The organism is Mycobacterium sp. SMC-4, assembly GCF_050205565.1.
Lineage (GTDB): Bacteria > Actinomycetota > Actinomycetes > Mycobacteriales > Mycobacteriaceae > Mycobacterium.
This window is the reverse complement of the sequence record NZ_JBNMQU010000010.1, coordinates 173015-230055: the sequence shown is the minus strand read 5'-3', so window position 1 is coordinate 230055 and position 57041 is coordinate 173015. Positions and strand designations below refer to the sequence as shown.

The window sequence follows — 57041 nt, the reverse complement described above, 5'->3', positions numbered from 1 at the left end:
CGCCGCGACGGCGCGCTCGACGAAACCGTGTACCCGCGTTCGATGTTCGGCGCTGATGAGGGGACCGATGTCGGTCGACGGGTCGCGCGGATCGCCGACCCGGATGCCGCCGAACGCGGCGGCGAGGCGATCGCAGACGTCGTCGACGATCGACTCGTGCGCATACACGCGGGTGGCCGCGGTGCAGTCCTGTCCCGAGTTGTAGGTGGCGCCCATGGCGATGCCGTGCGCGGCATCGTCGAGATGAGCGTCCTCGAACACCAGACACGGTGCCTTGCCGCCGAGTTCGAGATGAACCCGCGTGCCGCGCAGCGACGCCGTCGACATCACCTGGCGTCCGGCGCGGGTCGACCCGGTGATCGAGACCAGTTGCACCCGTTCGTCGGCAACCAGGGCCTGACCCACCGACTCGTCGCCGGTCACCACTTCCAGAACACCGGGCGGGACGCCCGCCTCGACGGCGAGTTCTGCGATGTAGAGGGTGGTCGACGGTGTCGACGGCGCGGGCTTGACGACCATCGTGTTGCCGGCGGCCAACGCCGGCCCGATCTTCCACAGCCCCATGATCATCGGGAAGTTCCACGGCGCGATGCCGACGACCGGACCGACGGGCCGCCGGACGATCATGGAGGTGTACCCCTCGCTGAGCACGCCGGCACCGGTCTCCTCCAACGAACGACCGGCCCCGGCGAAGAAGCGCAGATTGTCCGTGCCGAACGGAAGCTCGCCATCCCGAAAGACCGCCTCCGGCTTACCCGTTTCGGCCACTTCGAGCGCTGTCAGCTGCGCTGAGTGCGCGTCGATGAGGTCGGCCCAACGCAACAGGATCCGGGCGCGCTCGCCGGCGGTCCGGTGCGACCAGTCCGGAAAGGCCTCGGCCGCGGCCGTGACCGCGTCCTCCGCTTCTGCCGAGGTGGCTTCGACGACGGTCGCGGTGGGCGTCCCGGTGGCAGGATCGACCAGGATCCGCTCCGCGCCGGAGCCCTCGACCCGCTGCCCCCGATGGAATCGTCCTGCGGTCATGCGCATACTCCTGTCAACTGTTGAAGCCCACACCGAAACGGTCGAGCGTCCGCAAAAGCACTCCCCGGCGGCCGGTTTCGTCCTCGCGGGCCAGCGCGGCACGGGTCATCTCGACCACCGGCCAGCGCAGCGGCTCCGGCGGGAAAGGCACGGCCGTGCCGGTGACGGCTTTCAGGCGTGTCCGTTCGGTTTCCCGGCCCGCCAGAAGATCCAGCGCCACTCGCGCACCGAACCGGGTCGACGCCACCCCGAGACCGGTGAACCCGACGGCGTAGGCCAGGCGTCCCCCGAAGGCGGTACCGAAGATCGGCGTGAACCTGCTGGTGGTGTCGATGACACCACCCCAGCGGTGGGTGAACGGGACATCGTGGAGTTGCGGGAACGTGGCGCGGAAGTGTTGCGCCAGTAGTCGATGCGATCGGTCCCGGAGTTCGAGCTCGGGGGCGACCCCGTTGCCGAAGTGGTAGATGGCGTCGTACCCGCCCCAGACGATGCGGTTGTCGCGGGTCCGGCGGAAGTAGTGGAACTGGTTCCCGGCGTCGGTGAGGCCCTGGTTCTGCGACCAGCCGATCGAATCCAGTTGTTCGGCGTTCAGGGGTGCGGTGGCGAGCACGTAGTCGTAGACCGGAAGGACCCATGCGCGCAGACGCCGCAGCAGCGGCCGGTAGGCGTTGGTGGCCAGGACGACGTGCGACGCGACCACCTGGCCGAGGGTGCTGCGGACCGTCAGCCTGCCACCCGTGCGGGTGATCCCCTCCGCCGGTGAACCCTCGAAGATGCGGGCGCCCATGTCTTCTGCGACGCGGCGCAGCCCGAGCGTCAGTGCCATCGGATCGACCAGTCCCCCGCTGTGCATGCGCAGACCGGCGAGGAATGCCGTCGAGTGGATGTCGGCGCGCACCTGCTCGCGATCGAGGAAATCGACGTCCTCGCCGTGGCGCGAGTAGGTGGCAACGGAGTTCCGCAGCGCCTCTGCCTCGTGTGGCCTTCGGGCCAGCGCGGTCTTGCCGACCATGCGCAGATCGGCATCAATGTTGTTGCGGTGCAGGAATTCTGCGATCTGCGCGACATTCTCCCGGCCCAGACGCTGGAGCTCGGCGAGGTCGTCCGGCCACATCGCTTCGCCGTGGGCGATGCCGTGGGTGAGTGACTCGGAGACGAAGCCGCCGTTGCGGCCCGAGGCTGCCGCGCCCACCCACTCCTGCTCGAGGATCACGACCACGCGGCCGGGGTCTTCGGTGAGCGCTTCGATCGCCGTCCACAGACCGGCATAGCCGCCGCCGATGACGACCAGATCGGCGTCGACCCGTCCCCGCAGGGGTTCGGTCCGTGAGCCGGTCTGGACGCCGTCCCACCAGACCGGACGGGGCTCGGCGTCGCGCAGCTCGTCTCGCGCGGGAGGCGTGGGGTTCATAACCGGCTCCGTTGTCGGTGGGTCACTTCGACGATAGTTGCACTGCGATTCAGAGAACTCAACATCAGGCCCTGCACGTCAGAAGCTGTGCCTGCAGGGAAACTGAAGAAATATTCAAGAAACGCTGGCCGGAGGGGCGGTTGTCTGGCACAGTGACACACGGCATATTTCAGGAGGGTGCGCATGGCGGTGAGCCGCACGGAGCGACGCGCGAACCTGATCCACGCTGCCCAGCGTGCGGTGATGAAACACGGGGCCGACGTTCGGCTCAACCAGGTGGCGGCCGAAGCCGGGCTGACCTCGGGTGCGGTGCTCTATCACTTCCCCGACGTGCAGACCCTGCTGGTCGAGGCCAACCGTGCCGGTATGGAGCGGTTCTACGACGAGCGGCTGCGCAGGATCGAAGGGATCGCCGACCCCGACCGTCGCCTGGTCCTGACCATCGAGTCCGGCCTGCCCGTCGACTCCGACGATCCGGCCGTCAAATTGCTGTGCGAGCTCGGCGGAGCGGCGGGACGCTATCCGACCTACGCCGTTCTGCTCACCGCGCTCTTCGACCGGCAGGTGGCGATGTACCAGGTGATCCTGGAATCCGGTGCTGCGCAAGGGGTTTTCACGTTGAGTTCGCCGTCGCTGAGCATTGCCCGCAACATCGTGGCCCTGGAAGACGCCTACGGCTACCGGATGGTCGCCCGTCACCCCAGCCTGGACGCCGACGCATCCATCGAACTGATCCTCGACTACGCCCGGGTGGCAACCGGCCACCCCCTGCCCCGCCGTGCACCCGGTGAAAGGACTCAATGATGACCCGACCGCTGACCATCATGTTCTGGCCGGAGTCCGCGTACGGGCCCACCAATCAGTGCATCGGTGTCGCGGCGAAGCTCCGCGAACGCGGGCACACCATCGTGTTCGCGGCGGAGTCGTCGTGGGCCGGCAAGATCGCGCCCTACGGGTTCATCGAGGAACTGGTGGATCTGGCCCCGCCCGCTGCAGGGGACGAAGACGCCGACGCCGGCCAGTTCTGGACCGACTTCATCGCCGAGACGGCCCCCGAGTTCGCCAAACCGACCATCGAGCAGCTCGAGACGTTCATCGCGCCGACTTACCAGGCGCTGATCGACGGGGCGAAATACTGCGAACCCCGACTGCGGGAGATCATCGACACCTATCAGCCGGACGTCGTCGTCGAAGACAACGTGGTGCTCTTCCCGGCGCTGACCACCTCCGGCAAGCCGTTCGTCCGGATCGTTTCGTGCAGCCCCCTGGAGGTGCCCGGCGACGATGTGCCGCCGCCGTTCTCGGGTCTGCCCAGCGATGACAGGTCCGACTGGCCGACCTATCGCGCCGAGTTCGACCGGGTGCTGCGTCCGATGTGGGAAGACTTCGACGCCTGGGTCCGTGAACAAGGTGCGGGCCCGCTGCCGGACCTCGAGTTCATGCCCCGCGACAACGCCGCCAACCTCTACGTCTACCCCGCCGAGGCCGACTACACCGACCGGCGCGCACTGGACGGATCGTGGACGCGGGTGGACTCCAGCATCCGCGAGACCGATGAGGCCTACGAGCTGCCCGCCGAGCTGGCCGATCGGCCGTCCGACAGTGCCCTGGTGTACCTGTCGCTGGGATCCCTTGGTGGAGCCGATGTCTCGTTGATGCAGCGGCTGATCGACATCCTCGGCAAGACGCGGCACCGCTTCATCGTCAGCATGGGGCCGCAGGCCGACAAGCTCACGCTCGCCGACAACATGGCCGGGGCACAGATGTTGCCGCAGACCAGGATCATCCCGCTCGTCGATGCCGTGATATCCCACGGCGGCAACAACACCACCACCGAGACACTGCACTTCGGCAAACCGCTGATCGTGCTCCCGCTGTTCTGGGACCAGTACGAGAACGCCCAGCGCGTCCACGAACTCGAGCTCGGCGTCCGCTTGGACACCTACCACTTCGCCGACGAGGACCTCACCGGTGCACTGGACCGGATCCTCACCGATGACGAGCTGCGGGAACGCGTGTCGCGCATCGGCGCCGCGGTCCGGGAACGCGACGGGCTCCGACGCGCTGCCGACATCATCGAACACGTCGGTCGGTCACAACAGAGTGCCGCAGACTGACGACGTGCAGATCGACGTTTCACCAACGCCGTCGGATCTCCTGGAACTCGGAGACCGCCACGCGCTGGCCATCGTCGACCGGCACGGAAGGCTCTCCGCCGTGCCGCTCGTCGACGCAGGAGACGGTTGGCGGCGCGCGACCTCCGGTAGCGGCGCATCCGCGGCTCTGGTCCGGCTGCTCGCCGAGACACCCGGGCACATCCGGCGCGGACGGTTCGACGTGCTTTCCTGGACCGACACACCCCTGCCGGGCGCGGAACGCCCGATCACCGTCGACCAGACCAACGAATCGGTCATCGTCGACGAGCAGGCGGTGGTGAAGTGGTCGACTCATCTGGAGCCGGGCCCGCATCCCGCACCGGGCAGACTGTCGGTCCTCACCGCGGCGGGGTTCACCGAGATGCCGACGCCGTGGGGTGTCGTCACCTGGACTCCGGACAGTGGCGCCGAGACCCTGGTGGCGACGGTGACGGGTTTCCTGCCCGGTGCCGTCGACGGCTGGACCTGGGCCGTCGACTTGTTCGTCGCGGCGGCCGCCGGCGGCGATCTCGCCGATGCGACCGGCGTCTGCGCGACCCTGGGGAAAGTGGTCGCCGATCTTCACATCGCCATGACCGCCACCGTCACCCGATCCACCCCGGCGGATGCCCAGCGCTGGCGCGACACCGCCTTCGACACCCTGGCCGAGGCGCGCGCCCTCGCCGGCCCGGCCAACGCGGCGTTGCTGTCCGGGCATGCGGATCAGGTCGCGGCCACCTTCGACGGCCTCGCGGACCTGGTCGACATCCCGATCCTCGAGGCCCACGGCGATCTGCACGTCGGTCAGGTGCTGCGGGCCGGTGACCGGCTGGTCATCACCGACTTCGACGGCAACCCGGTCCTGCCGCCCGCCGAACGCGTATGTCCTGTGCCGCCGGCAGTCGACCTCGCGGGCATCCTGCAATCGCTGTGCCACGTCGCCGTCGTCGCCACCAAGCGGCGTGCGGCAGACCCGGCGAGCGTACGCACTGTCGAGGCCGCGTCCCGGTCAGCGCTGCTGGACGGGTACATCGGCCGACTCGGGCAGGCGGGACACGCCGACCTGCATACGGCTGCGGCGGTGCCCGCACTGCGGCTGCAGCAGGTACTGCGCGAAATCGTGTACGCCGCCCGCCACCTCCCGCGCTGGATGTATGTGCCCGACGCGGCGCTTCCAGCTCTGATCGACGAATTGAGCTCATGAACCCCGACAAGTTCGCCGCCGATCTGCGCCGCAAGCCGGATGTGCTGTCGAAGCTGGCCGACGCACTGGCACAACGCAATCCGTGGACACAACTCGTTTCGAACGATGTCGCGCAGGTGGTGTTCCTCGGCATGGGCTCGTCGGCCTACGCCGGCGGGGTCGCCGCAGCACGGCTGCGGGCACGCGGGGTCCGCGCCGTCTCGGAGATCGCCTCCTCCGAACTGCTCCCCCGATGGGGACGGGGCACGCTCGTGGTGGCCACCTCGGCGTCCGGCGGATCGGTCGAGACTCTCGACGCACTCGAGCGCCTGGGCGGCTCGGCGCGCACCGTGGCGCTGACGAATACGTCCGATTCGGCCATCACCACGGCGTGTGACGCCACGATCGAACTCCTCGCCGAACCTGAGATCGGCGGGGTCGCGTGCCGCAGCTACCAGCACACCCTCGCGCTGCTGATGGCCCTCGAATGTCACCTGACCGGTACCCCCACCGACGACCTGGTGAGAACGGTCGCGTCGACCGCCCAGGCCAGCGACTGGCTGTTGACCACCGAAAACGACTGGCGGCCCGAGGTTTCGGCGATGCTGCTCGGGCCGGACGAGACGCATCTGGTCGCCCCGGCGCATCGCCTGTCCTCGGCGCAGCAGGGCGCGTTGATGTTCCGGGAGGGGCCGCGCCGGTCGGCGATCGGTTGCGAGACCGGCGACTGGAGCCACGTCGACGTGTACCGCACCAAGAACAGCGACCTGCGGATGCTGGTCTTCGCCGGATCCCGCTGGGAGCACCAGATGGCCGAATGGACCGGGCCGCGCGGCACCACTGTCGTCGCGGTCGGCGGTGAGGTGCCGACCGCGACGACGGCGGTGCGCTATCCCGGAGACAACGGCGACGACGTGCGCCTGCTCACCGAGACGCTGATCCCGGAGCTGGTGGCGGCCCGGGACTGGCAGGCCGCCACCGGCCCGGTCAGGCCGGGCTGAACAGACGCGGCTCGAGCCAGGTCTGGCCCTTGAGCCGGTCCAGCGCCTTCGCCCCGGCGAGCACCGCGAGATCGGCCACCGGCTCTACCACGATCACCAGCAGATAAGCGGCGCCGAAGGTGGCGACGGCAGCGACGGTCTGACCGCTGAAGCCCTCACCGTAGAGCGCCCAGAACCCGACCCACGACACCGCACCGGCCTGGTAGGTCAGCGACAACGTCAACGCCTGCCGGTATTTCAACGAGGTGTAGGGGGTCTGCGGAGCAATCGTGCGCGCCGCGACATACTGCAGGGCGAACAGCGGCACCAACAGCGTGGTCAGGTTCATGCCGTACTGGGGAAGGTCGAAGGGCGCCAGGAACATTCCCTGGAGCAACAGACCCAATGCCAGGCCGAACGCCGTCGGCGCGACCCCGAACAACAGGAACAGCGTCGAGCCGAGGATGAGGTGCACCTCTGACACGCCCACCGGGAAATGCGGGAGAATCTCGAAGAACACCAACACAAGTGCGGTGGTCACCGAGGTGCCGAGGAGCATCGACGCGGCGCCGCGTTCCTTGAGGTGCTTCCACGCCATGGTCAATGCGTACGCGCCGGCGCCACCGGCGGTGGCATAACTCAGGACGATCTTCGCGCCGTCCACGATTCCTGGTTCGATGTGCATCGGGAGTTCCTTTCGAGGTCAGTGGTGGTCGTCGTGGACGGCGTGCGCCCCGTCGTCCGTGTTCAGTGGGGCGGTGAGGATCTCGCGGTGGTCGACGACGTGCTCGAGTGCAGCGACCCAGTGGTCGTAGTACTCCCAGTCGCCGCGGGCAGGGGCCGGTGCCGCCTCCCACGCGCCGATCGTGTCGATCAGGCTCTGCTGGAACTCGCTCCACGGGTAGTGGCCGAACTCCGACAGTGCCAGCGCGAGGCCGAAGGCGCGGCGCTGCCAGTCGTGGTCGAACGACGGTGCGGCCTGATCCGTCGTACAGGTCTGGTGCAGTCTCATGACGGCTGACCCGCCAGCGCGACACCCATCATGGATTCGGTGGTCACCAGCGCCATGAGCTGCTCATCGGTGAAACCCTCTGTCCCCGAAGGACGTTCGGGAATGACGAACCACCGGGAGTGTCCGCTGGAATCCCACACCTTGATCTCCGTGTCATCCGACAGCTGCACGCCGACCTCGGTCAGCACGGTCCGGGGTTCCCGTGCCGCACGCGCCCGGAACACCGGGTCCTTGTACCAGTACGGCGGGAGTCCGAGCACGGGCCAGGGAAAGCAGGAGCACAGCGTGCAGATCACCAGGTTGTGCACGCCGGGGGTGTTGGCGACGGCCTGCAGGTGCTCGCCTTCGGCGCCCGCCATGCCCTCGGGAAGGTCCAACTCGGCGAGCGCCGCGGGGGTGTCCACGACCACCCGCGCCGCGAAATCCGGATCGGTCCAGGCCTTCACGACGATCTTCTGACCGTTCAACGGTGTCATCTCGGATTCGAAATACGCCAGTACCTTGTCGACCGTCTCGCCGGTGATGACGCCTTTCTCGATCAGCAGACGTTCCAGCGCGGCCACCCGCTCGGCGCTGGACTTCTCACGGTCGGACGGATATGAAAACTGGTCGCTCACTTGTCCTCCTCGACGGGTTGCAGGTACGCCTCGAACAGTTCGGCGTACAAGGTGTTGGCGCCCGGCTCGGCCCGGACGCCCCAGATCTCTTCCGGGGTGAACTCGACGATGTAGATCGGCATCGGGTCACCGATGCCATCCCCGGTGTGCACGAAGTAGGCGTAGTCCCCCTCGAAGACCCGGGTGACCGTCCCGACCCGGGACCGCAGGTAGCCCGGCAACCGCGTGTGCGCGCCGGCGGGGGTGTCTGCGATGCGCACCTGCTGACCGACGGTGAACTTCGGGTGCGCGACGTCGCGGCGCGGACTGTCGCCGCGGCGCAGGTAATCCATCACCTGGTCGTCGATCGCCGGGTCGCCGCCACTCGGGGCGGCCGCGGGTGCGGTGATCGCGGCGGTGATCTCCTCCTCCGACACGTATCCCTGCTCGACGAAGAACTGGCTGATTCCGCCCAGCCACTTCTCGTAGTAGCGGAACTTGAAGTAGTCGAACGGGTTCATCGCCTCGGCGCCGGTTCGCAGCGAAGCCCAGGTCCATTCGTCCCGGAACTCGGTGGGAACCTCGTCGATCGGGTACGCCGGCAACGCGGAGCCCAGGTGGTTGCTCAGCCCCATCATCGCGACGTGGATGCCGAAGATGCGTTTCTCCCACTCTTCGACGAACACCCGCTTCTCCAGGGTCAGCGACTCGGGCAGGCCCTCGAGGCCGCCGAGATGATGCTGCAGTTTCATGCCCGTGCACCTTCCGTTCCGGTACGGCCGGCCGGGACCGTACGTGTCATGACATTGGCCAGATACTCCGAGGCGATCCCGAATGTCGCGCCGAGGACGCAGGCACATGCGGCGACCAGCCCCGGATGCGAAATGCTCGTCGTGGTGATCGACGCAGCAGTGCCGGCAACCGTCGACACGGTCGAGGCGAAGCCGACCACCACTGCCGGTGTCACCGACAGCAGCCCGATCCACGACGCCTGCACCATCACCGCACTGCCCACCCCCACGGCGATCGCGGTGGCGGTCAGGCTGCCGCCGAGCAGATGGGCGGCGTACAGACTCGCGCTGGCGATGACGACGCCGACGAGGTTCGACGACACCGAGCGCACCCACCCGGATGGTCCGCCGCCGACGAAGAAGAACGACGCCCAGGCCAGAAAGACCACCCAGATGGGAACGGTGATGACCGTCGCGGTGAACGCCACCGCCACCCCACCGAGCACGCCGATGCTCAATGTCAGAGCCGATCGTGAATCCATACCGTCCGCCTTCCTTGCGCTGTCCGAAAAGCCGTTCGCCGCACCAACGTTGGGCTGCTCACGTTTCCGGTCTGTAAAGCGCTGTTATCGGTTGGTCACCGAGGTGGACATCTTTGCCGCAAAACAGGACCGGCGTGTTTGGGGCCGACCGACACGGACACGAGGGGCGAAAATCCGGACATCCGGCGGCATGCGTGCCGCGGCGCCCGCACGCTTACCGCATGTATCACCACGCGCAACGCCGGAGTCGTCGCATCGCGATGCTGGCATTCGACGGCGTGCGCACCCTGGACGTCACCGGACCGCTGGAAGTCTTCGACGTCGCCCGTGCTCTCGGCTGCGACTACTCGGTGTCACTCTATTCCTGCGGAGAAGCCTCGACCATCCGGTGCTCCTCAGGCCTGTCCGTGACTGCGATGCCCGCTTCGCTGCTGGCCGCGTCGGACACCCTGATCGTTGCCGGTGGTGAAAGCCCTGCCGGCGAGGGCATTCCGCAACCCGCCCGTCGTCTTCTCCAGACTCGCGCACGGCGGATCGCAGCGATCGGTACCGGCACCTTCGCGTTGGCGGCGGTCGGGCTCCTCGAGGGCCGCCGGGCCACCACTCACTGGCGACATCTGGATGCCTTCGAGGCCCGTCACGGATCCACGGTGCTCGAACGGGAGTCCGTGTACGTCCGCGACGGTGATGTGTGGACGTGCGCCGGTGCGACTGCCGGCATCGACCTCGCGCTGGCACTCGTCGCCGATGACCACGGAACCGACATGGCCCACGAAATCTCGAAGGACCTGGTGGTGCTCAGCCGGCGACTGGAGGGGCATCCGCAGATATCTGCAGCCGCGCGAACGCCGCGGCCCCGACATGCCGGTCTGGAACGGTTGATGGCGACGATCAGCGCCGATCCGGCCGGGCACTATGCGCTGAACACTGTCGCCGCCCGAATCGGGCTGAGCCCGAGGCATCTGGCTCGGCTGTTCAAAGCGCAGGTCGGAATCACGCTGCGTCAGTACGTGTACGAGATCCGGCTGGAGAACGCGGTGGGGCTGGTGATGGCAGGTGAATCGTTCCATGCCGCAGCGCGGCGCAGCGGACTGCGGTACGGCGCGCGGGTCCGCGACCATCTGGAAACGCATCGCGTGCGGCCGGAGCCGCGCGCGACAACGCCGTCAACGGTCGATTCCGGTGGTACGGAAGCGGTTCCGGTATACGCCGGGTGAGACCCCCAAGTTGCGCCGGAATGTTCGGCGCATCGTATCGGTGGTTCCGAAACCTGCGCGCCGCGCCACCGTGTCCTGACTCTGATCTCCGGTGGCGAGAAGGACTTTGGCGGCTTCGAGCCGCGCTTGCTCAACGAAGCGCGCCGGCGTCATCCCGATCTGTTCGTGGAACATCCGGGCCAGGTGCCGCTCGCTGACCGCCGCCCGTGCGGCCATCGCGGCGATCGAATGATCACCACCGGGGTCGGCGATCACCGAGTCCACGATGCCGCGCAGACCACCCGAGACCGGGAGGTCGGACTCCGCCCACACGCTGAATTGCGCCTGACCGCCCGGCCGCTGGAGGAAGACGACCATCCACCGGGCCACCCGCCGGGCCACCGTGGGACCGTAGTCGCTCTCCACCAGGGCGAGCGCCAGGTCGATGCCGGCGGTGATCCCGGCACCGGTGATGAACGGTCCATCCTGCACGAACAGCGAGTCCGGGTCGACACGCACCTGCGGGTACCGTCGCGTCAACGTCTGGCAATGCGCCCAGTGCGTCGTCGCACGGCGACCTTCGAGCAGCCCGAGCGCGGCGAGGACGAACGCCCCGGTGCACACCGAGGCCACGCGGCGGGCGCGGGGCGCCAAGTGCCGCACCATGTCCAGCGCCTCGGGCACGGTGTCGGGGGTCGGCTCTTCGGGGATGTCGTGCAGCCCCGGGGTGAAGTCGAACTCCCGAGGGACGCCCCCGGGGACCAGGAGGGTGTCGATCGTGGTCGGTGCGTCGGCCAGGGCGATGTCCACGTCCAGCCGTGCGTATGCTGTCGTCCCCACCGCCTCCCCGGTGGTCGACGCCAGGAGGACGTGATAGTTGGCGCCGAAGTCGTTGGCGCGCGCGAAGATCTCCAGCGGTGCCGCCACATCCTGCAGCGTCACCTTGTCGTACAGGGCGAAGACGACCGTCCGCGCCGGCGGCGCGGCGGTGCGCTGGCGTGGTTCGTCGGCCACTGACGTTGTGCCCCTTCGCTGCCCCGGTGGTTCTGGCGAAGCTGACAACTTAACTGCTCTCTGTTACCGTCACGTTTCCGATTGCGTCATCCGCGGCTGAATACTCCTATCGCGCAACGCTTTTCTCAGACATCCGCCAACAACTCCTCACCGAACGCTGTCCATTCCCGGGCACGCTGGCATTTCCAGTCGAGGAGGTGCATGTCATGCGGCAAGAAGGCTTTTGGTATCTGGTCGGTCTGACGGCGACGGTGGTGTTCGCCGTGGTCTGGCGGATCGCGGCGGAGCCGCGCCGACCTGCGGTGACCTCTCCCCTCGCTGTCACCGAACTCGCATTCCTGAGATCGAATGTGGCCCCGGTGGTGACGGCTCTGGCAGGTCTGCGGGCCAGTGGCCGGATCGGCCCCGACGGCCGAGCCGATTCCACGGTGCACGCTGCGACAACCGACCGGTTCAGCGATCGGGTGCTCGCGCACGTTGCCGTCGATCCCGCGCACACCGTGGTGTCCCTCGTGAAGGCATGCCGACACGATCTCGCAGCGATGGAGAGACGGCTCCAGAGCAGTGGTCTGGTGCGCACGGACTCCGAACGGATGCGTCTGCGCCTGGGTGCCATTCCGTCGATCGCGGTGATGGCGGGCGGTATCGCTCTCTTCAGCTACCGTCTGCTTCAACAGCCGGTTCACACTTCCGAGGACACTGCCGTGATTATCACGGTAGGGGTCCCCACGCTGCTGTGCGGACTGCTGGTCCTTCCGTCTCTACTGACGGTGAACAGGCTGACCCGTGCGGGTCGCGAACTACTGGCCGCCGAACAGAAGAAGCGCAGCTACCTCGAGCCCGCCAAGCGCCCCGCCTTCGGCACGTACGGACCCGCGTCGGTGGCGATGTCGGCCGCGTTGTTCGGTACGGGTGCGCTGTGGTTGTGCGACCCCGCCTATGCGACTGAGGTTGAGGTCGCCGGGAAATCGTCGGCCGGCGGCGGCGCCTCCTGCGGAAGCGCCTCGTGTGGCGGCGACGGTGGAGGCGGCGGGTGCGGCGGATGTGGCGGCGCCGGCGGTGGTGGTGGCGGATGCGGGTGCGGCGGATGAGTACCGCCACTCGTGCCGTTCCATCGCTGGGCGACCTCGGCATCGGCTGGCGCAGCGAGATCGCCGGGATCATCGCGGACTTGCGACCGGGCTTCTGCGAGGTGATCGCCGAGTCGATTCCGTTGCGACGCAGACACGCCCGCGCGGACCCCGCGCTGACGGACCTGGCTGCACGCGGCGTGCCGGTGATCCCGCACGGAGTCGCCCTGTCTCTCGGCGGAGTCGAGCCGGTGCAGCGCCGACGGGTACGGCGACTGGCATCCTGCGCCGACGCGCTGGGTTCGCCACTGGTCAGCGAACACATCGCGTTCGTCCGTGCGGGCGGCATCGAAGCCGGGCATCTGCTGCCGGTGCCTCGTACCCGAGAGGCACTCGATGTGCTGGCGGACAACATCGCCCGCACCCGCAGTGAGCTCGCCGTGCCCTTGGCGGTCGAGAACATCGCGTCGTTCCTGGAATGGCCGGAGTCCGATCTGACCGAGTCGGAGTTCCTCACCGAACTGGTGGAACGCACCGGCGTGCTGCTGGTCCTCGACGTCGCGAATGTGTATGCCAACGCACGTAACCGCGGTCGCGACCCGGTGTCCGAGCTGCTGCGACTGCCGGTGGAGCAGGTCGCCTACAGCCACGTGGCGGGCGGGCTCCAGAGCGGCCGCTTCTATCACGACACCCACACCGAGCGGATCCCTCAGGAGGTGCTGGACATGGTGACCGTGCTGCGGGAGCGGGTCGATACCCCGGTGATGTTGGAGCGGGACGGGCGCTATCCGCCCGCGGCTGAGCTTTTCGACGAGCTCGACGCCATCGCGGCTGCTGCCGGAGCGCAGCCGATCACCACCGTGGCGCGCGAGGTGTGGGGATGACCGCCCGGGACTCGCTCGCGCGGCGTCAGGAGGAGCTCGTGCGGGCCTTGGTGGCCGGGGGTCCGGTGCCGGTGGGTTTCGATCCCGACGCGGTCGCAGCCGCCGGTGAAGTGTGCCGACACAAGCGCCGCCACCTCGTCACCGTCCGGCGGTCCTGGTTTCGGGGAACAAAACGGACCCGGTCAAGGTTGAGCGCATCAGGTTCAACTTTGGAGGTTTGATGCCCGAAGCTCTGCAGGTCCCCGTGCTCTTCGTTCGAGAGCCCATCGTGCTGCCCGGCATGGTGGTGCCGATCGAACTCGACGATGCGGCGCTGGCCGCGGTCGAAGCCGCACGCACGAGCGAGGCGGCCACGCTTCTGATCGCCCCGCGTCTGGACGACCGCTACCCCGCCTACGGTGTGCTCGCGTCGATCGTGCAGGTCGGCCGCATCCCAGGCGGCGGTATGGCTGCCGTGGTGCGCGGTGAACGGCGCGCGCACATCGGCTCGGGTGCCGCCGGACCCGGCGCAGCGCTGTGGGTCTCGGTCACCGAGGTGCCCGACAGCGAGGTCACCGACGAGATCGCCGGCCTGGCAGCCGAATACAAGAAGCTGCTGCTGGCGATGCTGCAGCGGCGCGAGGCTTGGCAGATCGTCGACGTGGTCAACCAGATCACCGACCCCTCGGCGCTGGCCGACACCGCGGGCTATGCGTCGCATCTGAGCGACGTGCAGAAGCGCGAGCTGCTCGAGACCGAGGATGTCGGCGCCCGGTTGCGGTCGCTGATCGCGTGGACCGGTGAACACCTGGCCGAAGTCGAGGTCAACGACAAGATCGCCGAGGACGTCCGCGCCGGAATGGACAAGCAGCAGAAGGAATTCCTGCTGCGCCGGCAACTGGACGCGATCCGCAAGGAACTCGGCGAATTGGATCCCGGTGCCGAACCCGACGGAACGGATTACCGTGCCCGGGTCGAGGCCGCCGACCTGCCCGATGCCGTGCGCGAAGCCGCGCTGCGTGAGGTCGGCAAGCTGGAGCGGTCCAGCGAGCAGAGCCCGGAGGGCGGCTGGATCCGCACCTGGCTCGGCACCGTGCTCGACCTGCCGTGGAACGTCACCACCGACGACTCGACCGATCTGGCCCGGGCCCGGGAGATTCTCGACGCCGACCACCACGGCCTCGACGACGTCAAGGACCGCATCGTCGAATACCTGGCGGTGCGCGCTCGTCGCGCACACCGCGGAATGGCGGTCGTCGGCGGGCGTGGGTCCGGTGCGGTGATGGTGCTGGCCGGCCCTCCCGGGGTCGGCAAGACCTCGCTGGGCGAGTCCGTCGCCCGCGCGCTGGGCCGCAAGTTCGTGCGCGTCGCGCTCGGCGGCGTCCGCGACGAGGCGGAAATCCGGGGTCACCGCCGCACCTACGTGGGTGCGCTCCCCGGCCGTATCGTGCGGGCGATCGGAGAGGCCGGCTCGATGAACCCGGTCGTCCTGCTCGACGAGATCGACAAGGTCGGCTCCGACTACCGCGGTGACCCGGCGGCAGCGCTGCTCGAGGTGCTCGACCCGGCGCAGAACCACACGTTCCGCGACCACTACCTCGACCTCGATCTCGACCTGTCCGACGTGGTGTTCCTGGCCACGGCCAACGTCATCGAGAACATCCCGCAGGCCCTGCTGGACCGCATGGAACTGGTCGAGATCGACGGGTACACCGCCGACGACAAGCTCGCCATCGCGCGCGACTTCCTGCTCCCCCGCCAGCGCGAGCGCGCGGCCCTGAGCGAGGACGAGGTCACGATCACCGACGCGGCCCTGCGCAAGATCGCCGCCGACTACACGCGCGAACCCGGTGTGCGCCAGTTCGAACGCCTGCTGGCCAAGCTGATGCGCAAAGTCACCACCAGGCTGGGTGCGGACGCCGGACACGTCGTCGTCGACGAACCCGACCTGGTCGCCTATCTGGGGCGTCCGCGCTTCGTCGCGGAGTCGGCCGAACGCACCGCGGTGCCCGGCGTGGCCACCGGCCTGGCGGTCACCGGCCTCGGTGGCGACGTGCTCTACATCGAGGCCGGCGCCGTGGAATCGGACCGGGCCGGGGAGTCGGCTCTGATCCTGACCGGCCAGCTCGGCGACGTGATGAAGGAATCCGCACAGATCGCGCTGTCCTACGTGCGCTCGCACGCCGAGCAGCTGGGCGTGGACCCGGCCCGCCTGGCCCGCAGCATCCATGTGCACGTGCCGGCCGGTGCGGTCCCCAAGGACGGGCCGTCGGCAGGCGTGACCATGGTGACCGCGCTGGTGTCGATGGCCACCGGACGACAGGTGCGCTCCGATGTCGGGATGACCGGCGAGGTCACGCTCAACGGGCGGGTGTTGCCGATCGGCGGGGTCAAGCAGAAGTTGCTGGCCGCCCAGCGTGCCGGGCTGACCACGGTGTTCATCCCGTCGCGCAACGAGGCCGACCTCGACGACGTACCCGCCGACGTGCTGGCGGCGCTCGATGTCCGACCGATGACCGACGTGGCCGACATCGTCGCCCAGGCGCTCGAACCCGCACAGCGAGTGGCGCCCGTCGCCGCGTGACCCGGGTCACCGTCCCTCCGCGAGCAGACGCAAACTCCCCCGATTTCACCGAATTTCGGGGGAGTTTGCGTCTGCTCGGCGTTTCTGCCGGGGACGTTCGGGCAAGCCCGCTGACATGGCCACATCGACGCAACGCCACGTCGTCGAGCGCTTGCTCGATCAGGCGGGCGCCACCTACGCCGAGGAAGCCGGAATCCGGATGCGGGACAAACCCATGCCGCTGTTCCAGCTGTTGATGCTGTGCATGCTCGCCAGCAAGCCGATCGACGCGGGCACCGCGACCCGGGCGGCGCGCGAGATGTTCCGCGCCGGGCTGCGCACACCGCGCAACGTGTGCGACGGCGAACGGTCGGTGTTCATCGACGCGTTCGGCCGTGCCGGTTACGCCCGTTACGACGAGAGTTCCGCGACGCGTGCGGTCGAGATCGCCGCCGCGGTGCTCGACGACTACAACGGGGATCTGCGCCGGCTGGCCATCGCCGGGGGACGTGACATCGAGAAGACCCGGCAGCTCCTGCAGGAGTTCAAAGGCATCGGCGGCACCGGTTCCGACATCTTCCTGCGCGAGGTGCAGGACACGTGGACGTGGGTGCGGCCGTATCTCGACGAACGCGCCACCGGGGCCGCGGCCGAGCTGGGCCTGCCCACCGACGCCGCTGCGCTCGCCGACCTGGCGCCGCGGCGCGCGGCCAATCTCGCCGCCGCCCTGGTGCGGGTGTCACTGGACGACGAGCTCCGCGACCGGGTGCGCGCGGACACCTAGCCCTCCATGGCAGGCTGATCTCTCGACATGCGTGCCCTCACCTACGCCGGCCTGCCGGCGCTCGTCCTCGGCGCCGTCGTGGCGTGCTCCGGTCCCGCCGTGATCACCACCGACGACGCGAGCGCTCCCCCGGCACCCTCGCCCGCGCCCGCGCCGCCCACCACGGTGCGCAGCAACGCGCACCTGGCCAACGCCTTCGATTTCGCCGCCGACGTCGACGGGCAGACCGGCTACTACTTCACCTCGCCGAGCGGGAACTGGGAATGCGCCATCGTGCCGCGGGTGCACGCGGGTTGCCAGAACGCCCGCAACAGCGCGCGTATCGGCATCACCGGTGCGCCCGCGCAGGTGCCCGGCGAGGACGGCACACCGAGCCCGCCCAACGCGGTCGTCGTGCAGCGCGACGGTGCGCCGCGATTCGTCGCGTTGGACAGCCCGGCGTTCGGTCTCGAGGACGCGGCAGCTCCCGAACTGCCGTTCAACCGGATCCTCGCCGCCGCCGGATTTCGCTGCAATGTGCAAGAGGCCGTGGGCATCTCGTGTCAGTCCGAGCGCAGCGGCAACGGGTTCACATTCTCCGCCGACGGTTTCCGTCCCGGTTACACGGATGTGCCCCCCGGCGCGCCCTGACCGGTCACTCCAACGACGCGGTGCCGTCGGCGTGCACCCGCACCACGGCCCCGGCGATGTCCTCGGTGACCGTGACCGCCGCCGACTGCGGGTCGCTGATGACGGCCAGCGCTCGCGCGCCGTCGGCGGTCCGCACGGCCAGGAACGCCTTCTCGGGTGTGCCGTCCCGACTCACCGGCGTGGTCCACGACTCGACGGTTCCGACGCCGCTCCACTCCACCAGCGCCGTCCTCGTCGGCTCCCGATCCACCTCCGACTGCACGTCCTCCCAACGGAATTCGTGGGTCGGCGGCTCGGTGCCGTACACGCCGAAGCTGTGCTTGGTCAGGTATCCGCCATTGGCGGTGATCAGTCCGCGTCGGCCCGGCTGGGCGACCAGCGCCTCGGCCATCGTGGCGATCGAGTGGGTGACGTAGTTGTTCCACGGGCCACCGGCGAACGTCAGCCCGCCGGTCACCGTCAGCGGCCGGGCCGGATCGCCGACCGGCAGACCCAATTCCTTGGCCGCGACCTGAACCGCGGACGGGAAACACGAGTACACGTCGATCAAGTCGATGTCGTCGACACCGGTGCGGGCCAGCTCCAACGCGCGCCGACCCGCGATGCGGATCGCCGGCGAGGTGTGGAACTCCGCGCGTTCACCGATGGCGTAGGTGTCGTGCGCGTCAGCGCCGGCGTACGGGAAAACCCAACGCTCCGAAGGGATCTGGAGCTCCTTGGCCTTCTCGGCCGACGCCAGGATCAGCACCGCGCCCTGGTCGACCATGTTGTTGGAGTTCATCAGCTTGGTATAGGGCCAGCTGATCATCCGGTTCGTCGACGAGGGCTGGGTGATCTGCTCGGCGGTGAGCGCCTCCCGGTTCCAGGCGTGCGGATTGGTCGCCGCCACCGCCGAGAACTGCGCCCACAGTTCGCCGATGCGACGCCGGTGCTCCTCGACGGACTCGCCGGCGGCGATGCGCACCGCGGTCTCGAACATCGGGTACACGTACGCCGGCCGGTCGAGCTGGATCCGCTCGTCCGACGGGGCGGCCATGGGCACACTCTCGTCAGAGCCCGGCGCCGGCGGAATCGACTCGTCCTGCCGGGTCCACTCGGGTTTCTGTCCGGTTGCGCGCATCTTGGTTCGGGTGCGCCACGTCTCCGCACCGGCGATCAGGACGACGTCGGCGCGGCCCTGCGCGATGTCGCGGCATGCCAGGTTCACCAGGGTCTGCGGCACATTCCCGCCGATGCCGGTGTAGCGCGTGGCCGCCTTGTCCGCGCGAATGCGTTGCGCCAGAAGCAATCCCGGGTCTCGGTAGTGCCAGGACAGCAGATTGACCACCCGAATCGCGTCCACGGCCTCGAGCACCCGGGCATCGGCGGCCTCCCGTGCGGCGGCCGCCATCAGGTCGACCGGTTCGGTGGCCGGATTCTCGGTGCGCTGGTTGACCTGGCCGTAGCCGACGAGAACCGGTGTCCTGGGAGCAAGGGGCATGACTGCACACCATAACGGCAGTGCAGAGATTAACCAGATCGCCACCGGGTATGGGTTCTCAAGCAGCCTGCCGCCGACTTGGATGGAGAGATGACCACAACCGCCCCCACCGAGCAGCCCCGCGCCTGGACGACCGTGAACCGTGATGCGGTCCCGGACACCGAGATCGAGCGACTGGACCGGTGGTGGCGCGCAGCGAACTATCTCTCGGTGGGGCAGATCTACCTGCTGGACAACCCGCTGATGCGTCGTCCCCTGACCCGTGACGACGTCAAGCCCCGCCTGCTCGGCCACTGGGGCACCACGCCCGGACTGAGCTTCCTCTACGCCCACCTCAACCGGGTGATCAAGGAACGCCGACAGTCCACGATGTATGTGACCGGGCCCGGGCACGGCGGGCCGGGGCTGGTGGCAAGCAGCTACCTCGACGGCACCTACACCGAGATCTACCCCGACATCACCTGCGACGACGAAGGGCTGCGGCGACTGTTCCGGCAGTTCTCGTTCCCCGGCGGCATCCCTTCGCACGTCGCGCCCGAGACGCCGGGTTCGATCCACGAGGGCGGCGAACTGGGCTACGCGCTGTCCCACGCCTACGGCGCGGCGTTCGACAACCCCGACCTGCTGGTCGCGGCCGTGGTCGGCGACGGCGAGGCCGAGACCGGTCCCCTGGCGACCAGCTGGCACTCCAACAAGCTGCTCAACCCGGCCGCAGACGGCGTCGTGCTGCCCATCCTGCATCTCAACGGCTACAAGATCGCCAACCCGACGCTGCTGGCCCGCATCCCCGAAGACGAACTGCGCGCCCTGATGGTCGGCTACGGACACAAGCCGTACTTCTTCGAGGTGGCCGACGACGACCAGGACCATCTTGATGCCCACCGACGCTTCGCGGCCCTGCTCGACGACGTGCTCGACGACATCGCGGCGATCAAGGCCGCGGCGGCGGCCGGTGACGACACTCGGCCGGCATGGCCGATGATCGTGTTCCGCACGCCGAAAGGATGGACCGGACCCGACCACATCGACGGCAAGAAGACCACCGGGTCCTGGCGCGCACACCAGGTGCCGCTCTCCAGTGCCCGCGACAGCGACGAACACCTCGCGGTGCTCGCCGACTGGCTGTCCTCCTACCGGCCCCAGGAACTGTTCGACGACACCGGCAAACTGCACGCCGACATCGCGGAGCTCGCGCCCGCGGGTGCGTTGCGGATGAGCGACAACCCGCACACCAACGGTGGTCTGCTGCTCAAAGATCTGCGGCTGCCGGATTTCCGTGACTTCGCCGTCGACGTGCCCGCGCCGGGGGCCACGGTGGCCGAGGCCACCCGCGTGCTCGGTCAGTGGCTGACCGAGGTGATCCGGCTCAACCCGGACAACTTCCGGATCTTCGGCCCCGACGAGACCGCGTCGAACCGCCTGCAGGCGGTCTACGACGCCACCGACAAACAGTGGAACGCCGAGCTGCTCGGCGCCGAGGTCGACGATCATCTCGCCCGCGTCGGCCGCGTCGTCGAGATGCTGTCGGAACATCAGTGCCAGGGCTGGCTCGAGGGATACCTGCTGACCGGCCGGCACGGCCTGTTCAACTGCTATGAGGCGTTCATCCACATCGTCGACTCGATGCTCAACCAGCACGCGAAATGGCTGAAGGTCACCAACCACATCCCGTGGCGGCGGCCCATCGCCAGCCTGAACTACCTGCTGTCCAGCCACGTGTGGCGTCAGGACCACAACGGGTTCTCCCATCAGGACCCGGGGTTCATCGACCACGTGGTCAACAAGAGCGCCAACGTGGTGCGCGTCTATCTGCCGCCGGACGCCAACACGCTGCTGTCCACCTACGACCACTGCCTGCGGTCGCGCCAGTACGTCAACGTCGTCGTCTCCGGCAAGCAGCCCTCACCGAACTTCCTGACCATGGAGCAGGCCATCGCGCACTGCACCCGCGGGCTGGGCATCTGGGAATGGGCGGGCAGCGAAGTCGTCGGCACCGACCCGGACGTGGTGCTCGCCTCGGCCGGGGACATCCCGACGCTCGAGGCGCTCGCCGCCGCCGACATCCTCCGTCAACACCTGCCGGACCTGAAGGTGCGATTCGTCAACGTCGTGGACCTGATGCGTCTGCAGGACTCCACCGAGCACCCGCACGGACTGCCGGCACGCGAATTCGACATGATCTTCACCACCGACAAGCCGATCATCTTCGCCTACCACGGCTATCCGTGGCTGATCCACCGCCTGACCTACCGCCGCACCGGCCATCCCAACCTGCACGTGCGCGGCTACAAGGAGGAGGGCACCACCACGACACCGTTCGACATGGTGATGCTCAACGACCTGGACCGCTACCACCTGGTCATGGACGTCATCGATCGGGTGCCGTCACTGGGGTCGACGTGCGCGACGCTGCGCCAGCAGATGGCCGACAAGCGCATCGCCGCGCGCGACTACACCCGCGCCCACGGCGAGGACATCCCCGAGGTCAAGGACTGGGTGTGGCCGGCGGCACGCGAATCGGGCTTCGGCACCGCGGGCGCCGACGCGACCGCCGACACCGGCGGAGACAACGAATAGACCGGTAATCTGGCACGGTTATGTCTGACGTCTCCGTCGCCGCCCAGGTCGAGCCGCATCCCCTGTTCGCCCAACTCTCGGCGCTGCACCACTTCCGGATCTACGTCGACATCGCCGTCGTGGTGGTGGTGCTCGCGCTGACCAACCTGATCGCGCACTTCACCACACCGTGGGCCAACGTCGCGGTGGTGCCCGCGGCCGCCGTCGCGCTGGTGCTGCTGGTGCGCTCGCACGGGCTGGGCTGGTCGGAACTCGGGTTGGGGCGCGAACACTGGAAATCCGGCGCCGGGTACGCCGCGGCCGCGGTGATCCTCGTCGGCACCGTCATCGCCGTCGGCGTGCTGTTGCCGTGGACGCGTCCGATGTTCCTCAACAACAACTACGCCACGCTGTCCGGCGCGCTGATCGCGTCGATGATCATCATCCCGTTGCAGACCGTGATCCCCGAGGAGCTCGCCTTCCGGGGTGTGCTGCACGGCACCATGGACCGGGCTTGGGGCTGGCGGGGCGTCGCCGCCGCCGGTTCCCTGCTGTTCGGGTTGTGGCACATCGCGACCTCGCTCGGGTTGACGGCGAGCAACGTCGGCTTCAGCAAGATCCTCGGCGGTGGCGTGTTCGGCATGGTCGTCGGCGTCGTCGGAGCGGTGCTGGCGACCGCGGCGGCGGGTTTCGTGTTCACGTGGCTCCGGAGGCGCAGCGGCAGCCTGATCGCGCCGATCGCGCTGCACTGGTCGCTCAACGGCATGGGCGCCCTGGCTGCCGCGATGGTGTGGCATCTGGGCTGACGCCGTTCAGGGCGTCAGTACAGCCGCTCCGGCCACGCGTCCCGCGCTGAGGTCGGCCAGCGCCTGGTCGGCGCGCTCCAGCGGATACTTCGGACCGCTGACCTCCAACCGGTGCTCGGCCGCGAACGCGAGGAACGCGTGCGCGTCGGCCCGGGTGTTCGAGGTGACCGAGCGGACCTGCCGCTCCTGGAACAGGTGACGCTGATAGTTGAGCACCGGGATGTCGCTGAGATGGATGCCGGCGATCGCGAGCGTGCCGCCCCGGTCCAGCGCTGCGAGCGCGGGCAGCGCCAACTCGCCGACGGGGGCGAACAGGATGGCCGCGTCCAACGCCACCGGCGGCGCATCGTCGGCGCCCTGCGCCGACGCCGCACCGAGCCCGAGGGCGAGTTCGCGGGCCTGTTCGCCGCGCGTCATGACATGCACCTCGGCGCCCTGGGCGAGCGCGACCTGCGCCGTCAGGTGGGCGCTGCCGCCGAAGCCGTAGATGCCGAGTCGTCCGCGCGGGGGCAGCTCAGCGCGCATCAAGGCGCGGTAGCCGATGATGCCGGCGCACAGCAGCGGGGCCAGCTCGCCGTCGTCGTAGCCCGCCGGCAGGGGCAGTGCGTAGGCCGCGGGGACCGTCGCGAACTCGGCGTAGCCGCCGTCGGCGTCCCATCCGGTGTAGCGCGAGTGCGGGCACAGGTTCTCCGCTCCGCGCGCGCAATAGCGGCATTCGCCGCAGGTATGGCGCAGCCATGCGATACCGACCCGGTCCCCGACAGCGAAGCCTGCCGGTACGTCCGCACCGAGGGCCACCACCTCGCCGACCACCTCGTGGCCGGGGATGACGTGGGGTCGGTGCACGGCGAGGTCGCCCTCGGCGACGTGCAGGTCGGTGCGGCAGACGCCGCAGGCGCGGACCGCCACCAACAGTTCGTCGTCACCGGGAACCGGCACGGGCACGGTCGTCGACCGCAGCGGGCCGCTGGACATCGGGCCGGGCCGAGTCACCTGCCAGGCGCGCATGGTCTGCGGCACCGGGTGATCAGGCCTTCCGCTGCACCTTGCCGAGCAGCCACAACAACAGCACCGAGCCGAGAATCGCCGTGAACAGCGTGAACCACCAGCCGCCGCCTGCGGTGTCGACGAAGAAGCTGAGCAGGAAACCGCCGAGCAGCGCCCCGACGACACCGATCACGATGTTCATCAGGATGCCCGAGCCGGAGCCCTTGACGATCTTCCCGGCGATCCATCCGGCGATGGCGCCGATGACGATGTAACCGATCCAGCCGACGCTGGTCAGCGTGGTCGAGCGAGCCAGAACCTCGCTGGCGAGAAACTCCATCGGGACCTCCTTGTCGGACCGCCCGCCCTGACCTCTAGGCCGGCGGGAGCATTCCCGGGGCCGTGTTCGGGTCGACGGGCACCGGAACGCCGACTGCGGGCCGCGGTGCCGGAGCGTTCGGATCTGCCGGCGGGGCGGGCGCGTTCGGGTCGGGCGCCGGCGCCGGCGCGGGCGGCGGCGGGCTCCAGGGCTGGATCGAGTTGGCCAGCGTCACGGCCTCGGCCTGCGGCACCGGGTTCTGCGCCGTTCCGAGCCAGACGACGAACCAGCGCTCGGGTGCGCGCTGACCGCGCGGAGTGCCCGGGGTGGTCGGCGCTCCGACCACACCGGCCCAGATCTGGCCGTTGGGCTTGTTGGTGTCGGTGAACTTCACCTCGTAGTACGACGCGACGCCGTCGAGACCGCCGGCTTCCAGCGGAACGGTCTGCTGGTTGACGCGCGTACCGGGGAACGGCATGAAGAACTCGCCCATGTCGGAGGCGAGGCGCTGCGCGGCCTTGGTGTTGTCGGTCTCGGCACCGGCGAACAGCTTCAGGTCGAGCCGTCCCAGCAGCACGCTGGTGTCGTTGGGCGGCTGCGCGTCCGGGGCGGAACCCTCCGGCGGAAGTTTGGTCAGCAGTGCCTGCCCGTAGGACAGCTGCGTGGCGTCGGCGACCTTCCAGCCGGCCGGGACCACGTAGCTGAATCCGCCCGAGGCGTTGTTGACGCGGCCCGGCTCCGGGGCCGGCTCCGCCGGGGCGGCCGGCGCATTGGGATCGGCAGGCGCGGGCGCGGGCGCGTTGGGGTCGGCCGGCGGCGGGACCGGAGCATTCGGATCTGCCGGTGCCGGTGCCGGAGCGGGGGCCGGCCCGGGTGCGGGCGCGGGTCCCGGAGCGGGCGCCGGCGCTGCGGGAGGCGCACCGTCGACGACCGCGGGGGCGGGCGGAGGTTCGGGTGCCGGCGCCGGCTGTGCGTGCGCGACGGAGGGCAATGTCAGTGCCGCCACGGTCGCCCCGGTCAGCGCCGCCAGGGCCAGCGACTTCGAGAATCCGCTTCGGCGAGGGTCCACCTGATCCATGGGATAAGAAACTACCGTGTTACAGCCGTGACGCAAGTGTGAACTGCTGCGAATGTGCCAAATCGTTATGTTGCGGAAACTTCTGAACTCGCAGCTCACGATATGAGCAAGATTTGCTGCAGCGCGAATGCCCCGGTGTGCGGTCCGGGGGTGGCGGCATGACCCGTCACCCGACACATCGTCGGTCTGCCGCGGCGTGTTACCGCGCTCGGCGCGTCGGTTTCGACTGCTAGCTACCGTCCAGTAACATCTGGGTCACTCGCTGGGGTTCAGCGTCGAACGCGACAGAGAGGGGTCGACGATGGATGCGTTGATCACCGGAAGTGACACCGACCTCGGTCGGACCATCGCGCAGAGCTTCTCCGAGGCGGGCCATCATCTCGTCCTTGCAGGCCGGCGCGCCGACGAACTGGAGGTCGCGGCCAAGGAACTCGACGTCGACGCGCTGGTGTTCGACGGCACCGACCCCGCTTCCATCGCCGCGGTGGCACACCAGTTCCCGTCGCACCTGGACGCCGTCATCCACGTCCCGAGTCCCACGTGGGCGGCCGGCGACCCCCGCACCTACACGCTGTCCGACCACGCCGCCGAATGGCGCGGCCTGTTCGACGCCAGCCTGGTCTCCGCGGTGCTGACGGTCCAGTTGCTCGGCGACCAGTTGCGCTCGGGTGGATCCATCGTCACCGTGATCCCCGACCCGCCCCGTGAGGGCAGCGCCGGCGCTGCGGTGAAAGCCGCCATCGCGGACTGGACTGCCGGCCAGGCCGACCATTTCGGGGTGCGCGGCATCACGATCAACGCCGTGGCCGCCGGTCGCGGCGTGGAACCGAGCTACGACGGTCTCCACAGCACACCACCGTCGGTCAGCGCCGAGATCGCCCGGCTTTCGCTGTTCCTGACCACCCCCGCCGCGCGCCACATCAGCGGCGAAACCCTGCACGTGACCCACGGAGCGCTCGCCAACTTCGCCTGACCGGGCGTCGTCGGATCAGGGCTCCGAAGCGGTGTCACGTCTCACTGCACGCCGGGGAAGACGCGGGACTAAGGTTCTCGTTGCGGTGAATGGGTAAGACTCACTAGACCGCTGTCACGATCCGTCGAGGAGATACCAAATGAGCCATGCCGGAGCCAGTGCGTCCGATCGGCACAAGGTGGTCATCATCGGATCGGGGTTCGGTGGTCTGAATGCGGCCAAGGCGCTCAAGAGGGCCGACGTCGACATCAAGCTGATCGCGCGGACCACCCATCACCTGTTCCAGCCGCTGCTCTACCAGGTGGCCACCGGCATCATCTCGGAAGGCGAGATCGCCCCGGCCACGCGCGTGATCCTGCGCAAGCAGAAGAACGTCCAGGTGCTGCTCGGTGACGTCACCCGCATCGACCTGGCCGCCAAGACGGTCCGCTCCGAACTGCTGGGCCACACCTACGTCACCCCGTTCGACAGCCTGATCATCGCCGCCGGTGCCGGTCAGTCCTACTTCGGCAACGACCATTTCGCCGAGTGGGCGCCCGGGATGAAGTCCATCGACGATGCGCTCGAGTTGCGCGGCCGGATCCTCGGTGCCTTCGAGCAGGCAGAGCGCTCCAGCGATCCGGTGCGTCGCGAGAAGCTCCTGACGTTCGTCGTCGTCGGCGCGGGACCCACCGGTGTCGAAATGGCGGGTCAGATCGCCGAATTGGCCGACTACACGCTCAAAGGCGCGTTCCGGCACATCGATCCGACGAAGGCCCGGGTGATCCTGCTCGACGCCGCGCCCGCTGTGCTGCCGCCGATGGGCGAGAAGCTGGGCAAGCAGGCGCAGGCGCGGTTGGAGAAGATGGGCGTCGAGATCCAGCTCAACGCGATGGTCACCGACGTCGACCGCAACGGCATCACCGTCAAAGACCCCGACGGCAAGCTGCGCCGCATCGAAGCGGCCTGCAAGGTGTGGTCGGCCGGTGTGTCGGCCAGCCCGCTGGGTCGCGACCTGGCCGAACAGTCCGGTGTCGAACTCGACCGCGCCGGACGGGTCAAGGTGCTGCCCGACCTGTCGATCCCCGGTCATCCCAACGTGTTCGTCGTCGGCGACATGGCTGCCGTCGAAGGCGTTCCCGGCATGGCGCAGGGGGCGATCCAGGGCGGCAAGTATGCCGCCAAGGCGATCGTCTCGAGTCTGGAAGGCGCCGACTCCGCCGAACGGGAACCGTTCCAGTACTTCGACAAGGGCTCGATGGCCACGGTCTCGAGGTTCAGCGCCGTCGCCAAGGTGGGCCCGCTGGAGTTCGGCGGCTTCATCGCCTGGTTGGCGTGGCTGATGCTGCACCTGGTGTATCTGATCGGGTTCAAGACCAAGCTGGTCACCCTGCTGTCGTGGACGGTGACCTTCCTGTCGACCAAGCGGGGTCAGCTCACCATCACCGAGCAGCAGGCCTACGCCCGCACGCGCATCGAGGAACTCGAGGAGATCGCCGCCTCCGTGCAGGACACCGAGCGGGCAGCGAGCTGAGGCTCTAGAGGCGCTCGCCCTGCCAGGTGGCCAGGCACCCGCCGCCGGCCAACCGCAGGGCCAGCCCGCTGGTCGCGACATCGGTACTCGGATAGTGCAATTCGCTGACGCAGGCCAGCGGTGCGGCGATCGCGTCGTCGGCGAACGAGCCACGACCCAACTCGACGCGGTGACGCACCAGGGGCGTCCCGTCGACGTCGCCGTGCAGCGATCCGGTCCAGAAACCTTCGCGCTCACCGGTTCTGCCGATCTGCACGCGTTCCCGCAACCGGAGCGACGCATCCGCGGTCAGGGTCAGCCGGGTCGAGGTGACGTGGCGTGCCGCGGCCGCGACGATGGTCGGTTCTGGATCGAGGTCGAGCATGCCGGCGACCTCGACGTCCCATTCGGCGTGCGACTCGACGCTTGCGGCGCCCGGCAGCACGACGGTGGCGGCGACGCTGCGGACCAATAGCCGGGCACCCGCCGCCACGACCACCCGCACCCGGATGGTGTCGCCGCCGAGCGGGGTGGCCGCCTTCGACACCAGGTGAACGGTGTCGATTCCGGTGCGGCGGACCGCGATGCCGCCGCGGGACTCGACGTGCGGTGTGCGATCCGGCCGGGCCGCGATCAACACCTCAGAACGCATTCACACCGCCTGGGCCACCCGCAGTTGCTCGCGCACCCAATCCAGCACGGGTGTGGCGGCGGGGTCGGCGGTCAACGAGATCAGCGCGGTGGGCCGGTCGTCGCGCACCGCGGCGGCATCGCGGCGCATCACGTCCAGATCGGCACCGACCAGCGGCGCGAGGTCGGTCTTGTTGACCACCAACAGATCCGAGAACGTCACGCCGGGCCCGCCTTTGCGGGGCACCTTGTCGCCGCCCGCGACGTCGATGACGAAGATCTGGACGTCGATCAGCCCCGACGAGAACGTCGCTGTCAGGTTGTCGCCGCCGGACTCGACCAGAATCAGATCCAAGTGATCGTGCGCGGCGATCAGATCGTCGATCGCGTCGAGGTTGGCGGTGATGTCGTCGCGGATCGCGGTGTGCGGGCAGCCGCCGGTCTGCACCGCGGCGATCCGGTCGTCCGGCAGCACCGCGTGCCGGCGCAGGAAGTCGGCGTCTTCGGTGGTGTAGATGTCGTTGGTCAGAACCGCCAGCGACAGCTCGTCACGCAACTGTCGGCACAGCGCGGCCACCAGCGCGGTCTTGCCCGACCCGACCGGGCCGCCCACTCCGATGCGCAGCGGCTCGCCCGCCTGGCGGATCCGGCGCGGACGGTCGGTGTGGCCGTGCGGCGCTCCGTCGAGGAAGTGGGGTGGCATGGGTACCGTGCTTTCGTCAGGACGCGAACAGGGGGCGGTCGCGCTCGAGGTGGCGCTCGGCCAGCACATCGAGCAGCGGGTCGGACAGGTCGGCGAGCCCTTCGGCGGCGACCGAAGCGGTTCGCTCGCACACCGAAGCCAGCGTGAAGGTCAGTGCGGCGACGTCACCGGGGTCGAGGGCGAGCAGCCGCTGTGCGGCCGTCGCCGAGTTGGTCATGGTGGTGTACACGACCGACAGCGCGGTCTGGTGCGCGGTCAATCCGGCTGCCGCGCCGACCGAACCGGCAGCCACCGAAAGATGCGGTGTGGCACCGAGATCGCTCCACTCCCGCGCCGGCCATACCCGGCGTGCCAACCGCAGCAGCCCGCGACCCTGCGCGCGCGACGCCCGTCGGGCCGCCGGAGACGGTGTGCGCGCGTCGGTTTCGAGGTCACCGCTGCCGCCGGCTGCCGCCGACAGCGCGCCGCGGTGCACCGCCGCCGCCAGCGACGCGGTGACCAGCCCGGTGGTCACGATGCGCCGGCGCAGAAACGCCGTCAATGTCGACAGGTCGACGACCAGGCCGCTGGACACCGCCTCCTCCATGCCACCGGAATGCACGTGGCCGCCGGTCGGCAGCCGCGAGTCCGACAGCGTCAGCAGCGTGGTGAGGTTGGTCATCAGAACAGGAAATACCGTTGCGCCATCGGCAGTTCCGTCGCCGGCTGCTCCTGCCACACCTCGCCGTCGATCCGCACCGTGAAGGTGTCCGGTTCGACCTGGATGTCCGGCAACGCGTCGTTGAGCGGCATCTGCGCCTTCCCCACGCCCCGCACGTTGTCGACCGCAACGAGTCGGCGGTTGACCGCGATACGTTCGGCCAGTCCGTCGTCGATCGCCTGCGGCGCCACGAAATGCACCGACGTGGCGGCCGCCGCGGCCGGCGCGGCCCCGAACATCGGCCGTGGCAGCACCGGTTGCGGTGTCGGGATCGAGGCGTTGGCATCCCCCATCGCGGCCCACGCGATCATGCCGCCCTTGACCACCGCGTGCGGGCGTACCCCGAAGAACGCGGGCTCCCACAGCACCAGGTCGGCGAGCTTGCCCACCTCGACCGAGCCGATCTCGGAGGCCATGCCGTGTGCGACCGCCGGGCAGATCGTGTACTTGGCCACATAGCGCTGGGCGCGCACGTTGTCGGCGCGGGTGTCCCCCGGCAGGAACCCGCGGCGGCGCTTCATCACGTGCGCGGTCTGCCAGGTGCGCAACACGACCTCGCCGATGCGTCCCATGGCTTGGGCGTCACTGCCGATCATCGAGATCGCGCCGATGTCGTGCAGCAGGTCCTCGGCGGCGATGGTGGACGGCCGGATCCGGCTCTCGGCGAACGCGAGATCTTCGGGCACGCTGGGGTTGAGATGGTGGCAGACCATCAACATGTCGAGATGCTCGTCGAGGGTGTTGACGGTGTGCGGGCGCGTCGGATTGGTGGAGCTGGGCAGGACATTGGCGTGTCCGGCGACGGTGATGATGTCGGGTGCGTGGCCGCCGCCGGCCCCCTCGGTGTGGTAGGCGTGAATGGAGCGGCCCTTGATCGCGGCCAGCGTGTTCTCGACGAAGCCCGCCTCGTTGAGAGTGTCGGTGTGGATGTTGGCCTGCACGCCGGCCTGCTCGCACACCGTCAGGCACGCGTCGATGGCCGCCGGAGTGGTGCCCCAGTCCTCGTGCAGCTTGAATCCCGCTGCGCCACCGCGCAACTGCTCCCACATCGCCTCGCCGGAGACCGTGTTGCCCTTGCCCAGCAGGGCGACGTTGACCGGCCAGCCGTCCAGCGCCTCGAGCATGCGGGCCAGATGCCACGCGCCGGGGGTCACCGTGGTGGCCTTGCTGCCCTCGGCCGGTCCGGTGCCGCCCGCGACGACGGTGGTGATGCCCGCGCCGAGCGCTTCCTCGAGGATCTGCGGGCAGATCAGGTGCACGTGACAGTCGATCGCGCCGGCGGTGACGATGCGGCCGTTGCCGGCGATGATCTCCGTCGACGGCCCGACCACCAGCGCGGGATGGACGCCGGACATGATGTCGGGGTTACCGGCCTTGCCGATCCCGACGATGCGCCCGTCGCGAATCCCGATGTCCGCCTTGATGACTCCCCAGTAGTCCAGGATCACCGCACCGGTGATGACGGTGTCGGGGGCGCCGTCGGCGCGCGTGGCGCGTGACTGCCCCATCGACTCGCGCAGCACTTTCCCGCCGCCGAAGACCGCCTCGTCCCCGGCGAGTCCGGGGCCGCCGCTGCGGTCTTCGGTGATCTCGATGAACAAGTCGGTGTCGGCGAGCCGGATGCGGTCGCCGGCGGTGGGGCCGTACAGAGCGGCGTACCGCGCACGGGACAGACCTGTCATCACAACCTCTCGTCGAGTCGACCCGGCGGGTCCAGGCTCAGACCGTGCACCTCGCGGTCGCCGGCCAACGGCACCAGGCTGACGCGTTGGGCGACACCGGGTTCGAACCGGATGGCGGTGCCCGCCGGAATGTCGAATCGATGACCGTGGGCGGCGGCCCGGTCGAAACTCAGCGCGGCGTTGGCCTGCGGCACGTGCACGTGGCTGCCCACCTGGACCGGGCGGTCGCCGGTGTTGACGATGTCGAGGGTCAAGCGGTCGGCGCCGTGGTTGAGCTGGATGTCGCCGTCGCCGAGGACGATCTCTCCTGGTATCACCGCCACCTCACGAAATGGGTTGGTGGACGGTCACCAGCTTGGTGCCGTCGGGGAACGTCGCCTCGACCTGGACGTCGTGCAGCATGTCGGCGATGCCGTCCATCACCTCGTCGCGGCGCAGCACCTCGCGTCCGCTGACCATCAACTCGGCGACGGACCGGCCGTCGCGGGCGCCTTCGAGGATGTGGTCGGTGATCACCGCGACCGCCTCGGGATGGTTGAGTTTGAGGCCGCGGGCCTGGCGGCGGCGAGCGAGGTCGGCGGCATACGAGATCAGCAGCCGCTCTTGTTCATGCGGGGTCAAACGCATAGTGGGCGATCCTGCCACGACATCGGGCGCTCAGCAGCGCACGCCACCTCGAGTCAGTCGGGGATGTTCTGCAGACGGACCTGTCCTCGCGCGACAGTGCGGTCGTCCTCGTCGGTGATGGTGATCAGCCACAACTGCTGACGGCGGCCGCGATGGATCGGTGTGGAGGTCGCGGTCACGGTGCCGCCGGAGATGGCGCGCAGGAAGTCGGTGTTGTTGTTGACCCCGACGACGGTGCCGCCGCCGTTCTCACGCAGCCACACGTGTCCCGAGACGCTGGCCAGGCTCTCGACGACCGCGCAGTAGACGCCGCCGTGCACGATTCCCCACGGCTGCAGCAGTTTGTCGTGGATGGTCAGCTCGGCGCGTCCCCCGTCGGGTGTCACTTCCAGGTACTGCAGGCCGAGCTCGCTGTCGAAGCCTTTTCCGAGATCATCCGGACGGCCTTCGGGGCGTTGGGTACTCACGGGCTCGTGTCTACACGCGTAGCGGGCACCGGGGCGCGCGGGGGTCGTCGCGAAATGCAGACGGGCCCCACGCCGTTCGGCGTGGGGCCCGTCCTTGGTGTGGACCGGGGGTCTCTGCAGCCCTCAGGACTCCGGCTCGGTCCGGTGGTACATCTCCGCGGAACTGTGTTCCGCTGTTCATCAGGATAGGCAAGGCTTGCCTAATTAAGCAATACCTTCGTCGGATTGGTTCGTGAGGTGCCGCGGACCGGGAGGCCGAAGCCGACGAACGCATCGAGGACGGCCTGTCCGCGACGCATGCTGACGACCTCGCTGGAACCGGCCAGCAGCGGGATCTGGGTCGCCGCGCCGACGACCGTGCCGCCGACCACGTGCCACATCGCCGACACCGGCATCGCGCCGCTGCTGACCTCGGCCAGGCGCAGGAACAGCGGGGCCAGTGCGCGGTGGCTGCGGTGGGCGACCCAGGTGGTCAGGGCGGCCTCGCTGGGCAGCGCCACGATCCCCTCGTCGATGAAGCGGCCGGTGCAGTCGCGGCCACCGAAGTACGGGTCGTCGGGCAGGGCCCGCACGGTCGGGTCCTTCACCCCGACCCAGTCGATGGCACCCTCGGAGTCGACATGCGCCCACAGGTTCTCCAGGCCGGTGTCCCAGGCCCGCCCCTCGAGGACCAACAGCGGGACGACGCGGCCGACGACGACGTGTGCGAAGGTGGCGGCCAACTGCTGGGCGACCGCGGGCGCGCTGTCGGTCTCGGCAAGGCCGGCCTCGAACATCCGGGACAGACGGTCGGTGGTCACGAGTTCGGCCAACGGCCACCAGCGCCGCCGGGACAGATCACCCATCACGGCCACGCCGTAGACCCGGGGGCAGGCCGCGTAGAGCTCGCGGAGTCGTCGACTGGATTCGTGCAGTGGCAGCGGCCTGGTGATGGCCATGCTCGCGATGAGCGGATCGTCGACGACGACCGTCATGACACCTCCCTCTCCGTCAGTTAGGTTAGGCTTACTATAGTCATCTGCCTCGAAGGAGCCACCCCCTGTGACTGGACTCACAAGCGTGTCCGAAACGGCCCACCACCGGCCCCGCGCGGCCGCTGGAGCTGCGACTTCGGGGGGTCGCGGGCCCGTCCGTGCCGTCGATACGACACGCGGTAGTACGTCCGTAGTACGCTTTGGACCACCGCCCGTAGGAGATGAACGGAAGATGGCCAAGCTGACTCGCCTCGGAGAGCTCGAACGCTCCGTAATGGACCACCTGTGGTCCGCCGGCGAACCGCAGACGGTCCGTCAGGTCCATGAATCCTTGTCGGCTCATCGGGACCTCGCCTACACGACCGTCATGACGGTTCTGCAACGGCTCGCGAAGAAGAATCTGGTGGTCCAGCACCGCGACGACCGTGCGCACCGCTACGCCCCGACACACGGTCGCGACGAACTCGTCGCAGGCCTGATGGTCGACGCGCTGGACCAGGCCGCCGACTTCGGCAGCCGCGAAGCCGCTCTGGTGCACTTCGTCGAGCGGGTCGGCGCCGATGAGGCCGCCGCCCTGCGACGCGCGCTGTCCGAGCTCGAGGGCAAGCACCGCGCCGCGCGACCCGCTGGCGAATCCGGTACCGGCTGAGGGACACTATCGGCGTGTCCGCGCTGGCCTTCACGATCATCGCCCTGCTGTTGTCAGGTCCGGTGCCCGCGTTGCTGGCGCGAGCCACATGGCCGCAACGCGCGCCCCGCGCGGCGATCGTCCTCTGGCAGTCGGTAGCGCTGGCCGCGGTACTGTCCGCGTTCTCCGCAGGCATCGCGATCGCACTGCGCCTCCTGCAACCGGGCCCCGACGGCCGCCCCACCGCGACGGTGACCAGCTCCATCGCCACACTCGGCTGGCCGCTGTGGACCATCTACGTCAGCGTCTTCGCCCTCACGCTCGTGGTCGGTGCACGCCTGATCGTGTCGATCCTGCAGGTCGCGATCGCGACCCGCCGCCGCCGGGCCCACCATCGGATGGTCGTCGACCTCGTCGGCACCTCGCATCCGCTGGCCAATCAAGACCTGCGCATCCTCGACATCGACCAGCCGCTGGCCTACTGCCTGCCCGGGGTACGCCAGCGCGTCGTCGTCAGCGAGGGCGCGGTCAAGACGCTGTCGGACAGCGAGATGACCGCCATCCTGACCCACGAACACGCACACCTGCGCGCCCGGCACGACCTGGTGCTCGAGATGTTCACCGCGGTGCGCGCCGCGTTCCCGCGCTGGGTACGCAGCGACAACGCGCTGACCGCGGTGCGCCTGCTCATCGAGCTGCTCGCCGACGACGCCGCAGTGCGCACCACCGGCCCCCGACCGCTGGCGCGCGCGCTGGTCGCGTGTGCCTCTGGGCGTGCCCCGAGCGGAGCGCTGGCCGCCGGCGGCCCGTCCACGCTGGTGCGCGTACGACGCCTGGGCGGCGCCCCCAACAGCCGGCTCCACGCCGCCGGAGCATATGCCGCCGCGGCAGCCGTGCTCGTCGTGCCGACCTTGGCTTTCGCGGTGCCCTGGCTGACCGAGCTGCACCGGCTGTTCCTCGCGTGACCGAAGCTTCCCGAGGCGTCGCGCGACGCCTCAAGGTGTGCCGTAACCGGATTCGAAAGGGCTTCCCTCTATGACGTCGTCTTCGCAGGCTGCAACCGGCTCCGCACAGATCGGGGTGACCGGTCTGGCGGTGATGGGCTCCAACATCGCCCGCAACTTCGCCCGGCACGGCTACACCGTGGCGCTGCACAACCGGTCGGTGGCCAAGACCGACGCGCTGATCGCCGAGCACGGCAGCGAGGGCGACTTCGTGCGCACCGAGACCATCCGCGAATTCCTCGACGCCCTCGAGAAGCCCCGCCGGGTGCTGATCATGGTCAAGGCCGGCGACGCGACCGACGCGGTGATCAACGAACTGGCCGATGCGATGGAGCCCGGCGACATCATCATCGACGGCGGCAACGCGCTCTACACCGACACCATCCGCCGCGAGAAGGCGATCCGCGAGCGCGGTCTGCACTTCGTCGGCGCGGGCATCTCCGGCGGTGAAGAGGGAGCGCTGCTCGGGCCGTCCATCATGCCCGGTGGGCCCGCGGAGTCCTACGAGTCGCTCGGGCCGCTGCTCGAGGAGATCTCCGCCCACGTCGACGGGGTGCCATGCTGCACCCACGTCGGACCCGACGGTGCCGGTCACTTCGTCAAGATGGTGCACAACGGCATCGAGTACTCCGACATGCAACTCATCGGTGAGGCCTATCAGCTGCTGCGCGACGCGCTGGGATACAGCGCGGGCGAGATCGCCGACGTCTTCGACGAGTGGAACGCCGGCGACCTGGACAGCTTCCTGGTCGAGATCACCGCAAAGGTGTTGCGTCAGAACGACGCCAAGACCGGCAAACCGCTGGTCGACCTCATCCTCGACGAAGCCGAGCAGAAGGGCACCGGCCGCTGGACGGTGAAGTCCGCACTCGATCTGGGCGTGCCGGTGACCGGCATCGCCGAGGCCGTCTTCGCCCGCGCGCTGTCGGGGTCGGTAGCCCAACGTCAGGCCACCACCGGGTTGGCCTCCGGGGACCTCGGTGGAAAACCCTCGGATGCAACGCAATTCGTGGAGGACATCCGCCAGGCGCTGTACGCGTCGAAGATCATCGCCTACGCGCAGGGCTTCAACCAGATCCAGGCCGGATCGGCCGAGTACAACTGGGACATCACCCCGGGCGACATGGCGACCATCTGGCGGGGCGGCTGCATCATCCGGGCCAAGTTCCTCAACCGCATCAAGGACGCCTTCGACAACGACCCGGACCTGCCGACGCTGATCGTGGATCCGTACTTCCGCGACGCGATCGAAGCCGCGATCGACAGCTGGCGGCGCGTGGTGGTGACCGCCACGCAGCTGGGTATCCCGATCCCGGGCTTCGCCTCGGCGCTGTCCTACTACGACGCGCTGCGCACCGAACGCCTGCCCGCGGCGCTGACCCAGGGCCTGCGCGACTACTTCGGCGCCCACACCTACGGTCGGATCGACGCCGACCGTGACAAGCGGTTCCACATCCTGTGGAGCGGCGACCGCAGCGAGGTCGAGGCCTGATTTTCCGCCACTAGGGTGGAGACATGCGCTTTCTCGAGGGCCACCGGCCGCCGTACGACCTGACCTACGACGACGTGTTCGTCATGCCGGGGCCCTCGGACGTGGCGTCGCGCTTCGACGTGGACCTGGCCACCGTCGACGGCTCGGGCACCACCATCCCGGTGGTGGTCGCGAACATGACCGCGGTGGCGGGCCGGCGGATGGCCGAAACCGTCGCGCGCCGCGGCGGCCTCGTCGTCCTGCCGCAGGACCTGCCGCCGTCGGCGGTCAGCCACACCGTCGATTTCGTCAAGAGCCGCGACACCGTCGTCGACACCCCGGTGACGTTGGCGCCGGACGACTCGGTGTCCGATGCGGCCGCCCTGCTCCACAAGCGCGCGCACGGCGCGGCGGTGGTGCTGTTCGAGAACCGGCCGATCGGGTTGGTCACCGAGGCGGTGTGCCGCGGCGTCGACCGGTTCACCCGCGTACGTGACGTCGCGCTGCCGGACCTGGTCACCGCGCCGGTCGGCACCGAGCCGCGCAAGATCTTCGACCTGCTCGAACACGCGCCCGTCGACATCGCGGTGCTCACCCAGGCCGACGGCACGCTGGCCGGCGTGTTGACGCGCACCGGCGCGATCCGGGCCGGCATCTACTCCCCCGCCGTCGACAACCGCGGCCGGCTGCGCATCGCGGCCGCGGTCGGCATCAACGGTGACGTCGCCGCCAAGGCCCGCGACCTCGCCGAGGCGGGGGTCGACCTGCTGGTCATCGACACCGCTCACGGCCACCAGCGCAAGATGCTCGACGCGATCGAAGCCGTGCGTTCGGCGGATCTGGGCCTGCCGCTCGCGGCGGGCAACGTCGTGTCGGCCGAAGGGACCCGCGACCTGATCAACGCGGGCGCGTCGATCGTGAAGGTCGGCGTCGGCCCCGGCGCGATGTGCACCACCCGGATGATGACCGGCGTCGGCCGGCCCCAGTTCTCCGCCATCGTCGAATGTGCCGCCGCGGCAAAGGAACTCGGCGGTCACGTGTGGGCTGACGGCGGAGTCCGGCACCCCCGCGACGTGGCGCTGGCGCTGGCCGCGGGCGCGTCCAACGTGATGATCGGCTCGTGGTTCGCCGGCACCTACGAGTCCCCCGGCGACCTGATGCACGACCGCGACGCCCAGCCGTACAAAGAGAGCTACGGCATGGCCTCCAAGCGGGCGGTGGCCGCGCGGACCGCCGGCGACAGCGCGTTCGACCGGGCCCGCAAGGCGCTGTTCGAGGAGGGCATCTCGACATCGCGGATGAGTGTGGACCCGGCGCGCGGCGGCGTCGAGGACCTGATCGACCACATCACCTCCGGCGTCCGCAGCACCTGCACCTATGTGGGTGCGACCACGCTGCCCGAGCTGCACGAGAAGGTGGTGCTCGGCGTGCAGTCAGCGGCCGGCTTCGCTGAGGGACACCCGTTGCCCACCGGTTGGTGACGGATAGGCCAGCACACCGCGGTCGTCGGCGTCGACCACCTCGACGGTGACCGAATCCCCCGGGCGCAGATCGGGTCGTCCCGCGTGGCGCACGCCGATCGTGGCACCGTCGGAGAGCCGGGCCGCCACCACGGTCTCGGCGCCGTAGAAGCGCAGCACCGTGACGGTGGCCGGCGCGCCCGCCGAGTTGTCGCCGATCCTCAGCTGCTCCGGCCGTAGCACGGCCAGCGCCGCACCGTCGGAAACCGGCAGCCGCGACCGCAGCGGACCCAGCGCCGTGTGCACCGTCTGTGCGTCGGCGATGCCCGGGACCTCGATGGTGGTGCCGATGAACCGGGCGTTGGTCAGCGTGGCCGGGCGATCGTAGAGCTCCGAAGGCGTCCCGTGCTGCGCCACCGTCCCGTCGATGAGCAACGCCACCGAGTCGGCCAGTGACAGGGCTTCGGCTTGGTCGTGGGTGACCAGCACCGCCGTCGTTCCGGTGTCGCGCAGGATCGCCGCGATGTCCTCGCGCACGCGGACCCGCAACCCGGCGTCGAGCGCGGCGAACGGCTCGTCGAGCAACAACACGCGCGGCGCAGCCGCCAGCGCCCGCGCCAGCGCGACCCGCTGCTGCTGCCCCCCGGACAATTCGTGCGGGCGCGCGTCGGCCCGACCCTCGAGCCCCACCACACCCAGCCAGTGCTCGACCCGCGACCGGACCTCGTCGCGGCGTTGCCGGTTGATCCCGAACGCGATGTTCTCGCCGACGCTCAGGTGCGGGAACAACGCGCCCTCCTGCGGCATCAGCCCGACGCGTCGCCGGTGCACCGGCACCGTGGACGTCCCCCCGGCGACGAGCTGGCCGGCGATCCGCACGACTCCGCCGTCGGGCTCCTCGAACCCGGCCAGGATCCGCAGCAGGGTCGTCTTCCCGCACCCGGACGGCCCCAGGACCGCCGTGATGGTGCCGGCCGGGACGGCCAGATCCACCCCGGCGAGCACCGGCCGCTCACCGAAAGACTTGCGGACCGCCTCTGCGGAGACCGCGGCCGCGACCGGCTCAGTCACTGCGCACCCCACCGGCGCTCGTGCTCCAGAACCCCAGAACGGCGGTCGGGACGGCCGCGAACGCGAGCAGCGCCACCGCGTACGGCGCCGCGGCCGCGTAGTCGCTGACCGAGCTGTAACCCCAGAGCCGGGTGGCCAGGGTGTCGGTCCCGGTCGGGTGCAGCAGCAGGGTCACCGGCAGTTCCTTCATACAGGTCAACAGCACCATCGCAGCGCCGGCGGCGATGCCCGGAGCGGCGACCCGCGCGGTCACGGTGCCGAAGGCGCGCAGCGGGGTGCGGCCCAGCGCACGGGCCACTTCCTCGAGCCGGATCGGTGCGGCCTCCACGGCCGCGCGTACCGAACCGATGGCCAACGGCACGAACAACACGGTATAGGCCAGGATCAGCAACGGCTCCCGCTGATAGATCGGCCGCAGCAGCACCACCCCGAGCGACACCATCGAGATCGCGATGACGATCGCCGGCAGGCCGTGGGCGACGTAGCTGACCCCTTCGAGGGCGCGGGTGGCGCGATCGCGGTGCCGCGCGGCCAGCACACCCAGCGGCAACGCCGCGACCGAGGACGCCAGCGCTGCGGCCGCCGACAGCCAGACCGTCGACCCCAACGCGTCGAACCACTGCGCGCTGTCCCAGCGCGGACCCGCGGTCAGCAACCAGTCGGCCAGCGCCACACCGGGAATCACCAGCGCGGCGATCAGCACGGCCGCCGGCATCACCAGGGTGAGCGGGCCCCACCCGCCCAGCCGGTTCAGCGGCGCCGGGCGCGGCGCCCCGCCGCCGACCCGGGACACCGACGCACGCCCGCGGACCCGGTGCTCGGCCACCACCAGCGCGAGCGCGAACACCATCAACACCAGCGACAGCACCGCGGCGCGCGACGGGTTGAACCCGGATCGGTAGGCGCCGTAGATCACCCACGTGAACGCTTCGAAGCGCATCGCCGCCACGGCGCCGAAATCGCTGAGCACATACAGCGCGACCAGCAGCGCGCCGGCGGCGATCGCCGCACGCGACTGGCGCAACGTCACCCGGAACAACACCGCCCAACCACCCAGGCCGAGCGATCGGGCGACCTCCTCCTGGGCCGGGTCGACGCGCGCGAGCGCGGCCATCGTGGTCAGCAGCACCAGCGGATAGCTGACCAGGGTGAGCACCAGAGCCGATCCCCAGAATCCGGCCACCGTCGGATACACCGACACCCACAGGTACGCCAAGAGGTAGCTGGGCATGGCCAGCGGCAGCGTCAGAGCCACCGCCCAGAGTCGCCGGGCCCTGATGTCGGTGCGCGTCACCAGGACCGCCAGCGCGACACCGAGCACGACACAGGCCGCGGTGACCACCGTGACCAGCAGCAGCGAGCGGCCCACCAGGGCCGCGGTGCGCGGCTGCATCACCTCGTCGAACACGAACGACCAGCCCCGCTGCGCTGCGCGCTCGGCGAGGTAGACCAGCGGGATCAGCGTCGCCGCGGACACCGCGGCGGCCGCGAGGACCAGCAGTGCGGGCGGCCGGCGGCCCGCGGTGTCCGCCACGGTCAGTTGGTCAGCAGACCGGTGTTGACCAGCAGCTCCTGGGTGGCTTCGATGTCGTCGAGGTCGGACAGGTCCACCGCGGGCGGCTGCAGCGAAGCCAGGGGCGGCATGTCCGCCGACGGCGCCACCCCGGCGGCCAGCGGATACTCCGCGGTCTCCTCGGCGAAGTACTTCTGCGCCGACTCCCCGACCAGATACGCGGCAAACCGTTGCGCGCCTTCGGGATTCGGTGCCGCCTTCAGCACGCCGACCCCGGCGACGTTCACCAGACCGCCGGGGTCGCCGGGGGCCATGAACTTGTTCTGCGCCGTCACGGCGTCGGCGCCCTTGGCGTGGATCAGCTCGTAGAGGTAGTAGTGGTTGACCAGACCCAACGGGATCTGACCGGCATCGACGGCGTCGCGGACCGCGACGTTGTTCTCGAAGGACTGCGGCTCTTGGGCCTTGAACGCGCGCAGCCACTGTTCGGCACCGTCGTCGCCGCGCAGCACCCGAAGACCGGTGACGAACGCCTGCCACGACGCGTTGCTGGGGGCGAACCCGATCTTGCCCTTCCATTCCGGCGCCAGCAGCGCGTCGATGGTGTCGGGCGGGTTGGGCACCAGCGTCGGGTTGTAGACGATCACCCGGGCGCGGCCCGACACCCCGACCCAGGTGCCGTCGGACGCGGCGAACTGCGGCGCCACGGCCTGGACCGTTGCCGGGTCCAGCGGAGCCAGCAGGCCGGCCTTCGACACCGCACCCAGCGCACCGGCATCCTGGGACAGGAACACATCGGCAGGTGACTTGTCGCCCTCGGTCAGCAGCTGCGCCGCCATCTCGCCCGATCCGGCGTAGCGGGCCTCGACCTCGATTCCGGTGTCGGTGGTGAACTGTTCGAGCAGCGGCGCCACCAGTTCCTCGCTGCGTCCGGAGTACACGACGATCTTGTTGCCGTCCTGATCCTCGGACTGGGACCCGCACGCGGTGAACGCCAGCATGGCCACCGCCATGCCGACCGCGCCCGCCCACCGGGAGATCCTTCTCGTCATCTGCGCGCCCTTCCACAGCAGCGCTCTCCGGAACAGCCGGTCGCGCACTCGGTCACCTTGTGCGCAACCTACCCCACCGGGTGAGGGCAGCCTCACCGAATCGGATTCCAGCGCGGGCGTCGACGGCGATTCCGTTAGCATGTGAGGGATCACCACCGCGCCACGACGAAAGGGACCAGGTGCCGCAGGCACTGGACGCAGGCTCGGCCGAGCCGGCCGTGCACACCGAGCCGCCCGACGAGTCGTGCGAAGCCGAACCCTCTTCTAGCCGGCCGGGCACGCGGCCCGGCTCCCCCGACGACCCACCCGCCGCTTTCGGAGCGCCGCGGTGAACGTCGCGATGTCCCTGCTGTCCCTGGTGGCGTTCGGGCTGCTGACCGCGGGGACCGCCGTGTTCGTCGCCGCCGAGTTCTCGCTCACCGCGCTCGAACGCAGCACCGTCGACGCCAACGCCCGCAGCGGCGACCGCCGAGACCAACTCGTGCAGCGGGCCCACCGCACCCTCTCGACGCAGCTCTCCGGCGCCCAGGTCGGCATCTCGATCACCACGCTGGCCACCGGGTTCCTGGCGGAACCCGTCGTGGCACGGCTCATCGCGCCGGGCCTGACGGCGCTGCGCGTGCCCGAGAACATCAGCAGTGGGCTGTCGCTGGCGCTGGCCATCCTCATCGCGACGTCGATCTCGATGGTGTTCGGTGAGTTGGTACCGAAGAACCTCGCGGTGGCCCGCCCCGTACCGACCGCGCGCGCCTCGGCGGGACCGCAACTGATGTTCTCGTTCCTGTCCACGCCGCTGATCCGGCTCACCAACGGCACCGCGAACTGGATCCTGCGTCGCATGGGTATCGAGCCGGCCGAGGAGCTGCGCTCGGCGCGTTCACCACAGGAGTTGGTGTCGCTGGTGCGGTCCTCGGCGCAGAGCGGTTCGCTCGACCCGGTGACCGCGGTGCTGGTCGACCGGTCCCTGCAGTTCGGTGACCGCACCGCCGAGGAACTCATGACGCCGCGGTCCAAGATCGACACCCTGGAAGCCGGTGACACCGTGCTCGACCTCAGCGAGGCCGCGGTACGGACCGGGCATTCCCGTTTCCCGGTCATCCGCGGCGACCTCGACGAGACCATCGGCGTCGTCCACGTCAAACAGGTGTTCGCCGTGCCGCAGCACGAGCGCGCCGCCACCCGGTTGGCAGACCTGGCCCAGCCGGTGAACAAGGTGCCCTCGACCCTCGACGGCGACGCGGTGATGTCCGAGGTGCGCGCCAACGGGCTGCAGACCGCGCTGGTGGTCGACGAGTACGGCGGCACCGCCGGGATGGTGACCGTCGAGGACCTCATCGAGGAGATCGTCGGCGACGTCCGCGACGAACACGACGTCGAACCCCCCGACGTGGTGCAGGCCGGCCGAGGCTGGCAGGTCTCCGGGTTGCTGCGCATCGACGAGGTCGCCGAGAACACCGAGTTCCGCGCCCCCGAAGGCGATTACGAGACCATCGGCGGACTGGTGCTGGAGAAACTCGGCCACATCCCCGAAGAAGGCGAGTCGGTCGAACTGACCGCGTTCGACCCCGACGGACCCGTCGAGGACCCGGTCCGGTGGCGCGCCACCGTGGTCAGGATGGACGGACGGCGCATCGACCAGCTGCGGCTGACCGAACTCGGACGCAACGGAGAGCGCCATGGGTGACCTGTTCGGCGTGCTGCTGACGTTCGTGCTGCTGGCGGCCAACGCATTCTTCGTCGCGTCGGAGTTCGCGCTGATCTCGGCACGGCGGGACCGCCTCGAAGCGCTGGCCGAGCAAGGCAAACGCAGCGCCGTCACCGTCATCCGCGCCGGCGAACGCCTGTCGTTGATGCTCGCCGGCGCCCAGCTGGGCATCACCGTGTGTTCGATCCTGCTCGGTCGCGTCGCCGAGCCTGCGGTCGCGCATCTGCTGGAGAAACCGTTCGGCCTGCTCGGTATCCCCGACGCGCTGCTGCACACCGTGTCGTTCCTGGTCGCGTTGTCGATCGTGGTGACCCTGCACGTGCTGCTGGGCGAGATGGTGCCCAAGAACATCGCGATCGCCGGTCCCGAGTCGACCGCGATGCTGCTCATCCCGGTCTACCTGGTCTACATCCGGGCGGCCCGGCCGTTCATCGCGTTCTACAACTGGTGCGCCAACATCACGCTGCGCAGCTTCGGCGTCCAACCGAAAGACGAGCTCGACGTCACGGTCTCGACCGTCGAGCTGTCCGAGATGATCGCCGAGTCGCTCTCGGAGGGCCTGCTCGACCCCGAGGAGCACAGCCGGCTGACCCGAGCCCTGCAGATCCGCAACCGCAACGTCAACGACGTCGCGCTGCCGCTGCACCGGATCCGCGCGGTCCCGGTCGCCGCGCCGGGCCGCGGCCCGACCGTCGGCGCCCTCGAAGAAGCGCTGCGCGAGACCGGCTACTCGCGTTTCCCGGTCGCCGACGAATCCGGCGCCTACCTGGGCTACGTGCACATCAAGGACGTGCTGCCGCTGGTCACCAGCACACCGGACGGCTCCGCGGTGGTCGACTCGGCGATGGTGCGGCCGCTCCCGCAGGTGCCGGCGTCGCTGCCGCTGCCCGACGCGCTGTCCCGGCTGCGCCGCACCAACAGCCACCTCGCGCTGGTGACCGGTGCCGACGGCACGGTCAGCGCGATGGTCGCCCTGGAAGACCTCGTCGAGGACCTGGTCGGGACGGTCCGCGACGGCACCCATCGTGTGTGAGCGGCTCGCCGCGGGTACCTGGCTGCCCCGCGCCGACGCCCATCGACACCGCGCCGATGCCCTGCTGGAACCGGTGCTGCGCGAGCGGCGGGCAGGTCGGGCCCACCCGGTGTACGACTTCCTGTTCACCTACTACAGCCTGCGACCTCGACAGCTGCGGTGGTGGCATCCCGGCTACGGGACCGTCCTGGTCGGCGACGAGGCACGGCGGTATCTCCCGCGCACCGGGTACACCGCCTGCGGCGACGGCGTCACCGTCGGCAGTGAGTATCTTCACGCGCGCGCCGGCAGTGTGGCGTTCATCGCCGACCTGCTGGCCGCCACCGCCTCGCGACCAGCCCGGTTCAACTGCTTCGGCCTGCACGAGTGGGCGATGGTCTACCGGTCGCCGACGGTGCGCCACGGCAGCGTGCCGATGCGGCTTTCCGCCGACGACACCGACGCCGTCGTCGAGTCGATGCCGTTGCGCTGCAGCCACTTCGACGCCTACCGCTTTTTCACCGAGCCCGCGGTCCGGCGCAACCAGTACGCCTTGACGCGGCAGTCGCAGGCCGGCTTCGAACAGCCCGGCTGCGTGCACGCCGGCATGGATCTGTACAAGTGGGCGTTCAAGCTGGGCCCGCTGATCGAGACCGGACTGGTGCTGGACTGCTTCGAGCTGGCCGTCGAAGCGCGTGTGCTGGACATGCGCGCCAGCCCCTACGACCTGCGCGGCTTCGGATTCGAGCCGATTGCCGTCGAAACCCCTTCGGGTCGGCGCGAATACGCCGCCGCGCAGCAGGCGGTCAGCGAGCGGGCTGCCCCGCTGCGCGCGCGGTTGCTGTCGCAGTGTGTCGCATTGCGCGACGCTGCGGCCCCGGCGTAGCGCCTGTTACCGCTGGGTAAGCTGGTGCGACGACACCGGAGATTGCAGGCGCCGCGAGCGCGTGCACACGAGGGAGGAACCATGGCCGATCGCGTGACGGTGGGCAACCTGCGCGTCGCCCAAGAGCTGTACGACTTCATCAACACCGAGGCGCTGCCCGGCACCGACATCGACCCCGACACCTTCTGGTCCGGCGTCGACAAGGTCGTCGCCGATCTGACGCCTAAGAACCTGGACCTGCTCGCGCGTCGCGACGATCTGCAGGCCCAGATCGACAGGTGGCACCGGGCGCGGGTCATCGGCCCGTTCGACGCCGAGGAGTACAAGCAGTTCCTGACCAGCATCGGCTACCTGCAGCCCGAGCCGGAAGACTTCACGATCACCACCGCCGGGGTGGACGACGAGATCACCACCACCGCCGGCCCGCAGCTGGTGGTGCCGATCCTCAACGCACGCTTCGCGCTCAACGCCGCCAACGCGCGGTGGGGATCGCTCTACGACGCGCTCTACGGCACCGACGTCATCCCCACCGACGGCGGCGCCGAGCCGGGCACCTCTTACAACAAGGTGCGCGGTGACCGGGTCATCGCCTACGCGCGCCGCTTCCTCGACAACTCCGTGCCGCTGGAGTCCGGTTCGTGGTCGGACATCACCGGGCTCACCGTGACCGACGGTCGCGTCGCCGCCGCGCTCGACGACGGCGGATCGGCCGGGCTGGCGGCCCCCGAACAGTTCGTCGGCTACCTCGGTGACGCCGACGCCCCCACCGCGGTGCTGCTCGTCAACAACGGCCTGCACGTCGAGATCCTGATCGACGCCGAGTCCCCCATCGGCAAGACCGACAAAGCCGGCATCAAGGACGTGGTGCTGGAGTCCGCCGTCACCACGATCATGGACTTCGAGGATTCTGTGGCGGCCGTCGACGCCCCAGACAAGGTGCTGGGCTATCGCAACTGGCTCGGGTTGAACCGCGGTGACCTGAGCGAAGAGGTCAGCAAGGGCGACAAGACGTTCACCCGCGTCCTGAACTCCGACCGCACCTACACCGGGCCCGACGGCTCGAGCGAGGTCACGCTGCCCGGGCGCAGCCTGCTGTTCGTCCGCAACGTCGGCCACTTGATGACCAACGACGCAATCATCGACGCTGATGGAACAGAGGTGCCCGAAGGTATCCAGGACGCGCTGTTCACCAGCCTGATCGGCATCCACGGCTTGCGCAGCGGCGACGCCAACGGCCCGCTGCTCAACAGCCGGACCGGGTCGATCTACATCGTCAAACCCAAGATGCACGGCCCCGACGAGGTCGCCTTCACCTGCGAGCTGTTCAGCCGCGTCGAAGACGTCCTCGGACTGCCGCAGAACACCATCAAGGTCGGCATCATGGACGAGGAGCGCCGCACCACGGTCAACCTCAAGGCCTGCATCAAGGCCGCCGCCGACCGCGTGGCGTTCATCAACACCGGCTTCCTCGACCGTACCGGCGACGAGATCCACACCTCGATGGAAGCCGGCCCGATGATCCGCAAGGGCGCGATGAAGTCCACCGACTGGATCAAGGCCTACGAGGACCAGAACGTCGACATCGGTCTGGAGACCGGCTTCTCCGGCAAGGCGCAGATCGGCAAGGGCATGTGGGCCATGACCGACCTGATGGCCGACATGGTCGAGCAGAAGATCGGCCAGCCCAAGGCGGGCGCCACGACGGCCTGGGTGCCGTCGCCGACCGCGGCGACGCTGCACGCCATGCACTATCACGAGGTCGACGTGTTCGCGGTGCACGAGGAGCTCGCGGGCAAGCGCCGCGCATCGATCGACCAGCTGCTGACCATTCCGTTGGCCAAGGAGCTCGCCTGGGCGCCGGAGGAGATCCGCGAGGAGGTCGACAACAACTGCCAGTCGATCCTGGGTTACGTGGTGCGGTGGATCGATGCCGGTGTCGGCTGTTCGAAGGTGCCCGACATCCACGACGTCGCGCTCATGGAGGACCGCGCGACGCTGCGCATCTCCAGCCAGCTCCTGGCGAACTGGCTGCGCCACGGTGTGATCACCGAGGACGACGTGAAGTCCAGCCTGCGCCGGATGGCCGAGGTGGTCGACCAGCAGAACGCCAAGGACCCCGAATTCCGGCCGATGTCAACCGATTTCGAGGACAGTGTGGCTTTCCAGGCGGCCCAGGAACTGATTCTGGCCGGTGGCGCGCAACCCAACGGCTACACCGAGCCGATCCTGCACCGACGTCGTCGAGAGTACAAAGCGGGCAAGGCGGTATGAGCGGAGCGGGCCGGCATGGGACGACATAGCCTTCCCGACCCCGAGGAGTCCGGCGGTCTCCCGGAGGATTCCCAGACCGAACGGTTCGCGTTCGGTCCGTCCGACCGTGACACCGGCCCCGCCGCCGAGGACGCCGACTCGTACGCCGAGCAGACACCGGCCGCTCCGCGCAGCCGTGAGTGGGACGCCGGCGAATGGACCGGCAGCCACCGGGCGGTCACGCCCGCGCGGCGTGGCGTCAGCGTCGGCGTCATCGTCGCGTTGGTCACCGTCGTGGTGGTTGTCGGTGCGGTCATCCTCTGGCGCTTCTTCGGCGATGCGCTGTCGAGCCGATCGGACGCCGCGGCCGCGCGCTGCGTCGAAGGTGAGGTCGGCGTCTCCGTCGTCGTCGACCCCGCTGTTGCCGAACCCGTGCGCGGTCTCGCGCAGCGATACAACGACACCGCCGCGCCCGTCGGTGATCGGTGCGTCAAAGTCGATGTGGCCGAATCGGATTCATCGGCCGTCGTCGGTGGTCTGCGCGACGAGTGGCCCACCGATCTCGGTGAGCGACCCGCGCTGTGGATCCCGGCCAGCACGGCCTCCGATGCCCGGCTCGAGGCCGCCACCGGTGCAGAGGTGGTCAGCGACAGCCGGTCGCTGGTCAGTTCGCCTGTCGTGCTCGCCGTCGCACCCGCACTGAAGGACGCGCTCGCCGACCAGACGTGGGCCGCACTGCCCCGTCTGCAGAATGACCCCGCCGCGCTCGACGGGCTGGGACTGCCCGGCTGGGGCAATCTGCGGCTGGCGATGCCTCTGGAGCGCGACGCCGACGCGGCCTACCTGGCCGCCGAAGCCGTCGCCACGGGTGCGGCGCCGCAAGGGGCGCCGGCCAGCGCCGGACTGGGGGCGGTCAGCAGCCTGATGTCCGGGGCGCCGGAGCTCGCCGACGGCACCGCCGCAACCGCGCTGGACGCACTGATCGAGGCCGACGACGCACGCACGGCACCGGTACACGCGGTCGTCACCACCGAACAGCAACTGTTCGAGCGCACCGCATCGCTACCGGATGCCGCGGCCAAGGTCGTCGCGTGGCGTCCGGCCGGTCCGACCCCGGTGGCCGACTTCCCCACCGTGCTGCTGTCCGGGGACTGGCTCAGCCAGGAACAGGTCACCGCGGCCAGTGAGTTCGCGCGATTCCTGCGCAAGCCCGAACAGCTCGGCGAGTTCAGCAGGGCCGGCTTCCGGGTGGAAGGACAGGAGCCGCCGGAAAGCGACGTCGTCGACTTCGCCGCGGTGGACACACCGCTGAACATCGGTGACGTCGCCATGCGGGCCACCATCGCCGATACCCTCACCAGTCCGGTCCAGGCGCCGACGGTGACGATCATGCTCGACCAGTCGATGGCCACCGACGAAGGCGGGCGCTCCCGGCTGACCAACGTCGTCGACGCCCTCAAGGCTCGGCTGTCGGCGCTGCCGCCCGACTCCGGCGTCGGGTTGTGGACGTTCGACGGGGTGGCCGGGCGCTCCGTGGTGAGTTCGGGCGCGCTGGCCGAACCGGTCGACGGCCGGCCCCGCTCCGATGCGCTGACTGCCTCGTTGGATGACCAGACCGCCTCCAGCGGCGGCGCGGTGTCGTTCACCACACTGCGGTTGGTCTATACGGATGCCTCCGCCGGGTACCGGGAGGGACAGAAGAACTCCGTGCTGGTGATCACCGCAGGGCCGCACACCGACCGCACGCTCGGTGCGGCCGGGCTGCAGCAGTACATCAGCGGGGCGTTCGATCCCGAGCGGCCCGTCGCGGTCAACGTCATCGACTTCGGCGAGGATGCCGACCGCGCGACGTGGGAGAGCGTGGCGAAGACCACGGGCGGTCAGTACCGGAACCTGGCGACGTCGGACTCGCCCGAGTTGGCGTCGGCGATAGCGGAGCTGTTGTCCTGACCAGCTGATGCCGGTCATGACCGTGTGAGTCCGCTCAGCCGGTTTGCTGGGAGATCTTCATGGCAACGCCTCGGCGTGATCGGTGAACGGTCGCACCGGTGGGCTGCGGCGGACCCGGCGCTCGCGCTCGATTCTGGCACGGTCTGCCTGTTCGGCATGTCGCGCCCCATAGCGAGTATTCAGCGGGGTGACGCGCCCAGGTGGAGACGCTTGGTCCGCTGTTGATTTGGGTAGGCTTGGCTACACTGGCGAGCAACGCCGTTTCCGCGAGGGCTGGTTCGCTCGCCATATTGCTCGTTGGCGCGTCGCAATGGTATGACCGCGTTATCGATCTGTCGCAATGGGCTGCGAAAATCGAAGAAATTTCGGCTTTGGAGGGGGGCTCCGCGCACGATGTCAGCACGGCATCCTCAGATGGCCACTGCCGGTCAGCTAACGACTTTCTCCCGCGGGTGGCGGGATCGTAAGCGGTACGTCTGGCTGCTCGGTCTGGTGATTCCGGTGCTGGTGCCGGCGTCGTGGCTCGGCGCCACGGTCACCGGATCAGGGTTGTTCTGGTGGTCCGGTCCGATCATGACCGTGTTCGTCATTCCCCTGCTGGACTACCTGGTGGGCAGCGATTCGGAGAACCCGCCCGACAGCGCCCTGCAGCATCTGGAACAGGACCGGTATTACCGGTGGGCGATTTATCTGTATCTGCCGGCTCAGTACCTGTCCTTGGTTCTCGCATGTTGGCTCTGGAGCGGCGGCGGTGGTGTCACCCTCAACGTGGCCGACAAGACGGGCCTGATGCTGACCGTCGGCGGAATCGCCGGAGTGGCCATCAACACGGCCCATGAACTCGGGCATCGGCGCGCCGACTCGGAGCGGTGGCTCAGCAAGGTGGCGCTGGCGCAAAGCGGCTACGGCCACTTCTTCGTCGAGCACAACCGTGGCCACCACGCACGGGTGGCCACACCGGAGGACCCCGCCAGCGCCCGTCTGGGCGAGAACCTCTACCAGTTCTTCTGTCGGTCCATCGTCGGCAGCTTCCGGTCGGCGTGGGACATCGAGCGTCGACGCCTGCTCCGTCACGGCACCTCACCGTGGAATGTGCGCAACGACATCGTCAACGCCGGGCTGCTGACGGTGGCGCTGTTCACCGCGCTGGCCGTGGTGTTCGGCTGGACCGTCCTGCCCTGGCTGCTGGGTCAGGCTGTCGTCGGCATCCTGTTGTTGGAAACCATCAACTACTTGGAGCACTACGGTTTGCGGCGCCGGCTGGGCAGCAACGGCCGTTACGAGAAGGTGCAGCCGGCGCACAGCTGGAACAGCAACTCGGTGATCTCCAATGTGTTCCTGTTCCATCTGCAGCGCCACTCCGACCATCACGCCAACCCGCAGCGGCGCTATCAGGCGCTGCTGCACGCGGACGGGGCGCCTCAGTTGCCGGCGGGTTACGCCACGATGGTGGTCCTGGCCTTCTTTCCGCCGCTGTGGCGACGGGTGATGGACCGACGCGTCGTGGCCCACTACGGCGGCGACGTCCGGCGCGCGGCGCTGAGCCCCCGGAAAGAAGAGAAGCTAGTCCAGCGGTACAGCTGACTGCGCCGCCCTGGTGCGCTGCAGGGCCACCCCCGCCGTTCGCATGGACAGCGCCGGCGACAGTCGCTCGAGGTACCAGAGGGCCTTCCACCAGCCGGGCACGACGATGATCGCCTGATTGCGCAGGACGGCCCGCAATGCGCGGTCGGCGAACGTGTCAGCGTCCATGGGACGCAACGTCTCCCCCAGCTTGCGCTGGTTCTCCTTGCTGATGGTCTTGTTGCGCCCGTACACCCCGCCGTCGAGGATCGGTGTGCGCACCACGCCCGGGCACAGCACCGATACCCGGACGCCGTGGGTGGCGCCCTCCACGCGCGCGGTCTTCGACAGTGCCACCACGGCGTGCTTGGTCGCCGAGTAGCCGGCCTGCGCCGCCGTGGTGATGAGACCCGCCATCGACGCGGTATTCACGATGTGGCCGCTGCGCTGTCTGATCATGGTCGGGTAGGCGGCCTGGATGCCGTGGACCACGCCGCGCAGGTTCACGTCGATGATGTCGGACCAGTCCTCCAGGGTGAGCGTGTCGACCTCTCCACCGATCCCGATGCCGGCGTTGTTGAACAGGTAGTCGATGCGACCCGACGATTGCACGACCGAGGCGATGGCGCGCTCGAACGCCTCCGCGTCACGCACGTCGAGCTGGACCGCCTGGACGGCTGCGCCGGTGTCGCGCAGCCTCGCGGCGAGTCGCTCGGCGACGTCGAACTGCCGGTCGGCGATCCACACCTGTGCACCCTCGCTGGCCAGCTTGGCGCTGAGCGCGGCGCCGATGCCAGATGCGCCACCGGTGATGAACGCGGCCTTGCCCTTCAGCGACGAGCTGTTTGTCGAAGTCACCCGGGAAGGATAGCCCTCAGGCCTGGCTGCCGCGGTCGTCGCCGCGGTCCCGGCCGCGATCGGAGCCGCCGCTGCCGGCGTCGGATGCACGGGCCGTCTTACGATCTGCGGCATCTGCGGCATCTGCGGCATCTGCGGCATCTGCGGCGCCGCGCTCGAGCGACTTCCCGCGCAGGGCCCTGGTCACGCCGTTGAGCGGTTTGCGGTGCCTGGGCCCGGCCTGGGTGGATTCTGGTTCATCGCCGACCACTGCAAGGGGGTCGTCGTCGGTCGGGAGTTGTTCTGCGGCACCGGATTCCGGATCCGGTCCGGTGTCGGCGGTATCGATCTCGTCGGCCTCGGCCTCGGTGTCGGCCTCGGTGTCGGCCTCGGTGGTCTTCCCGGTACCGGTGGGCTCCGCGAGGGAGGCGCGGGCCTGGCGCAGGGCGCGCCGGCCGTCGTCGGTGTCGTCCCCCTGGGGCCGCGACGGCAGGTAGGGGCGGTCGTAAGCCCGGTCGATGATGGCACGCAGCGGCTGCTCCCACTGATCGGCAAGCCAGTCCATGCCCGCGGTACGCAACGGCTGGAGCAACGGGAGGTTCTTGGTCGGGACGAAGACGTAGGTGGTTCTGTCCTCAGTCCACACGTAATTGTCCGGGTCGTCGAGATCCACCTCGCTGTAGTCCAGATGGACGATGCTGAATGCGGCAAGAGCGTTCGCCATCGCCAGCAGGTTCACATCGCCGTCCGGCCAATCGGCTATCGGGTCGTACTCCCGGGCGACATCGACAACCGAATAACGAGTGGGTGGTGCGGTGATCTCCGGACCGAGGAACGACGTGCTGAGTCCGCCGTACTTGCGAGTTCCGTTGCCCAGCAGGAGAAACGACAGTTCCTCCGGCGGAACCTCGCTGTCTTCGGCGCGGTGTGTCAACCAAGCGGTGGCGATTCGGGCGCCGCCGCTGAAGGCATAGACGATCTTGGCACCATCGGTGTCGTCGATTGCGGTGTCGAGGTTGAACAGGTTTTCGTCGACGCCGATCTCGTACACCGGCGCACTGATGATCCACCAGTACAGAACCTGTTGGCAGGTCTTGGGCGCAGCGCACGGCTCGCCTTGCAGATTCCCGAGCATGTCCCACGGGGAGGGACCGTGTGTGAGGACCGTTGCGGGTCCGGGCGGCAACAGCGACGATGGTGCGCTCACGCTGCTCGCGGCCAGGGCCGGAGCGGCGTCGGCGACTGCCAATGGCGTGGCAACCAATGGCAAAGCCGCGGCGGCCAGAGCGGCCTTCATCACCTGTTTCACGGACCGTCCCCTCAACTCAATCCCGACCTGACGAATCCGCGTGCCGACCTGCAACACTGCTTTTGGACAGCACGACGCGTTCGCTGAGCTTTGCCGCGCACCGCTCTACTGCGACCGAGAAGCACCGTACATCAGCGCGGCTCTTGCTGCACGCTTACAGCAAACCGACTGCATCCGAATAGTCCAGTCATTGCAGGGGTTGAGCGCCTTCGGCTATCGAGCATGGCTCACCAGCCGCGGAGCGGGCCGGGTTCGTTCGGGGCAACTGCTGTAGCATCAGCTTCGCACGCTGGCCGTGAAACCCATTGTGCACGAGGGTATTTCAACAAAGTGCCGGGCCTCGTCCGCTTTCGGCGGTGGGCGGGCGGGCATGCCCGTGGGATCTCGTCGGACCACTGCCGTCCGCACCTGGCCTCCAGGTGGTTTGCGGAGCGCCCGCGTGCGTCGTGGCGGTCAGCTGGAGGCGATCGGGCGCGCAACATCACGATTCGGGCGAACCGGCGGAGTCACACCTCGGCGTCCTCCGAGATGTGCGGTCATAGCAGCCGTGTGCTGGATATTTTTGACAGCTCGGTGTCATAACTTAGCTACGGCTCTGTCAAGCTATGCTTATATACGGTGCTTTAGTGTCGCTTGGACCGCAACATGCAGCCACAAAGGACCGCCGACCGGTCACACTGGGAGCCGCGGTGACCACCGAGCATCTGGCCATGACATGCGGCTATATGGCAGATGCCGCGGGTACTCCGCCGGCGAAGCCAGGTGTCGTCGACAATTCGGCACAAATTAGCGGTAAACCCATTACCTCGCGCACTGGCAATTGAGCGACCAATTGCTAGAACTGCGGTAATTAAAATTTTTGAGTTTTTGCTGCACCGATCACGAAGGAGGAGCAATATTCATCTGTCGCGTCGATAACGGCGAGGTCAATTCATTGGTTCAAATCGGGGAGTCATCATGCGGAAGAGCATTCGCAAAGCCGGCCTGGCATGTGGCGCAGCCTTTGCTTCAGCAGCCTTGGCGTTGTCTGCCGCCGCGCCGGGATCAGCGCTGAGTTCAGCGGTGGTGATCGGCGGGCTGGCGACGCCCGAGGTTCATCCCATCGTCATCTCGCAGTTGCTGGGCGGTAAGCTCGCCGACGATCACGACATCCTTCGCGATGCGAAGTGGCCCGCCGCCGCCGGCCCCTACACGGGCAAGGACGATCCGACGCTGGGGCAGTCGATCACCGCGGGCATGCAGAGTCTCACGGCCGCCATCAACGAACAGCTCGCTCTGCTGGAGCGCGACGCGAACGGCAACGTGGTCAACGGCGAGAAGGTCACCGTGGTCGGGCTCTCGGCCGGTTCGCTGGTGGTCAACGAGGTGCTCCGCCAGATGGCCGCCGATCCCAACGCCGTTGGGGCCGACGAGATCCGGTTCGTACTGGTAGCCGACTCCAGCCGTCAGGAACTGATCAAGGACGCCCGGTACAACCCGCGCTACGACTACACCTATCAGCCTGCGCCCGAGGTGAAGTACGACATCCACGTCATCACCGGCGAGTACGACGGAATGGCCGACTTCCCGGATCGTTGGTGGAACGTCCTGGCTGTGGTCAATGCGATCGCCGGCGGCATCGTCGTCCACGTGCCCGTGATGTTCAAGGACTACGAAGCCATTCCCGCGGAGAACATCACCGAGACGATCAACGAATCCGGTGGCGTGACCAAGCACTTCCTGGTGCCCACGGAAAGACTGCCGCTGGTGCAGCTGCTGCCTTTCCTGGCGCCGCGTGAGGCCGAACTGAAGGCGAAGATCGACAAGGGCTACAAGCGCAACGACGCCGACACCGGCAGCGCGCGGCGTAGCGCCTCGACCGCTGCACCGGTCCTCGAGCAGGCGGCGGACGAAGACGACGCGACTTCCGACACCGAGGAGTCGAACGTCGACACGGCGGTCGAGGAAGACGCTGCCACAGAAGACGCTGCCACAGAAGACGCTGCCACAGAAGACGTTGCCACAGAAGACGTTGCCAACGATGAGGCAGTGACCGATGCGGCCGAGGACGTGGTTGCCGAAGACCTCGACGGCAACGCCGATCTGGACGCCGATCTGGCGGTGAGCACGGACTCCGTCAGCGAGAAGAGCTCGGCGCGGTCCTCGTCGTCGAAGGGTTCGTCGGACCGCTCGCGGTCGGATCGGCGGAGTTCGTCAGACTCGTCGGAGTGACCTCCCCGGGCTCCGAACAGGCCCGAAGCCCCGGCAGCATGCCGGGGCTTCGTGGCGTGTGCCGCCGGCGCTCTCCAGAGCGCGCCAATGCACCGTCGGGCCTACGATTGCGTGGTCATAGACCTATTTGCTGTGAGGTACCGTAGATGCCCGTGGATGAACCGCAGTTCGACGTGATCGTCGTAGGAGCCGGCTTCGGCGGCATGGGTGCCGCAATCCAGTTGAAGAAGATGGGCTACGACAACATCCTGATCCTGGATCGAGAAGACGATCTGGGCGGGACATGGCATGTCAACCACTATCCGGGCCTGGCCGTTGACATCCCGTCGCCGACCTACTCGTACTGGTTCGAACCCAATCCGAACTGGTCTCGGTACTACGCTCCCGGACGGGAACTCAAGGCGTACGCCAACCACGTGGCGGACAAGTACGACGTACGCAGACACATGCGGTTCAACAGTCCGGTCGACGGGGCGCGCTGGGACGAGGATGCGCTGCTGTGGCAGGTTTCGCTGTCCAGCGGTGAGACTTTGAGCACACGTTTCCTGATCACCGCCACCGGTTATCTTTCGCAGCCGCGCAAGCCCGACATTCCCGGAATCGAGGACTTCCAGGGGCGTGTCCTGCACAGCATGGATTGGGATGACAGCTATTCCCCCGATGGTGATCGCATCGGGCTGATCGGTACCGGCGCCACCGCGGTGCAGTTGATTCCGGAGCTCTCCAGGACCGCCGCCTCGCTGACCGTCTACCAGCGCACGCCCATCCACGTGGTGCCGAAGGTCGATTTCGCGATCCCCGTGGCGTTGCGGCGACTGTTCTCCCGGCTTCCGCTGCTGCAGCGGGCGTTCCGCTTCACCTCCGACGTGAACCTCGAAGCGATGATGATCCTGTCGGTGTTGAACTTCAAGTACTTCCGGAAGCTCAACTCGGTGGCCAACTACACCTCGCGCGCACTGCTGTTCGCGTCGGTTCGCGACAAAGCGTTGCGGGCCAAGCTCACACCGGAATACGAATTCGGGTGCAAGAGGCCTACCTACTCCAACTCCTACTACCGCACGTTCACCAAGCCCCACGTGCAGCTGCAGGCTGCCGGCATCGAGCGGGTTGTCGCCGACGGCATCATCGCCTGCGACGGCACGAAGGCCGAGATCGACACGCTGGTGCTGTGCACGGGCTTCGACCTGTGGGAAGCCAACATCCCGGCCATCGAGATCATCGGCCGCGGTGCCCGGAACCTCGGGAAGTGGTGGCGCGACAACGGTTTCCAGGCATACCAGGGCGTGACCATCCCGTCGTTCCCGAACTTCCTGAGCCTCGCGGGCCCGTACGCATCGAGCGGCTTGTCGTTCTTCAACACCGTCGAATACCAGATGCGCCACATGAACCGACTCTTCGGCGAGGTGCAGCGCCGCAACGCCACCACGTTCGAAGTCACCGAGCAGGCCAACGCCCGCTTCCGCGAACGGATGTCGAAGCTGCTGGGCAAGACGGTCTTCGGTCTGGGTGACTGCGCGAAGTCGCGCTCCTATTACTTCAGCCCCAGCGGCGAGACCCTGGTGCGGCCGGCATCGACCAACCAGACCAACCGCGAAAACGATACTTTCCCGCTCAGCGATTACCAGTACGCCTGAGTGCGCAGGTCAGAGCGTATTCGACGCACCCGCTGCAACGCATGTGTCAGCATGGAGGCATGCAGTTGATGCGTTTGCTCCGAGCCATGGGCGCGGCGGTTCTGGCGCCTGCGGCCGCGGTGACGGTTGGCGTCGTCGGTCCGGGTTTGCCTGCGGGTGCGGCGGATCCGTGTCCGGATATCGAAGTGATCTTCGCCCGCGGTACGGGGGCGCCGCCCGGACTCGGTTGGCTGGGCGACGCGTTCGTCGACTCGTTGCGCGGCAAGGTCGGTGGA

The 57041-nt window shown here is 68.7% G+C and carries 52 protein-coding genes (2 of these 52 running past the window's edge); 27 read left to right on the top strand and 25 right to left on the bottom strand.

Annotated elements, in window-relative coordinates; all coding sequences use genetic code 11:
• Together ACQI46_RS18670 and ACQI46_RS18665 are read right to left on the bottom strand one after the other, a co-directional pair.
• Window positions 1-1023: the 5' portion of an aminobutyraldehyde dehydrogenase gene (locus ACQI46_RS18670; protein WP_427095514.1), read on the bottom strand. 435 nt of this gene lie to the left of the window's left edge; only the first 1023 of its 1458 coding nucleotides appear in the window; it begins with the start codon at window positions 1021-1023; its stop codon lies beyond the left edge, outside the window.
• 13 nt (window positions 1024-1036) lie between these two features.
• Window positions 1037-2437, bottom strand: a complete 1401-nt coding sequence (locus ACQI46_RS18665; protein ID WP_427095513.1) for an NAD(P)/FAD-dependent oxidoreductase — start codon at window positions 2435-2437, stop codon at window positions 1037-1039.
• A 183-nt stretch (window positions 2438-2620) separates the two neighbouring features.
• Here ACQI46_RS18665 and ACQI46_RS18660 point away from each other — a divergent pair, with 183 nt between their 5' ends.
• Genes ACQI46_RS18660 through ACQI46_RS18645 form a run of 4 tightly spaced genes read left to right on the top strand, consistent with a single transcriptional unit; the run spans window position 2621 to window position 6756 of the window.
• Window positions 2621-3241, top strand: a complete 621-nt coding sequence (locus ACQI46_RS18660) for a TetR/AcrR family transcriptional regulator (RefSeq protein WP_427095512.1) — start codon at window positions 2621-2623, stop codon at window positions 3239-3241.
• Complete coding sequence (locus ACQI46_RS18655) at window positions 3238-4554, top strand: glycosyltransferase (protein ID WP_427095511.1); 1317 nt, start codon at window positions 3238-3240, stop codon at window positions 4552-4554. Before ACQI46_RS18660 ends, ACQI46_RS18655 begins: the two co-directional genes overlap by 4 nt.
• A 4-nt stretch (window positions 4555-4558) precedes the next feature.
• A complete protein-coding gene (locus ACQI46_RS18650; protein WP_427095510.1) occupies window positions 4559-5776 on the top strand; it encodes a glucosamine kinase in 1218 nt (405 codons plus the stop codon).
• Entirely contained in the window at window positions 5773-6756 is a 984-nt protein-coding gene (locus ACQI46_RS18645; protein ID WP_427095509.1) for an SIS domain-containing protein, read from the top strand. The genes ACQI46_RS18650 and ACQI46_RS18645 overlap by 4 nt, the downstream gene beginning before the upstream one ends.
• On the opposite strand, the gene ACQI46_RS18640 is transcribed toward ACQI46_RS18645, so the two are convergent.
• From ACQI46_RS18640 to ACQI46_RS18620, 5 genes are read right to left on the bottom strand one after another with little or no spacing between them, the layout of a single operon-like run.
• Entirely contained in the window at window positions 6743-7420 is a 678-nt protein-coding gene (locus ACQI46_RS18640; RefSeq protein ID WP_427095508.1) for an energy-coupling factor ABC transporter permease, read from the bottom strand. The genes ACQI46_RS18645 and ACQI46_RS18640 overlap by 14 nt on opposite strands.
• Before the next feature lie 18 nt (window positions 7421-7438).
• Window positions 7439-7747: a nitrile hydratase accessory protein gene (locus ACQI46_RS18635; RefSeq protein ID WP_427095507.1), complete on the bottom strand. Its 309-nt coding sequence runs from the start codon at window positions 7745-7747 to the stop codon at window positions 7439-7441.
• Entirely contained in the window at window positions 7744-8364 is a 621-nt protein-coding gene (gene nthA / locus ACQI46_RS18630; protein ID WP_427095506.1) for a nitrile hydratase subunit alpha, read from the bottom strand. Before nthA ends, ACQI46_RS18635 begins: the two co-directional genes overlap by 4 nt.
• A complete protein-coding gene (gene nthB / locus ACQI46_RS18625) occupies window positions 8361-9095 on the bottom strand; it encodes a nitrile hydratase subunit beta (RefSeq protein ID WP_427095505.1) in 735 nt (244 codons plus the stop codon). Before nthB ends, nthA begins: the two co-directional genes overlap by 4 nt.
• Window positions 9092-9616, bottom strand: coding sequence for a DUF1097 domain-containing protein (locus tag ACQI46_RS18620; protein WP_427095504.1), 525 nt, complete (start codon window positions 9614-9616; stop codon window positions 9092-9094). The genes nthB and ACQI46_RS18620 overlap by 4 nt, the downstream gene beginning before the upstream one ends.
• Window positions 9617-9837: 221 nt before the next feature.
• Here ACQI46_RS18620 and ACQI46_RS18615 point away from each other — a divergent pair, with 221 nt between their 5' ends.
• Entirely contained in the window at window positions 9838-10833 is a 996-nt protein-coding gene (locus ACQI46_RS18615; protein WP_427095503.1) for a GlxA family transcriptional regulator, read from the top strand.
• On the opposite strand, the gene ACQI46_RS18610 is transcribed toward ACQI46_RS18615, so the two are convergent.
• Complete coding sequence (locus ACQI46_RS18610) at window positions 10783-11826, bottom strand: GlxA family transcriptional regulator (protein WP_427095502.1); 1044 nt, start codon at window positions 11824-11826, stop codon at window positions 10783-10785. The two genes, ACQI46_RS18615 and ACQI46_RS18610, sit on opposite strands and share 51 nt — an antisense overlap.
• A gap of 206 nt (window positions 11827-12032) precedes the next feature.
• Here ACQI46_RS18610 and ACQI46_RS18605 point away from each other — a divergent pair, with 206 nt between their 5' ends.
• The 5 genes from ACQI46_RS18605 (at window position 12033) to ACQI46_RS18585 (ending at window position 17736) form a co-directional block, all read left to right on the top strand.
• Window positions 12033-12917 (top strand): TIGR04222 domain-containing membrane protein, encoded by an 885-nt coding sequence (locus ACQI46_RS18605; protein ID WP_427095501.1) that lies wholly within the window; start codon window positions 12033-12035, stop codon window positions 12915-12917.
• Window positions 12914-13780 (top strand): DUF692 domain-containing protein, encoded by an 867-nt coding sequence (locus tag ACQI46_RS18600; RefSeq protein WP_427095500.1) that lies wholly within the window; start codon window positions 12914-12916, stop codon window positions 13778-13780. Before ACQI46_RS18605 ends, ACQI46_RS18600 begins: the two co-directional genes overlap by 4 nt.
• A gap of 220 nt (window positions 13781-14000) precedes the next feature.
• Window positions 14001-16343 carry an endopeptidase La gene (lon, locus tag ACQI46_RS18595; RefSeq protein ID WP_427095499.1) on the top strand — a complete coding sequence of 781 codons (2343 nt, stop codon included), beginning with the start codon at window positions 14001-14003 and terminating at the stop codon, window positions 16341-16343.
• Window positions 16344-16458: 115 nt separating this feature from the next.
• Entirely contained in the window at window positions 16459-17106 is a 648-nt protein-coding gene (locus ACQI46_RS18590) for an endonuclease (RefSeq protein WP_427095498.1), read from the top strand.
• A gap of 27 nt (window positions 17107-17133) precedes the next feature.
• Entirely contained in the window at window positions 17134-17736 is a 603-nt protein-coding gene (locus ACQI46_RS18585; RefSeq protein WP_427095497.1) for a hypothetical protein, read from the top strand.
• A gap of 4 nt (window positions 17737-17740) precedes the next feature.
• Here the strand turns inward: ACQI46_RS18585 and ACQI46_RS18580 are convergent, their stop codons facing one another.
• Entirely contained in the window at window positions 17741-19216 is a 1476-nt protein-coding gene (locus ACQI46_RS18580) for an acetyl-CoA acetyltransferase (RefSeq protein ID WP_427095496.1), read from the bottom strand.
• A 90-nt stretch (window positions 19217-19306) separates the two neighbouring features.
• Between ACQI46_RS18580 and ACQI46_RS18575 the strand changes: the two genes are divergently transcribed.
• Together ACQI46_RS18575 and ACQI46_RS18570 are read left to right on the top strand one after the other, a co-directional pair.
• On the top strand, window positions 19307-21793 hold the full coding sequence (locus ACQI46_RS18575; protein ID WP_427095495.1) for a phosphoketolase family protein: 2487 nt from the start codon (window positions 19307-19309) through the stop codon (window positions 21791-21793).
• Between the two features lie 20 nt (window positions 21794-21813).
• On the top strand, window positions 21814-22578 hold the full coding sequence (locus ACQI46_RS18570; RefSeq protein WP_427095494.1) for a CPBP family intramembrane glutamic endopeptidase: 765 nt from the start codon (window positions 21814-21816) through the stop codon (window positions 22576-22578).
• 6 nt (window positions 22579-22584) lie between these two features.
• Here ACQI46_RS18570 and ACQI46_RS18565 read toward each other — a convergent pair whose 3' ends face one another.
• From ACQI46_RS18565 to ACQI46_RS18555, 3 genes are read right to left on the bottom strand one after another with little or no spacing between them, the layout of a single operon-like run.
• Entirely contained in the window at window positions 22585-23586 is a 1002-nt protein-coding gene (locus ACQI46_RS18565; protein ID WP_427095563.1) for a zinc-binding alcohol dehydrogenase family protein, read from the bottom strand.
• A gap of 19 nt (window positions 23587-23605) precedes the next feature.
• Window positions 23606-23905: a GlsB/YeaQ/YmgE family stress response membrane protein gene (locus ACQI46_RS18560; RefSeq protein ID WP_427095493.1), complete on the bottom strand. Its 300-nt coding sequence runs from the start codon at window positions 23903-23905 to the stop codon at window positions 23606-23608.
• Between the two features lie 34 nt (window positions 23906-23939).
• Window positions 23940-24962 (bottom strand): APA family fibronectin-binding glycoprotein, encoded by a 1023-nt coding sequence (locus tag ACQI46_RS18555; RefSeq protein WP_427095492.1) that lies wholly within the window; start codon window positions 24960-24962, stop codon window positions 23940-23942.
• Window positions 24963-25263: 301 nt separating this feature from the next.
• Here ACQI46_RS18555 and ACQI46_RS18550 point away from each other — a divergent pair, with 301 nt between their 5' ends.
• Window positions 25264-25935: an SDR family oxidoreductase gene (locus ACQI46_RS18550; protein ID WP_427095491.1), complete on the top strand. Its 672-nt coding sequence runs from the start codon at window positions 25264-25266 to the stop codon at window positions 25933-25935.
• Between the two features lie 139 nt (window positions 25936-26074).
• Window positions 26075-27448 carry an NAD(P)/FAD-dependent oxidoreductase gene (locus ACQI46_RS18545; protein ID WP_427095490.1) on the top strand — a complete coding sequence of 458 codons (1374 nt, stop codon included), beginning with the start codon at window positions 26075-26077 and terminating at the stop codon, window positions 27446-27448.
• A 4-nt stretch (window positions 27449-27452) separates the two neighbouring features.
• Here ACQI46_RS18545 and ACQI46_RS18540 read toward each other — a convergent pair whose 3' ends face one another.
• From ACQI46_RS18540 to ACQI46_RS18505, 8 genes are all read right to left on the bottom strand, one after another.
• The gene (locus ACQI46_RS18540) at window positions 27453-28079 is read right to left on the bottom strand and encodes an urease accessory protein UreD (protein WP_427095489.1); all 627 of its coding nucleotides are present in this window, start codon (window positions 28077-28079) and stop codon (window positions 27453-27455) included.
• Window positions 28080-28760 carry an urease accessory protein UreG gene (gene ureG, locus ACQI46_RS18535; RefSeq protein WP_427095488.1) on the bottom strand — a complete coding sequence of 227 codons (681 nt, stop codon included), beginning with the start codon at window positions 28758-28760 and terminating at the stop codon, window positions 28080-28082.
• A 16-nt stretch (window positions 28761-28776) separates the two neighbouring features.
• The gene (locus ACQI46_RS18530) at window positions 28777-29421 is read right to left on the bottom strand and encodes an urease accessory protein UreF (protein WP_427095487.1); all 645 of its coding nucleotides are present in this window, start codon (window positions 29419-29421) and stop codon (window positions 28777-28779) included.
• Window positions 29421-31142, bottom strand: coding sequence for an urease subunit alpha (locus ACQI46_RS18525; RefSeq protein ID WP_427095486.1), 1722 nt, complete (start codon window positions 31140-31142; stop codon window positions 29421-29423). Before ACQI46_RS18525 ends, ACQI46_RS18530 begins: the two co-directional genes overlap by 1 nt.
• The gene (locus tag ACQI46_RS18520) at window positions 31142-31459 is read right to left on the bottom strand and encodes an urease subunit beta (RefSeq protein WP_427095485.1); all 318 of its coding nucleotides are present in this window, start codon (window positions 31457-31459) and stop codon (window positions 31142-31144) included. Before ACQI46_RS18520 ends, ACQI46_RS18525 begins: the two co-directional genes overlap by 1 nt.
• Window positions 31460-31466: 7 nt before the next feature.
• Window positions 31467-31769: an urease subunit gamma gene (locus ACQI46_RS18515; RefSeq protein WP_427095484.1), complete on the bottom strand. Its 303-nt coding sequence runs from the start codon at window positions 31767-31769 to the stop codon at window positions 31467-31469.
• Window positions 31770-31822: 53 nt separating this feature from the next.
• Window positions 31823-32236, bottom strand: coding sequence for a PaaI family thioesterase (locus ACQI46_RS18510; protein WP_427095483.1), 414 nt, complete (start codon window positions 32234-32236; stop codon window positions 31823-31825).
• Between the two features lie 200 nt (window positions 32237-32436).
• On the bottom strand, window positions 32437-33210 hold the full coding sequence (locus ACQI46_RS18505) for an iron reductase (protein ID WP_427095482.1): 774 nt from the start codon (window positions 33208-33210) through the stop codon (window positions 32437-32439).
• A 232-nt stretch (window positions 33211-33442) separates the two neighbouring features.
• Here ACQI46_RS18505 and ACQI46_RS18500 point away from each other — a divergent pair, with 232 nt between their 5' ends.
• From ACQI46_RS18500 to ACQI46_RS18485, 4 genes are all read left to right on the top strand, one after another.
• Window positions 33443-33859, top strand: coding sequence for a BlaI/MecI/CopY family transcriptional regulator (locus ACQI46_RS18500; RefSeq protein WP_427095481.1), 417 nt, complete (start codon window positions 33443-33445; stop codon window positions 33857-33859).
• Between the two features lie 14 nt (window positions 33860-33873).
• Window positions 33874-34803 (top strand): M56 family metallopeptidase, encoded by a 930-nt coding sequence (locus ACQI46_RS18495; RefSeq protein ID WP_427095480.1) that lies wholly within the window; start codon window positions 33874-33876, stop codon window positions 34801-34803.
• A 70-nt stretch (window positions 34804-34873) separates the two neighbouring features.
• A complete protein-coding gene (gene gndA, locus ACQI46_RS18490) occupies window positions 34874-36334 on the top strand; it encodes an NADP-dependent phosphogluconate dehydrogenase (protein ID WP_427095479.1) in 1461 nt (486 codons plus the stop codon).
• A 23-nt stretch (window positions 36335-36357) separates the two neighbouring features.
• The gene (locus tag ACQI46_RS18485; RefSeq protein WP_427095478.1) at window positions 36358-37794 is read left to right on the top strand and encodes a GuaB1 family IMP dehydrogenase-related protein; all 1437 of its coding nucleotides are present in this window, start codon (window positions 36358-36360) and stop codon (window positions 37792-37794) included.
• On the opposite strand, the gene ACQI46_RS18480 is transcribed toward ACQI46_RS18485, so the two are convergent.
• The 3 genes from ACQI46_RS18480 to ACQI46_RS18470 are packed head-to-tail and all read right to left on the bottom strand — an operon-like array spanning window position 37747 to window position 41409.
• On the bottom strand, window positions 37747-38844 hold the full coding sequence (locus tag ACQI46_RS18480; protein ID WP_427095477.1) for an ABC transporter ATP-binding protein: 1098 nt from the start codon (window positions 38842-38844) through the stop codon (window positions 37747-37749). The two genes, ACQI46_RS18485 and ACQI46_RS18480, sit on opposite strands and share 48 nt — an antisense overlap.
• Window positions 38837-40384 (bottom strand): ABC transporter permease, encoded by a 1548-nt coding sequence (locus tag ACQI46_RS18475; protein WP_427095562.1) that lies wholly within the window; start codon window positions 40382-40384, stop codon window positions 38837-38839. The genes ACQI46_RS18480 and ACQI46_RS18475 overlap by 8 nt, the downstream gene beginning before the upstream one ends.
• Entirely contained in the window at window positions 40381-41409 is a 1029-nt protein-coding gene (locus tag ACQI46_RS18470; protein ID WP_427095561.1) for an iron ABC transporter substrate-binding protein, read from the bottom strand. Before ACQI46_RS18470 ends, ACQI46_RS18475 begins: the two co-directional genes overlap by 4 nt.
• A gap of 328 nt (window positions 41410-41737) precedes the next feature.
• Here ACQI46_RS18470 and ACQI46_RS18465 point away from each other — a divergent pair, with 328 nt between their 5' ends.
• From ACQI46_RS18465 to ACQI46_RS18440, 6 genes are all read left to right on the top strand, one after another.
• Window positions 41738-43093, top strand: a complete 1356-nt coding sequence (locus ACQI46_RS18465; protein ID WP_427095476.1) for a hemolysin family protein — start codon at window positions 41738-41740, stop codon at window positions 43091-43093.
• Window positions 43086-44147 carry a hemolysin family protein gene (locus ACQI46_RS18460; protein WP_427095475.1) on the top strand — a complete coding sequence of 354 codons (1062 nt, stop codon included), beginning with the start codon at window positions 43086-43088 and terminating at the stop codon, window positions 44145-44147. Before ACQI46_RS18465 ends, ACQI46_RS18460 begins: the two co-directional genes overlap by 8 nt.
• A complete protein-coding gene (locus ACQI46_RS18455; RefSeq protein ID WP_427095474.1) occupies window positions 44140-45012 on the top strand; it encodes a 3-methyladenine DNA glycosylase in 873 nt (290 codons plus the stop codon). The genes ACQI46_RS18460 and ACQI46_RS18455 overlap by 8 nt, the downstream gene beginning before the upstream one ends.
• An 81-nt stretch (window positions 45013-45093) precedes the next feature.
• Window positions 45094-47283 carry a malate synthase G gene (locus tag ACQI46_RS18450; protein ID WP_427095473.1) on the top strand — a complete coding sequence of 730 codons (2190 nt, stop codon included), beginning with the start codon at window positions 45094-45096 and terminating at the stop codon, window positions 47281-47283.
• Window positions 47284-47298: 15 nt separating this feature from the next.
• On the top strand, window positions 47299-49212 hold the full coding sequence (locus ACQI46_RS18445) for a hypothetical protein (protein WP_427095472.1): 1914 nt from the start codon (window positions 47299-47301) through the stop codon (window positions 49210-49212).
• Window positions 49213-49626: 414 nt separating this feature from the next.
• Window positions 49627-50796, top strand: coding sequence for an alkane 1-monooxygenase (locus ACQI46_RS18440; RefSeq protein ID WP_427095471.1), 1170 nt, complete (start codon window positions 49627-49629; stop codon window positions 50794-50796).
• Here ACQI46_RS18440 and ACQI46_RS18435 read toward each other — a convergent pair.
• Window positions 50776-51633: an SDR family NAD(P)-dependent oxidoreductase gene (locus ACQI46_RS18435; RefSeq protein ID WP_427095470.1), complete on the bottom strand. Its 858-nt coding sequence runs from the start codon at window positions 51631-51633 to the stop codon at window positions 50776-50778. The genes ACQI46_RS18440 and ACQI46_RS18435 overlap by 21 nt on opposite strands.
• A gap of 16 nt (window positions 51634-51649) precedes the next feature.
• Window positions 51650-52921, bottom strand: a complete 1272-nt coding sequence (locus tag ACQI46_RS18430) for a PE-PPE domain-containing protein (RefSeq protein WP_427095469.1) — start codon at window positions 52919-52921, stop codon at window positions 51650-51652.
• A gap of 957 nt (window positions 52922-53878) precedes the next feature.
• Here ACQI46_RS18430 and ACQI46_RS18425 point away from each other — a divergent pair.
• From ACQI46_RS18425 to ACQI46_RS18415, 3 genes are all read left to right on the top strand, one after another.
• Window positions 53879-55132, top strand: coding sequence for a PE-PPE domain-containing protein (locus tag ACQI46_RS18425; RefSeq protein WP_427095468.1), 1254 nt, complete (start codon window positions 53879-53881; stop codon window positions 55130-55132).
• A 152-nt stretch (window positions 55133-55284) separates the two neighbouring features.
• A complete protein-coding gene (locus tag ACQI46_RS18420) occupies window positions 55285-56766 on the top strand; it encodes a flavin-containing monooxygenase (protein ID WP_427095467.1) in 1482 nt (493 codons plus the stop codon).
• A 59-nt stretch (window positions 56767-56825) separates the two neighbouring features.
• On the top strand, window positions 56826-57041 hold the beginning of the coding sequence (locus ACQI46_RS18415; protein WP_427095466.1) for a cutinase family protein. Its footprint extends 456 nt past the window's final position; only the first 216 of its 672 coding nucleotides appear in the window; it begins with the start codon at window positions 56826-56828; its stop codon lies beyond the right edge, outside the window.

Coding starts and splice junctions, on each gene's coding strand:
- ACQI46_RS18665 (WP_427095513.1), bottom strand. CDS start 2,437: ATGAACCCCACGCCTCCCGCGCGAGACGAGCTGCGCGACGCCGAGCCC.
- ACQI46_RS18660 (WP_427095512.1), top strand. CDS start 2,621: ATGGCGGTGAGCCGCACGGAGCGACGCGCGAACCTGATCCACGCTGCC.
- ACQI46_RS18655 (WP_427095511.1), top strand. CDS start 3,238: ATGATGACCCGACCGCTGACCATCATGTTCTGGCCGGAGTCCGCGTAC.
- ACQI46_RS18645 (WP_427095509.1), top strand. CDS start 5,773: ATGAACCCCGACAAGTTCGCCGCCGATCTGCGCCGCAAGCCGGATGTG.
- ACQI46_RS18640 (WP_427095508.1), bottom strand. CDS start 7,420: ATGCACATCGAACCAGGAATCGTGGACGGCGCGAAGATCGTCCTGAGT.
- ACQI46_RS18635 (WP_427095507.1), bottom strand. CDS start 7,747: ATGAGACTGCACCAGACCTGTACGACGGATCAGGCCGCACCGTCGTTC.
- nthB (WP_427095505.1), bottom strand. CDS start 9,095: ATGAAACTGCAGCATCATCTCGGCGGCCTCGAGGGCCTGCCCGAGTCG.
- ACQI46_RS18620 (WP_427095504.1), bottom strand. CDS start 9,616: ATGGATTCACGATCGGCTCTGACATTGAGCATCGGCGTGCTCGGTGGG.
- ACQI46_RS18615 (WP_427095503.1), top strand. CDS start 9,838: ATGTATCACCACGCGCAACGCCGGAGTCGTCGCATCGCGATGCTGGCA.
- ACQI46_RS18605 (WP_427095501.1), top strand. CDS start 12,033: ATGCGGCAAGAAGGCTTTTGGTATCTGGTCGGTCTGACGGCGACGGTG.
- ACQI46_RS18600 (WP_427095500.1), top strand. CDS start 12,914: ATGAGTACCGCCACTCGTGCCGTTCCATCGCTGGGCGACCTCGGCATC.
- lon (WP_427095499.1), top strand. CDS start 14,001: ATGCCCGAAGCTCTGCAGGTCCCCGTGCTCTTCGTTCGAGAGCCCATC.
- ACQI46_RS18590 (WP_427095498.1), top strand. CDS start 16,459: ATGGCCACATCGACGCAACGCCACGTCGTCGAGCGCTTGCTCGATCAG.
- ACQI46_RS18585 (WP_427095497.1), top strand. CDS start 17,134: ATGCGTGCCCTCACCTACGCCGGCCTGCCGGCGCTCGTCCTCGGCGCC.
- ACQI46_RS18580 (WP_427095496.1), bottom strand. CDS start 19,216: ATGCCCCTTGCTCCCAGGACACCGGTTCTCGTCGGCTACGGCCAGGTC.
- ACQI46_RS18575 (WP_427095495.1), top strand. CDS start 19,307: ATGACCACAACCGCCCCCACCGAGCAGCCCCGCGCCTGGACGACCGTG.
- ACQI46_RS18570 (WP_427095494.1), top strand. CDS start 21,814: ATGTCTGACGTCTCCGTCGCCGCCCAGGTCGAGCCGCATCCCCTGTTC.
- ACQI46_RS18565 (WP_427095563.1), bottom strand. CDS start 23,586: ATGCGCGCCTGGCAGGTGACTCGGCCCGGCCCGATGTCCAGCGGCCCG.
- ACQI46_RS18560 (WP_427095493.1), bottom strand. CDS start 23,905: ATGGAGTTTCTCGCCAGCGAGGTTCTGGCTCGCTCGACCACGCTGACC.
- ACQI46_RS18555 (WP_427095492.1), bottom strand. CDS start 24,962: ATGGATCAGGTGGACCCTCGCCGAAGCGGATTCTCGAAGTCGCTGGCC.
- ACQI46_RS18550 (WP_427095491.1), top strand. CDS start 25,264: ATGGATGCGTTGATCACCGGAAGTGACACCGACCTCGGTCGGACCATC.
- ACQI46_RS18545 (WP_427095490.1), top strand. CDS start 26,075: ATGAGCCATGCCGGAGCCAGTGCGTCCGATCGGCACAAGGTGGTCATC.
- ACQI46_RS18540 (WP_427095489.1), bottom strand. CDS start 28,079: ATGCGTTCTGAGGTGTTGATCGCGGCCCGGCCGGATCGCACACCGCAC.
- ureG (WP_427095488.1), bottom strand. CDS start 28,760: ATGCCACCCCACTTCCTCGACGGAGCGCCGCACGGCCACACCGACCGT.
- ACQI46_RS18530 (WP_427095487.1), bottom strand. CDS start 29,421: ATGACCAACCTCACCACGCTGCTGACGCTGTCGGACTCGCGGCTGCCG.
- ACQI46_RS18525 (WP_427095486.1), bottom strand. CDS start 31,142: ATGACAGGTCTGTCCCGTGCGCGGTACGCCGCTCTGTACGGCCCCACC.
- ACQI46_RS18515 (WP_427095484.1), bottom strand. CDS start 31,769: ATGCGTTTGACCCCGCATGAACAAGAGCGGCTGCTGATCTCGTATGCC.
- ACQI46_RS18505 (WP_427095482.1), bottom strand. CDS start 33,210: ATGACGGTCGTCGTCGACGATCCGCTCATCGCGAGCATGGCCATCACC.
- ACQI46_RS18500 (WP_427095481.1), top strand. CDS start 33,443: ATGGCCAAGCTGACTCGCCTCGGAGAGCTCGAACGCTCCGTAATGGAC.
- gndA (WP_427095479.1), top strand. CDS start 34,874: ATGACGTCGTCTTCGCAGGCTGCAACCGGCTCCGCACAGATCGGGGTG.
- ACQI46_RS18485 (WP_427095478.1), top strand. CDS start 36,358: ATGCGCTTTCTCGAGGGCCACCGGCCGCCGTACGACCTGACCTACGAC.
- ACQI46_RS18470 (WP_427095561.1), bottom strand. CDS start 41,409: ATGACGAGAAGGATCTCCCGGTGGGCGGGCGCGGTCGGCATGGCGGTG.
- ACQI46_RS18460 (WP_427095475.1), top strand. CDS start 43,086: ATGGGTGACCTGTTCGGCGTGCTGCTGACGTTCGTGCTGCTGGCGGCC.
- ACQI46_RS18450 (WP_427095473.1), top strand. CDS start 45,094: ATGGCCGATCGCGTGACGGTGGGCAACCTGCGCGTCGCCCAAGAGCTG.
- ACQI46_RS18445 (WP_427095472.1), top strand. CDS start 47,299: ATGGGACGACATAGCCTTCCCGACCCCGAGGAGTCCGGCGGTCTCCCG.
- ACQI46_RS18440 (WP_427095471.1), top strand. CDS start 49,627: ATGGCCACTGCCGGTCAGCTAACGACTTTCTCCCGCGGGTGGCGGGAT.
- ACQI46_RS18425 (WP_427095468.1), top strand. CDS start 53,879: ATGCGGAAGAGCATTCGCAAAGCCGGCCTGGCATGTGGCGCAGCCTTT.